Source organism: Neobacillus niacini (genome assembly GCF_031457145.1).
Classification (GTDB): domain Bacteria; phylum Bacillota; class Bacilli; order Bacillales; family Cytobacillaceae; genus Neobacillus; species Neobacillus niacini_J.
On record NZ_JAVDVZ010000005.1, the window covers coordinates 288358 to 346028 of the forward strand.

Genomic DNA, 57671 nt, shown 5'->3' on the forward strand with positions numbered 1-57671 from the left:
ATGAATTATTAATAGTGATGAGGGCACTCGTAATTGAGTGCTCTCTTGTTATAAGAAGAGAACGGTTATTGTTAAGTGGAAATTAGTTATATTTCGACACTTTTTTCTTAAAATACTGTAAAATAGTTATCAACCCTTTACATCTGAGTGTTTTTTTTCGATAATAGTAACATTCATTAGTAACTAGTTTAGATAGAGAAACATTTAATGATAAAAAAATGAGACGAAAAAAAAGGTGATTTTATGGCGAACGATCAAGTGCTAACCGCCGAGCAAGTCATCGACAAGACGAGAGCCTATTTAAACGAGGAGCATGTTGAATTAGTAAAAAGAGCGTACGAATTCGCCAAACATTCTCATCGTGAACAATATAGAAAATCGGGAGAACCTTACATTATTCATCCCATTCAGGTTGCTGGAATTTTGGCGGATTTGGAGATGGATCCTGAAACGGTTGCCGCTGGTTTTCTTCATGACGTTGTTGAAGACACCGATGTTACTTTGAAGGACATCGAGACTGAATTTAATGACGAAGTGGCCATGCTTGTTGACGGGGTTACGAAATTAGGAAAAATTAAATATAAATCACACGAGGAGCAACAGGCAGAAAACCACAGGAAAATGTTTGTGGCCATGGCCCAGGATATCCGCGTTATTTTGATTAAACTTGCTGATCGTTTGCATAATATGAGGACGCTTAAGCATCTTCCTGTCGAAAAACAGCGCCGGATATCAAATGAAACCCTTGAAATCTTTGCACCTTTGGCCCATCGTCTTGGTATTTCTAAGATTAAATGGGAGTTGGAAGATACTGCATTAAGATACTTAAATCCACAGCAATATTACCGTATTGTTAACTTAATGAAAAAGAAGCGAGCAGAACGGGAGCAATACTTAGTCGATGTAATGGACGAGGTTCGTGACAGAATGAAAGAAGTGTCCATTAATGCGGAGCTTAATGGGAGACCTAAACATATCTATAGCATTTACCGAAAAATGGTTCAGCAAAATAAACAATTTAGTGAGATTTATGACCTGCTGGCGGTTCGGATTGTCGTGAACAGTATTAAGGATTGCTACGCTGTATTAGGAATTATTCATACATGCTGGAAGCCTATGCCAGGAAGGTTTAAAGACTATATTGCCATGCCAAAGCCCAATATGTATCAATCTCTTCATACAACGGTCATTGGACCTAAGGGTGATCCACTGGAGGTTCAAATTCGAACATCTGAAATGCACCGAATTGCTGAATTCGGTATTGCTGCCCACTGGGCGTATAAAGAAGGGAAAGCACTTAGTGATACAACTTCTTACGAACAAAAATTAACCTGGTTTAGAGAAATTCTTGAATTCCAAAATGACACGGCTGATGCAGAAGAGTTTATGGAATCATTAAAAATCGATTTATTCTCTGATATGGTTTTTGTTTTTACACCAAAGGGTGACGTTATAGAATTACCTTCTGGTTCAGTGCCTATTGATTTTGCTTATCGAATTCACTCGGAAATTGGTAACAAAACGATAGGGGCAAAAGTGAACGGTAAGATGGTAACACTGGATTATCGACTTAAAACAGGTGACATAATCGAAATACTCACATCCAAGCATTCTTACGGACCAAGTCAAGATTGGTTAAAGCTTGCACAAACTTCTCAGGCAAAGAACAAAATACGGGCCTTTTTTAAGAAGCAGCGCCGGGATGAAAATGTAATTAAAGGAAAAGAGCTTGTAGAAAAAGAAATCCGCTCCATGGAATTTGATTTAAAAGAAATCCTAACTGCCGATAATCTGAAGAAGGTAGCCGATAAGTTTAATTTTGCCAATGAAGACGATATGTACGCAGCTGTCGGTTATAATGGTGTAACAGCGCTGCAGGTAGCCAATCGGTTAACGGAGAAATGGCGGAAAAAGCGGGATCAGGAGCAATCTGCTACACTCACGAACGCTATTTCAGATATGAAAGCTTTTCCTTCTACAAAAAAGAGGGAGTCCGGAGTTCGAGTTGCTGGAATCGATAATCTATTAATCCGCCTATCCCGATGCTGCAATCCTGTCCCAGGTGACGAAATTGTCGGGTTTATTACAAAAGGACGCGGTGTTTCGGTCCATCGTGCAGATTGTACCAATATTGACTCCAATGATGCTCAAGCTAGGTTAATTCCTGTTGAGTGGGAATCTTCTTTAAACGATCGGAAAGAGTATAATGTTGATATCGAAATAAGTGGGTATGACCGCCGCGGCATACTGAATGAGGTTCTGCAGGCAGTAAGTGAAACAAAAACTAATATTTCAGCTGTTTCTGGCCGATCTGACCGCAATAAAATGGCGACCATTATTATGTCAATTGCGATTCATAATGTTAGCCATTTGCAGAAAGTGGTTGACCGCATCAAACAGATACCAGATATTTATTCGGTTCGCCGGATTATGAATTAGGGAGTTCGGGTAAAATGCGAGTTGTTGTACAGCGAAGTAAAAATGCAAAGGTAACGGTAAACGGAGAGATAACTGGGCAAATTTCCAAGGGACTTGTCCTCCTTGTTGGCGTCACACATAATGATAAAGACGAGGACGCGGCGTTTTTAGCGGAGAAAATCGTAAATCTACGGATTTTCGAAGATGATGCTGGAAAAATGAATTTATCTTTATTAGAGGTTGGCGGTGAAATCCTTTCTGTCTCTCAATTCACCTTATATGGAGATTGTCGCAAAGGAAGAAGACCTAATTTTATGGACGCAGCAAGACCAGAGCAGGCAAATCAATTATATGAAGTATTCAATAGTTTATTACGTGAAAAAGGTATCAAGGTTGAAACAGGAATCTTTGGAGCCATGATGGATGTTGAATTAATTAATGACGGACCTGTAACCTTAATCGTTGAAAGTAAGGTATAAAAAATGCTTGGCACTTTTAATAGCTGCCAAGCATTTTTTTGTCTAGCTACAGCGCCTAGGGGCTCGGGGTCATAAGCAGATCCGTCAAGAAGGTAAAAATCAACCTTCTCGTCGGATCGACTTATGCCTGTCGCCCCTGGTCAAGGCGCTTCCGCTTTTCTTATTATTCTTTAAAATATCGTGCCAGTCCGTTATATAAACCGGTTGCAACATTTTCTTGAAATTGTCCAGATGTCAGCGTCATTTCTTCCGTGGAATTACTAAGATAGCCCAGCTCCATAAGCACCGCCTGCCTTTGATTTTCACGAACGACATGGTAATCACCCGAGCGGACTCCGCGGCTTTTTAATTTTGTTTGAGCATTGGTTGAATAATAAACAGATTCAGCTAGTTTTTTTTGATAGGAATGATAGTAATAGCCGGTCATTCCCCGGACGCTGCGGTCTAGATTGCTATCATAATGTAAGCTGATAAAGGCGTCAGACTGATGGACACTTGCCATTCTTACCCTTGATGGAAGCGGTAGATACGAATCGTTGCTTCTGGTGAGAAAAACATTTGCTCCTGCTGCTTTTAACTTATCAGATAATAGGTGAGCCGTTCTAAGTGTTAATTCTTTTTCAAGTGTTCCACCTGTACCGGAGGCACCATTATCGATTCCGCCATGACCGGGGTCAATGACAACCGTCTTATATCTTAAATACCCTTCTGCCCCGTGTTTATCAATTCCTGGTCCTGTGCCATTTGTAGTGACAAGCCAGCCTGCAATATAACCAATAGTACCGTTCGACAATGTGATTTCGTACCAATCATTTTCAATGCTTTTTATAGGAAAGGTGTCTCCTTCATTTGCCCGCTCAAGGACATTTGATTGAACGGTAGGGTCCTTTCGAATATTGGTCCCATTATGTAGAATGGTAACTTTGCTATCCTTGGCAAGCTTGCTGGAGCTTTGTTTATCCCTATTGAAATACCAACCTGCTGCCCAGCCTATTTTCCCTGGTTGATATTCGATTTTAACCCAGTTTTTTACTTCATCTAAAATCGTGAATTTTTGTCCTTTTGAAACGGAACCTATTATGTCGGCATTTAAGGAAGAATCGCTGCGAACACTAAGATTACTTGCTGTAACGGTCCCAATCGTTCCAGCATTGTTATTGGATGGATTGGATAGCTGACTTGAAGTATTCATTTGGACAAAATCCGCATTAACCCATGCCTGTTGGCCTGAGTACTTAATCTCCAGCCAATTATTCTTTTTTGAATAAATATTGATAGAAGTCCCTTTTGCTAGTTTCCCAATAACCGTTCCTGTGCTTGAAGGTTCTTTTCTAATATTTAATGTATCTGTAACAACACCTGTACCGGTGGAGTTATTTGTGTTTTCCCCTTTTGATGGGTTACTAGTTGTATTTTTAAAATCTATGTATTCTCGTGCAACCCAGCCTTCACCAAATGCTGCAGATATCTTTAACCAGTTTTCATTATCATCGAGAACACTAACAGCTTGTCCTTTATTTAAGTATCCAATAATTCGGAAGCTTGTCCCAGGACCAGAACGCACTCTTAATTGATCGGTATTGGCTTGGGCAGTCGTTTTATTATTGGAGCTAGTTGTCGTTGTTCCATTAGATGATTTTGAAACTACCCAGTTTGCCACCCAGCCTGTTTTCGAACCTGAAAGCTGAATTTGAATCCAATCGCCTTTTTCTTTAATAATGGTAAACTTTTCACCCTTTTTTACTTGTTTCACCAGCTGATAGCTTAAGCTTGGTCCATTTCGAACATTAACAGTATCCTCAGCAATAGTAACAGAACCGTTTGCAGCGTCTGTATCTTGAGGAAGGAATACCGCCAAAAAAATGGTGAAACATATTAAAAGAAGGTTAAATCTCTTTATCATCGACTCTCCCCCTTCACAATATCTTTCATTTTATCGTAAAAGGGGAGGGAAATCATTCCTTTATTGTGAAAAAAACGGTTATTTTGTTTCTCCATGTAAGTTTTTTAAATGGATGGAAATAATAAAGCAATAGAGGAAAGGTGATGGGGTGATGGGTGTTGAGATCGAGCGATAAAGGAAATAGTATCCAATCAATGGATAGCCGGCTTTTTGGTGTAGATTTTCATGATTTTATTCAAAGTGAACAGCATAATACTACGTTTGAGCTTGCCTCCGAATTTGGACTAACAATCGGCGATGTTAGAAAGCTGAAAAAACATTTGGAAAGATCTTAAATCCTGCTTGACATTGGATTCAATGCTCCGTAATATTATATAAATAAAATACATGACAATAACCAATGATGGAGCATAGTAATTAAGGTAAATTATGAAAAGAGAAGAAATGCCCTAGGCTGAAAGCATTTCTGCATGATTCTTAATGAATGAACACTCCGTAGGCTTCTCTCTGAAAAAGGAAACTCTTAACAAAGTTGACTCAGTAGGAGAAGAACGTGTGCAGGCGTTAACTGTAAAAGAGGTTGGCATGAATTTGCCTTCAACTAGGGTGGCACCGCGGGAAATATAACTCCCGTCCCTTGTATTTATACAAGGGACGGGAGTTTTTTGTTTTTTATAGAATTTTTCACATAAAAAAAGTAAGGGTAAGGAGGAAATGTGCTATGTCAATTAGTATTCCAAGAGGCACGCAGGACATTCTGCCAGGAGAGGTAGAAAAATGGCAGCTGATTGAAGCAAAAGCTAGAGAGCTTTGCGAGAAATATCAATATCAAGAAATCCGGACTCCAATCTTTGAACATACCGATCTCTTCGCGCGGGGTGTTGGAGATACGACAGACATCGTTCAGAAGGAAATGTACACCTTTGAAGATCGCGGCGGCCGCAGTCTTACGCTTAGACCAGAAGGAACAGCTGCTGTGGTACGGTCATTTGTAGAGAAAAAAATGTTTGGGTATCCCAATCAGCCTGTTAAGCTTTATTACATGGGACCGATGTTCCGATATGAACGTCCGCAAGCAGGGCGCTTTCGCCAGTTCGTTCAATTTGGCATAGAAGCTTTAGGCAGTAATGACCCGGCAATTGATGCAGAAGTCATTTCGCTCGCGATGAATTTATACAAGGAAATGGGCTTGAAAAAACTAAAGCTCGTCATCAATAGTCTTGGAGACAAGGAGAGCAGAACTGCTCACCGCAATGCATTAGTGAATCACTTTCAACCGAGAATCGGAGAGTTTTGTCATGATTGTCAAAACCGTCTAGAGAAAAATCCATTGAGAATACTCGATTGCAAGCAAGATCACAATCATGAATTAATGAAAACTGCACCATCGATTATTGATTATCTAAATGATGATTCAAAGGCGTATTTTGAAAAATTACAGCAGTATTTAACACAATTAGATATTGCATTTGTAGTCGATCCGAACCTTGTTCGCGGTTTAGATTACTACAATCACACTGCATTTGAAATTATGAGTGACGCAGAGGGCTTTGGAGCGATTACCACTCTTTGCGGCGGCGGCAGGTATAACGGTTTAGCCGAAGAAATGGGCGGCCCAGAAACACCGGGAATTGGTTTTGCCATGAGTATAGAACGTTTTATTGCAGCGCTTAACGCTGAAGGGATTGAGCTAGAGGTCAATCAAGGCATTGACTGTTATATTGCTTCCCTTGGTGAACAAGCAAAGGACTATACAGTAGGGCTCCTGCAAAAGCTTAGGCTTGCTGGGGTTTCGGCAGAGAGAGATTATTTAAACCGAAAAATTAAAGCGCAATTTAAAGCAGCTGACCGTCTAAATGCAAAATATGTGGCCGTTTTAGGTGACGAAGAACTGACGAATAATAAAATTAATCTAAAGAATATGGCTACAGGTGAACAAGAAGAAATTGACTTAACACGATTTGTAGAATATTTTCAAGAATTAAAGGGATAAGAGGAGAGGATCTTCATGTACGGGAGAACGTATTTTTGTGGCGATGTACCAGAGTCAGCCATTGGTGAAAAAATAACGCTTAAAGGCTGGGTTGCTAAGCGCCGAGACTTAGGTGGATTAATCTTTATCGATTTACGCGACCGTTCAGGTCTTGTCCAGGTGGTTTTCAATCCGGATGTATCAAAAGAAGCACTTGAAATCGCCGAGAAGATCCGGAATGAATATGTACTAGATATACAAGGTACGGTTATTGCCCGTGAAGAGGGAACGATTAACCCCAATTTGAAAACCGGGAAAATTGAGGTTCAAGCTGATAGCGTAACGATTATTAACGAAGCGAAAACTCCTCCATTTACCATCTCAGATAAAACGGATGCTTCGGAAGATATTCGCCTAAAATATCGTTATTTAGACTTCCGTCGCCCAGTTATTTTTGAAACATTAAAAATGCGTCATCAAGTAACTAAGCAAATCAGGGATTTCCTTGATTCTGAAGGATTTTTAGATATTGAAACACCAATCTTAACAAAAAGCACACCTGAAGGAGCGCGCGATTATCTCGTACCAAGCCGTGTACATCCTGGTGAATTCTATGCTCTTCCGCAATCACCACAGTTATTTAAGCAGCTATTAATGGTTGGTGGTATAGAGCGTTATTATCAAATCGCTCGCTGTTTCCGTGATGAAGATTTACGGGCAGACCGGCAGCCAGAATTTACTCAAATTGATATTGAAACCAGTTTCCTTGGCCAGGAGGACATCTTGGGTTTAATGGAAAAAATGATGACTGGGTTGATGAAGGAAGTTAAAGGGCTTGACATTCCTGCTCCGTTTCCACGTATGACCTATGATGAGGCTATGAGCCGATTTGGTTCTGATAAACCAGATACTCGCTTTGGACTTGAGCTCGTGGATCTTTCCGAGGTTGTTAAGGAATCAGGATTTAAAGTATTTGCGGCTGCAGTTGCGAATGGCGGTCAAGTAAAGGCGATTAATGTTACAGGCGGTGCAGAAAAGTATTCCCGTAAGGATATTGACGCTCTAACTGAATTTGTATCCGTTTATGGTGCTAAAGGCCTTGCTTGGCTTAAGGTAGATGGGGAAGGTTTAAAAGGTCCGATTGCTAAGTTCTTTGCTGATGAGGATTCTAAAGCGCTAAGAACGGTTTTAAATGCAAATGAGGGTGACTTGCTTCTATTCGTTGCTGACAAGAAAAATGTAGTTGCCGATGCCTTGGGTGCACTGCGTTCTAAACTTGGAAAAGAATTAGGTTTAATCGATCAAAGCAAGTTCAATTTCTTATGGATTACCGATTGGCCATTGCTTGAATATGGAGAAGAAGAAGGTCGTTATTATGCTGCCCATCATCCGTTTACGATGCCAGTAAGAGAGGACCTGCCATATTTAGATACAGATCCAGCTAAAGTCCGGGCACAGGCCTATGACCTTGTATTGAATGGCTATGAGCTTGGAGGCGGTAGTTTAAGAATTTTTGAACGATCTGTCCAAGAAAAAATGTTTAGCGTTCTTGGATTTACACCTGAAGAAGCGCAGGAACAATTTGGGTTCTTATTAAATGCTTTCGAATATGGTACCCCGCCACATGGTGGAATTGCTCTTGGCTTAGACCGTTTGGTTATGCTGCTTGCTGGCAGTACTAACCTTCGTGATACCATTGCCTTTCCAAAAACGGCAAGTGCAAGCGACTTATTAACAGACGCACCAGGTGGAGTTTCTGAAGCCCAATTAGAAGAACTTCATTTGTCACTAAATGTTAATATAAAAACGAATAAAACGCTTTCATAAAACCTTGAACGGTTTTTCGTTATATGATATTATAAAGTCAATCAAATAAGTGTCCTGAAATGTTCGTTGTATTACCTAACTTTTGACCAACATTATTTCTTCGGGAGTCTGCAGTTTTCAAACCGCGTAAAAGCCTCAACCTATACGGTTAAAGGGACTTACAAAAACTTGGAACAAGACACCCACCTGCGAAAATAGCGGGATCAAAAGAAGGAACTAAGCGCGACGGCACCATTGGGACCCTTATAAAAATAGTCTCCTGCATAGCAGGGGGCTATTTTTATGTTTGTTTTGGAAACAACTGATTGTGACCGAATAAGAAGAGTTAGCAAGATTTGGGGAAGAATCATGGCTTGATTGTGACTGAAATAAGTGGAATAACAAAATTAAGGGAAGAATTATGGAAGGATTGTGCCCGTAAAAATGAAGTTCACAAGATTAGGGTAACAATACCTCCTCTTTCTTTGCCCTTTGGCGTTTTATGAATCCCTATAGAAATACTTGAATTTACATGGGAGTATGGTATATTTTTTTAGGGTAAAAGATATTAATAAGTCGAATTTAATTTTTGGAGGATTCACATGCTGCATCAATTTTCTCGTAATGAACTTGCATTTGGCAAAGAAGGCCTAGATATAATGAAAAACAGTACTGTTGCAATATTAGGCATTGGAGGTGTCGGAACATTTGCAGCTGAAGCTCTCGCCCGCTCTGGTATAGGTCGTTTGATATTAGTTGATAAAGATGTTGTGGATATCACCAATGTTAACCGCCAGCTAATTGCGCTGCTTTCAACTATCGGCCAGCCTAAAGCAGATCTGATGAAAGAGCGGATTAAAGATATAAATCCTGATTGTGAAGTCATTGCTTTAAAAATGTTTTATACAGAAGAGACATATGAAGAATTTTTTAAATATGGCGTGGATTTTGTTGTTGACGCTTCCGATACGATTATTTATAAAATTCACCTGATGAAAGAATGCTTAAATAGAAATATTCCAATCATCTCCAGCATGGGCGCAGCCAACAAAATGGACCCAACTCGCTTCAAAATCGTTGATATTTCGAAAACGCATACCGATCCAATCGCTAAGATAATCCGTGGAAAGCTTCGCAAGGAAAGAATTCATAAGGGTATTCCAGTGGTTTTCTCGGATGAGAGCCCAATCGTCATTCGTGAGGATGTAAAGAAAGAGGTTGGAAATGAGAACGCGCCGACTCGTAAGGGGCAAATGCCCCCAGCCTCAAATGCCTTCGTCCCATCTGCCTGCGGATTAATCATGGCAAGCTATGTTGTCCGCGAATTACTCTCGGATATCAAAATCACCCGCGTAGCGGATGAAAAATAGTAGTAACCCCGAACTAAAATGTTCGGGGTTCATTTTTATTATAAATTGGTAATTTTTCTCTAGAATAAGGTAAACTTGATGGAGAAAGAGGGGGAAATTTCTTGGAATCTATCGTAGTTATTAAGGATGTCACGAAAGTAATAAAAGGCAGAACGATTATAGATAATATCAGTTTTGATGTTAATAAAGGTGAGGTTTTTGGATTTCTTGGTCCAAATGGAGCTGGTAAAACGACTACCATTCGGATGATTGTTGGCTTAATCGATATTACATCAGGAGATATTACAATCGGAGGGTCAAGCATCAAAACCAAGTTCGAAGATGCCGTTAGACATGTTGGAGCGATTGTTGAAAACCCGGAAATGTACAAATTTCTAAGTGGATATCAAAACCTTATCCACTATGCTCGAATGGTAAAAGGGATAACGAAGGATAAAATTGATGAGACGGTTAAGCTAGTGGGATTATCAGACCGGATTCACGATAAGGTGAAAACGTACTCTCTTGGGATGCGGCAACGGTTAGGCTTGGCTCAATGTCTTTTACATGATCCTAAAGTGTTAATATTGGATGAACCAACCAATGGATTGGATCCTGCAGGGATAAGAGAAATCCGTGATTATATCCGTCTCCTAGCCCGGGAAAAAGGGATGGCAGTCATTGTCTCAAGCCATATCCTCTCAGAGATGGAAATGATGTGTGATCGAATTGGAATTATACAAAATGGCCGACTCATTGATGTTCAAATGGTGCAAGAATTTGTGCATGGGAATACGGCAAGCTTTGAGTTTGAGATCATTCCTAGTGAAAAGGCGATGACCCTTTTGAAAACCCAATTTTCCACTATACCTGCCACCAATTCACGAAATGGTATTACACTGGAGCTTCCAAAAGAAGATGTACCAGCAATGGTAAAGAAGTTCGTTGAAGAGGATATTCAGGTATATGGAATAAAAGAAGTTTCCAAAACTCTAGAGGATCGCTTCCTTGAAGTGACATCAGATAAGGAGACGGTTGACCATGATTAATTTAATTCGAAATGAATTAATGAAAATTTTCAGAAGACCTGGTACATATGTGATGATTGCTATTTTATTAGTAATTGTCTCGGTTACGGGTGTTTTTATGAAGTATAACCTGGTTGAAGAGGAACCAAATGTAACCGAGGATTGGAAACCGGTTCTTCAACAGGAAAATGAAGCGTTGAAAAAGCAGTTAGAGTCAAGTCAATTTAAGACAGAACAAGACTATTATAAAAAACAGATTGAGATAAATGAATATAGAATTGAGCATGATATTCCATTTAGGGAAAAGTATCATTTGTGGTCATTTGTCAAAGACAATTCAGAGCTAATTTTATTAGCTGGATTATTTACAATTGTTATATCTGCTGGAATTGTTGCAAGTGAATTTTCATGGGGTACAATCAAACTGCTTCTTATCCGTCCGATTAATCGAAGTAAGATCTTGTTATCCAAGTATTTAACCGTATTACTATTTGCTTTGTTTATGGTGGGCATACTATTTGTTTTTTCAGCACTGCTTGGCGCTATCTTGTTTGGTATGCCAGAGCAAGCAGTACCATATTTAAATTACTTTAATGGAAAAATAACAGAGCAGCATATTATCGTCCACCTAATCATTTATTATGGCTTAGGTTCAATTGAAATGATGATGCTCACAACCATGGCTTTTATGATTTCTTCTGTTTTTAGAAATAGCTCACTGGCTATCGGTTTATCCTTATTCTTAATGTTTACCGGCAGTCAATTCACCGCCCTGATATCGATGAAGTTTGATTGGGCCAAATATATTTTATTTGCTAATACGAATTTAATGCAATATCTCGAGGGGACCCCGCTTCTAGAGGGGATGACGATGTCTTTTTCTATAATCATGTTACTGATATACTTCGTGATTTTTCAACTTTTGGCTTTTTATGTTTTTAATAAGCGGGATATTGCTGCATAAGAAAAAAATAAGCGGAGATTTTCCGGTTAAATGCAGAATGGTGCGCTTTTTGGGGTAAATAAGCGGAGGGTTTCCGGTTATGCAAAGCAAAATCTCTCATTTTTGAATTTTTCGAGTAAATAGGCGGAATCTCTCCGCCTATTTAAGCCTTTTTCAATGAAAATTACTCATTAAGCGGAATTCTTCCGTCTATTCTGGGCTCGGGTGCTTAACCTGAACCCCCACCCAATAAGTGAGTACCCGCTAGATGCGGGAATCAGCAGCTTTTTATCGACCAGCTTATAGAAATCAAAAACGGCACTGCAAAATAACCTCTGGGATCCTCCTAGAGGTTATTTTTTTCGTAGAAGTTTTTCATAAACGCTTGCAAGAGCCTGTTCAAATTTACCGGTTTTCTTAGGCTGGTAGTATTGTTTGTTTTTTAATTTATTTGGCAGATATTGCTGCGGTACCCAACCGGATTCATAATCGTGTGGATATAAATAGCCGATTCCTCTGCCAAGCTCTTTCGCACCTTTATAATGAGCATCGCGTAAATGATCTGGCACCTCACCAATGATTCCCTTTTGGATATCTGCAATGGCTTCACCTATGGCAATAACGGCCGAATTGGATTTTGGTGACAAACAGAGCTCAATTACGGCGTTTGCCAGCGGAATCCTTGCTTCGGGAAAACCAATTCTTTCTGAGGTTTCAATGGCGGCTAAGGTCCGTGCACCTGCCTGCGGACTGGCAAGACCAATATCCTCGTAGGCGATTACCAGTAACCGTCTGCTAATACTTTGAAGATCACCAGCCTCAATTAATCTTCCTAGATAATGGAGAGCCGCATTCACATCACTTCCGCGAATCGATTTTTGAAAGGCAGAAAGTACATCATAATGCCCATCACCGTCTTTATCCGAACCATAGCTTTTTTTCTGCATACATTCTTCTGCCGTTTTTAAATCGATTATAATGTTTTCCTCAACATCCTTATCGGTTGAAAGAACAGCAAGTTCAAGTGCATTTAATGAGCTGCGAACATCCCCATTTGAAGCAGTTGCAACATGGGTTAACGCCTCTTCAGAAACATCAATCTTCAATTTTCCGAAACCACGTTCTTCATCTTCAATGGCGCGGATTAACGCTAGTTTTATTTCTTCCGGAGTTAACGGCTTCAGTTCGAAGATTTGACATCTGCTGCGAATAGCAGGATTAATCGCATGATACGGGTTACTTGTTGTGGCTCCAATTAACGTGATCATTCCATTTTCTAAAAAAGGTAATAAGAAGTCCTGTTTTCCTTTATCCAATCGATGGACCTCATCTAAAAGCAATATCACCTTACCAGACATTTTTGCCTCTGCTGCGACGATTTCCATATCTTTCTTATTGCTAGTGACAGCGTTAAGGGTACGAAAGGCATATTTCGTACTTCCGGCAATCGCACTCGCAATCGAGGTTTTACCTATTCCAGGCGGTCCATATAAAATCATCGATGTCAGCTGTTTAGCTTTCACCATTCGGGCAATAATCTTATCATCGGCCACTAGGTGCTGCTGTCCAACGACTTCTTCAATTGTTCTAGGGCGCATTCGAAATGCTAGTGGCTTTTGCTGCATCATTCATCTCTCCAACCAAATATTAACTTATAGTTTAACTCTACCATTTTCTCGTGAAAAAGCATATTAAAGAACAATATGATATAATAGCTAATGCCTATCAAATTACTGAGAATTTACTAATAATATAAATAAAAAATAGAGGTGCAAAAAATGAGAATTTCAACTAAAGGCCGCTATGGATTAACGATTATGATTGAACTAGCTAAAAATCAAGGAGAGGGCCCAACGTCCTTAAAGTCGATTGCACAAGCAAACGATTTATCTGAGCATTATCTGGAACAATTGATTGCTCCCTTAAGAAACGCAGGCTTAGTTAAAAGTATCAGAGGTGCATATGGTGGATATATACTAGCAGATTCACCTTCGAAAATTACTGCCGGCGATGTCATTCGGGTACTAGAAGGACCTATTACGCTAGTAGAAGGAATTGAGGATGAGGCACAAGCACAGCGGGAGCTTTGGATTCGTATTCGTGACGCAATTAAGTCCGTCCTTGATAATACTACCCTTGACGATCTTGCGAGTCATAGCGACGATTCGGAAGTTGACGGTTATATGTTTTACATTTAAGGCTGTTTTCGTAATGATTGTTGTTAAAATCTTAAAGCCGATTTTAACCGGAAAAAGCTATTTTGTGCTTAAGAATTTTGATTGCAGTCTCATTTCTTATAAATTTTGCTCCAAAAAGCAATACTGGTTAAGAAAAGAGCCTTGTTTAATGTTAAAAGTAGAATAGAGAATTATTTTGATTGAAGGTGGAATGATGGAAAGAATCTATCTTGACCATGCTGCGACAACTCCAATGCACCCTAGGGTAATTGAAAAAATGATAGAGGTTATGAATACTAACTTTGGTAACCCATCAAGTATTCATTCGTTTGGAAGGGAAGCACGACACTATATCGACAATTCACGAGAAACTTTGGCTAAGAGTATTGGTGCAAAGGAAAATGAGATAATTTTTACTAGCGGTGGTACTGAGGCGGATAATATGGCCCTATTTGGTGTGGCTGAAAGTCTACAGCATAAAGGAAAGCACATTATTACGACTCAGGTAGAACACCATGCTGTGCTGCATGCCTGCCAACGATTAGAAAAAATGGGTTTTGAGGTAACGTATTTACCAGTGGATGAAACAGGGGAAATTTCACTTGATGTTCTACAGAAGGCATTAAGGGAAGATACCATATTGGTTTCAATCATGTACGGAAATAATGAAGTGGGAACCATTCAGCCTATTAAGGGGATTGGTGAGCTTTTACAATCTCATCAGGCGTTGTTTCACAGTGATGCTGTCCAAGCCTATGGAATCGAAGAAATCAATGTCGATGGACTTCAAGTCGATTTATTGTCTGTTTCCGCTCATAAAATTAATGGTCCAAAGGGCACTGGTTTTCTTTATGTACGTGACAAGGTTAAATTGGTACCTCGTGCCTATGGCGGCGAGCAGGAACGAAAAAGACGAGCAGGAACGGAAAATGTTGCTGCTATCGTTGGTTTTCAGGAAGCTGCAAAAATTGCGTCAGAAGATCGGTTAGCAAAACGGGAAATATACCAAGAATTTAAGAAAACCTTAATCGAACAGCTGAAAGAACACGATATCGAGTTTTCCCTAAACGGAATGCTTGAAAAATCATTACCGCATGTATTAAACTTAAGCTTCCCGGGAACGAACGTGGAGGCAATGCTAGTAAATCTTGATTTAGCTGGAATAGCTGTCTCAAGTGGTTCTGCTTGCACTGCTGGTTCGATTGAACCTTCACACGTCCTGGTTGCCATGTATGGTAAAGAATCAGATCGATTAATCAATTCAATTCGTTTCAGCTTTGGTATTAATACGACAGAAGAGCAAATCATCAAAACAGCTGAAGAAACGGCAAGAATTGTGTCTCGTCTGAAAAAATAAATGTACTACATTTTAAAGTGAAGTGAGGTGAAAAAGATGGAAAGGAAGGATCCTAAAGATATACGAGTGGTGGTTGGTATGTCTGGCGGCGTTGACTCCTCCGTTGCGGCACTGCTTTTAAAACAGCAAGGCTATGATGTTATCGGAATCTTTATGAAAAACTGGGATGATACCGATGATACTGGATTTTGTACAGCAACAGAGGATTACAACGATGTCATTCGTGTCTGCAATCAAATTGGTATTCCTTATTACGGAGTTAATTTTGAAAAACAATATTGGGACAAGGTATTCACCTATTTCCTGGATGAATATAAGGCGGGACGGACGCCGAACCCAGATGTTATGTGTAATAAAGAAATTAAATTCAAAGCCTTTCTTGAGCATGCTGTAAATTTAGGGGCTGATTATCTAGCAACTGGTCATTATGCTCAAGTCGAATATCGTGACGGAGAATACAAAATGCTCCGCGGTAAAGATGAAAATAAGGACCAAACCTATTTCTTAAATCAATTATCTCAAGAGCAGCTTAGCAAAGTCATGTTTCCAATTGGGAATCTTGAAAAACCTAGAGTACGTGAAATTGCCAAGGAAGCAAACCTAGCAACAGCTACGAAAAAAGATAGCACGGGGATTTGTTTTATTGGAGAGCGTAACTTTAAAGAGTTCCTCGGTCAATACCTTCCAGCTCAACCAGGTAAAATGGAAACGATGGATGGCGTTGTTATGGGTACGCATGAAGGCTTAATGTACCATACCATCGGGCAACGCCATGGATTAGGTATTGGTGGTGCAGGTGAACCTTGGTTTGCGATTGGCAAGGACTTGAAAAGAAACATTCTCTATGTTGGACAAGGTTTTCATAATGAAAAGCTTTATTCAGACTCCATCATTGGTGACGATGTAAGCTGGGTTTCAAACCGGGAAAAACCAGCGGAGTTTACTTGTACGGCTAAATTCCGATATCGTCAGGAAGATAGTAAAGTAACGGTACAAATTTTAGATGATAATAAAGTCAAAGTCATCTTTGACGAACCAATTCGTGCGGTTACCCCAGGCCAGGCAGTTGTATTTTACAATGGTGATGAATGTCTTGGCGGCGGAACCATTGATGAAGTATATAAAGATGGTCAACGTTTAACATATGTAGGCTAAAAAAGCCCTGATTCCAGCTGGAATCGGGGGTTTTTTTATAGAAATAATAGTGCTTTGAGAATAATTTTGGGTTTTTGATATATTTTTGTGGCTTTTGGACAATTTCCAGATGGTTTTGGACATTTTTCAATGCCTTTTGGACATTTTTTATTAGGTTTTGGACATTTAGCCAAAAATTACCATTAAACACCATATAAGGTAATCCTTCAATATAGTAAAACTCACGGAAAATTTATCAGATTATGATATACTCTTAAATTAGAACGGAGTGATTTTAACATGGATAAAAACCAATTAGGTGTTCAATACATGCAAGAAGGCAAGTGGGAAGAGGCGGCGAAGACTTTTAATGAGGTTATTGAAGAAAACCCGACCGACCCGATTGCATACATAAATTTTGGTAATGTGCTTTCCGCTGTTGGTGATGATGACAAAGCATTGATGTTTTACGAAAAGGCTATTCAGTTAGATGAAAATGCTGCAGCGGCCTACTATAGCGCGGGTACTATTTATTTTAGTAACGATCAGTTTGAACAAGCAAAAAAAATGTTTGAAACGGCAATGAAAAAAGGCCTGCACTCAAGTGATAATTATTTCATGCTTGGACTAGCCCTTTTACAAATGGATCAGGGGAAATTTGCTCTTCCCTATTTACAGAGAAGCGTCGAGCTTAATGAAGAAGATGTAGAAGCACGTTTTCAGTACGGTTTATGTCTTGCTCAGTTAGAGTTAATTGATGAGGCGATTGTTCAATTAGAAAAATGTATAGAATTAGATGATTCTCATTCAGATGCCTATTATAATTTAGGTGTATCCTATGCCTTTAAAGAGAATGGGGCCAAAGCAATTGCTATGTTCAATAAGGCACTTGAGTTTCAACCAGACCATCTTTTAGCAGGACATGCGAAAAAGTTGATAGAAACAGCAAAATAACACTTTACAAAAATATAGAAAGGAGGAAGCACCCATGGGAAAGCAAAGCACACTTGATTTATTTGCCGAACAAGGTAAGTTCGTAAAAGGAAAACATCTTGTAACGATTTTTCACAACGAGCAAAATCTTTACACCGTATTAAGAATTCGTGTGGAAGAGACGAATCATGAATATGAGGACAAGGAAGCGGTCATCACCGGCTATTTTCCCAAGATTCATGAACATGAAACCTATATATTCTTTGGTGAATTTAAAGATCATCCGAAGTTTGGCATGCAATTCATAACAAAGCATTTCCGTAAAGATATTCCCCAAACGAAGCAAGGTGTGGCGGCTTATTTATCAAGTGAAATGTTCAAAGGGATTGGGAAGAAAACAGCAGAAAACATTGTTGAAACATTAGGAGAAAATGCAATTTCAAAAATTCTAAATCAGCCATCGTTGCTTGATTCTGTACCAAAGCTTCCTCCTGATAAGGCAAAAATGCTTTACGATACCTTGATGGAGCACCAAGGTCTTGAGCAGGTTATGGTGGCTTTAAATCAATATGGTTTTGGCCCTCAGCTTTCGATGAGAATGTATCAGACTTATAAGGATGACACCCTTGATATTATTCAAAAGAACCCGTATAAGCTTGTAGAGGATATTGAGGGAATTGGTTTTGGCCGAGCAGACGAGCTGGGGTATCAACTAGGGATTCAAGGGAACCATCCCGAAAGGATAAAAGCTGCCTGCCTTTATTCACTCGAGAACGAAAGCATGCAAGCAGGTCATGTTTACGTGCACATCGAGGATTTACTCGTACAGGTTAAAAATTTGTTAGAAGATAATCAACGCGATCAAATTGAATTTACCGATATTTCAACAGAGATAGTGAAGCTCGAGGAAGAGGGTAAAATAATTGGTGAAGAAAAGCGCGTCTATATTCCTTCTTTGTATTTTGCAGAAAGAGGACTTGTGACGAGTATTAACAAAATCCTTGAACAAACAGAATATAACGAGCAATTTCCTGAATCTGAATTTTTACTGGCATTAGGAAACCTTGAAGAAAGATTAAATGTCCAATATGCACCAACGCAAAGGGAAGCGATTCAAACTGCCTTAATGTCACCGATGTTAATCTTAACAGGCGGTCCAGGAACGGGTAAAACCACTGTTATAAAAGGAATTGTTGAGCTTTATGCAGAATTACATGGCTGTTCGTTAGCGCCTAAAGACTACCATAAAAAGGGTGAGCCTTTTCCATTTTTGCTAGCCGCTCCAACCGGAAGAGCAGCGAAAAGGATGAGTGAGTCGACAGGTCTGCCTGCGGTAACGATACATCGCTTGCTAGGCTTAAATGGGACAGAAGGATATGATCATGACGAGAGTAGTCCGCTTGAAGGGAAAATTCTGATTGTGGATGAAACCTCTATGCTTGATATATGGTTAGCAAATCAACTATTTAAAGCATTGCCTGATAATATTCAGGTCATTCTTGTTGGAGATGAGGATCAGCTTCCATCTGTTGGTCCTGGTCAAGTGCTAAAGGATTTATTGAGGTCAGAGGTTGTCCCAACGGTGAGATTAACAGATATTTATCGCCAGGCTGAAGGGTCATCCATCATTGAACTAGCACATGATATTAAGAAGGGGTATTTGCCAGCTAATGTCACCATGAAGCAGCCTGACCGTTCGTTTATCAAATGTTCAACTGCTCAGATTCCTCAGGTGATTGAAAAAATTGCCCTTAATGCAAAAAGTAAAGGCTATTCAGCAAGAGATATTCAAGTGTTGGCACCGATGTATCGAGGTCCAGCAGGCATTGACAGGTTAAATGTATTGTTACAAGAAATATTTAATCCAAACCCAGATGGTACCCGGAAGGAACTTGCGTTTGGGGATGTAAAATATCGTATCGGTGATAAAGTGCTGCAGCTTGTCAATCAGCCCGAAAGTAATGTTTTTAACGGTGATATAGGAGAAATTATTTCAATTATTTATGCAAAAGAAAATACGGAAAAACAAGATATGGTATATGTTTCCTTTGAAGGGAATGAAGTCGAATATACAAGACAAGACTTGAATCAAATCACTCATGCCTATTGCTGTTCTGTACATAAGTCCCAGGGAAGTGAATTTCCGATAGTCATTCTGCCAATCACGAGAAGCTATTATCGGATGTTACAAAGAAATCTAATTTATACAGCCATCACAAGGAGTAAACAGTCGTTGATCCTGTGTGGTGAAGAAGAAGCACTGCGATTGGGGATAGCGAGAGCTGATGAACAAAGCAGACAAACCACTTTATCCCAAAAGCTTCAAGAAGGGATTTCAGTTATAAAAGTTGAGGAAGAACCTGACGACGAAATGACTTTATCGCTTGAGGAAAAATTAATGCAAGTAAATCCAATGATTGGCATGGAAAACCTTACACCTTATGATTTCATGGTAAATGACTAAAACTATAAATGTTCACAGGAGGTGGGGCGCTCTTTGCGAACATTTTCGTTATTAAAAGGTCAACCAGTCTTTGAAGCGAAGACTGGAGCAAGAATAGGTGAAGTTACTGATTTGTGTATCACGAATGAAGGGGTCGTAACAGGTCTGATGGTCAAGAAAGGCGTATTCTTCAAACAAACCTATTTTCTGGACATAAAAGATGTAGCATCGTTTGGCGGGGATGGGGTCATGATTGAAGATGACGATAACCTTGAAAGACTTAAAACAGTTCCAGAATATACTCTTCACCATCAACACTCTCTAAATGGAAAAATGCTTATTTCAGAAAGTGGAGAGTCCCTTGGATTGTTGGAGGATGTATATTTTCATGAAGAATTGGGCACAATCGTAGGGTACGAAATTACGGATGGTTTCTTTTCAGATATAACAGAAGGGAAGCAAATCATACAATCCGAGAAGCCCCCTGCAATCGGAAAGGATGCCATTATCGTAGACGTAAATCATACGTGAGGTGTCTTTTCATGTTAAAGTGTCCCAATTGTCAGAGCAAGGATATCGGCAAAATCGGAATAAACCAATATTATTGCTGGAGTTGTTTTATTGAACTGACTCTTGCCAAAGGTATAATCAATACCCACCAAGTCGAGGAAGATGGTACACTCAGTTCATTAGATGATTTGTTTGAAGAAGAAGAGCGTCGTTACACCATTTAACTGTAAACTACAGAAGAGGTGAGACGTATGAATAAAGTGATGACTTCCGTTGTTGCATTTGGAGTTGGCATGGCCGCATATAATCTAGCACAGAGAAACAACATGATGTCACAGCGTCAGATGAAAAGAATGTCAAAAAAAGTAAAACGAGCTTTATTCTAAAATTTATCCCCCTTATTTTTAAGGGGGATTTTTGCTTTATGTATAAATCCGCTATTTGTCTCTAAAAATAAAGAAATAAGGAGGCACAGTATCGGTGGAAATTCGGGTTAAATGGTTTTATCGAATCGGTTTTTTGCTTCTTTTACTTATTGCCATCTATGTGTTTTTAACAATAAGATTTGTATGGTTACCTATTGTAAAAGTGGCTATTGTGATTATCCTCCCTTTCTTTATTGGAGGGTTTATCACGTATTTACTTCACCCCATTATTGAAAAGTTACATGAAAAAGGTTTACATCGAGGACTTGCGGTATTTTCTATATATTTTCTTTTTTTTGGTGGTATCGGCTTCGGTCTATATAAAGGAATTCCAGCGTTTGTTTCACAAGTAAGGGATCTTGCAGAAAGTGCTCCCATCCTTGCTGAGCAATACCGTAGCTGGATTAAAGAGCTGCAATCGCATACCCGCAAGTGGCCTGATGGTCTACAGGAGCAAATCAATGAAGGGATTATTGGTTTTGAAAAAAAATTAGATTCCATGCTGACCCTAATTGCAGATTCCTTACTTAACTTTTTGAATTTTGCTTTTGCTATAATGATTATTCCTTTTATCGCTTTTTATATGTTAAAGGATTTCACTGTTATTAAAAGAGCAGTTTGGTATATAACACCTAAAAACTGGCGCAGAAAGGGAACTCGATTTCTTAGAGATATCGATGAATCACTTGGGAGCTACATTAGAGGTCAGCTCCTGGTCTGTCTCATCATCGGCAGCCTTTCCTCGATTTTATTTTGGATCTTTCATTTAAAATATCCCTTACTATTAGGTCTAATCATTGGAGTCACAAACGTAATCCCTTATTTTGGTCCGATTATAGGAGCAGTTCCAGCAGTGATTATCGCTGCAACGAGCTCCACGAAATTAGTGATTATTACAATGGCGATTGTTTTTGGATTGCAATTTTTAGAAGGGAATATTCTGTCACCGTATATCGTCGGGAAAAGCCTGCATATGCACCCATTAATGATTATGCTTGCCTTAACAGCTGGAGGGGAAGTTGGCGGAATCATTGGAATGATTGTAGCGGTACCGGTACTTGTTGTCCTTAAAGTTAGCATCCTTCATACCAAAAATCATTTCATGCGCAAAAAAGTAAAGGAACCAGTACCATAATGCTGCAATCAGATTGACAAACGTTTTTTGTGTGGCTATAATCCCTTTATAGAATATTTTGGATTAACATGTTGAAGGACCGAGTATGTTGTAGTCCATCTTTAAGAGAGGAGCTTCCTTGGCTGTGAGAAGCTCTAGATGAAGGATAACAGAAGGCTAGTCCGGAGTGCAGCTAACCACTGCCGTCATTGCCGCGTTAAGGCGTTATTTGAGAGATGAACACACGTATTTTTGTGTACATAATCAGGGTGGTACCGCGAGTTAGCTCTCGTCCCTGTTAGGGATGAGGGCTTTTTTGTGTTCTTTTTTAAATTAAAGGAGGTCTAAAAATGAAATACTTGACTGGTTCGGAAATTCGAAAAATGTATTTAGATTTTTTTCAGGAAAAAGGCCATGCTGTAGAACCGAGTGCGCCGCTTGTTCCCCACGACGATCCATCACTACTGTGGATTAATAGTGGAGTAGCAACATTAAAAAAATATTTTGATGGACGGGTTATTCCAGATAATCCAAGGATTACGAATGCTCAAAAATCCATTCGTACGAACGACATTGAAAATGTCGGAAAAACAGCTCGTCATCATACTTTTTTTGAAATGCTTGGGAATTTTTCCATTGGCGAATATTTTAAAGAAGAAGCCATTAATTGGGCTTGGGAATTCTTAACGGATAAGAAATGGATTGGCTGGGACCCAGAACTACTTTCCGTTACCATTCACCCCGAGGACCATGAAGCATATGAACTTTGGAATAAAGAAATCGGTATTCCAGAGGAGCGTATTATCCGTCTTGAAGGGAACTTTTGGGACATTGGTGAAGGTCCAAGCGGTCCTAATACGGAGATTTTCTATGACCGCGGTCCAGAGTATGGGGATGACCCAACAGACCCGGAATTATATCCTGGTGGAGAAAATGAGCGCTATTTAGAGGTTTGGAATCTCGTATTTTCTCAGTTTAACCATAACCCGGACGGGACCTATACACCGCTGCCAAAGAAAAACATTGATACCGGAATGGGTTTAGAGAGAATGGCTTCCGTCGTTCAAAACGTTCCTACAAACTTTGATACGGATTTGTTCATTCCTATTATTAGAGCGACAGAAGAGATTTCTGGTGTGAAATATGGTGTTGATAAAGAACAGGATACTGCATTTAAAGTCATTGCAGACCACATTCGTACCGTTGCCTTTGCTGTTGGAGACGGAGCATTGCCTTCGAACGAAGGACGTGGATATGTATTACGCCGCTTACTACGCAGGGCCGTTCGTTATGCAAAGCAAATCAATATCAATCGTCCATTTATGTACGAACTTGTTCCAGTGGTAGGAGAGGTCATGCACGATTTCTACCCAGAGGTAAAAGACAAGACGGAGTTTATTCAAAAAGTCATTAAAAACGAAGAAGAACGTTTCCACGAAACGTTACATGAAGGGTTAGCAATCCTCGGCAATGTAATTAAAAAGGAAAAGGAAAAAGGCAGCAATACCGTTTCCGGAAGTGATGTCTTCCGTCTTTATGATACCTATGGTTTCCCTGTTGAATTAACAGAGGAATATGCAGAAGAGGAGGGCATGAAGCTAGACCACGCTGGTTTTGAAACGGAAATGGAATCTCAGCGGGAGCGTGCTCGTGCCGCTCGTCATGACGTTGGCAGCATGCAGGTTCAGGGCGGTGTGTTAGGGGACATTAAAGTAGAAAGTCAGTTTGTTGGTTATGACCAGCTTCAAACTAGCTCTAGGGTTGTGGCAATCATTAAAGATGGTGAATTAACCGAGGAAGTATTTAGTGGAGATGAGGTACAGCTCATTCTTGATGTAACACCATTTTATGCAGAAAGCGGCGGGCAAATTGCCGATCGTGGAATGATTTATGCTGACGGTGTTGCCGTTGCTGTAAAGGATGTACAAAAAGCACCTAACGGTCAAAATCTTCATAAAGCAGTAGTGGAGTCTGGAATCTTAAAGACAGATGCAACAGTGACTGCAACTGTTAATCAAGAAAATCGCGTGCAAATTATCAAGAATCATACGGCTACACACTTGCTTCATCAGGCATTGAAGGATGTACTGGGAACACATGTAAACCAAGCAGGATCACTCGTGGAACCAGATCGTCTCCGTTTTGACTTTTCCCATTTTGGTCAAATAAAACCAGAAGAATTAGAGGAAATTGAGAAAATAGTTAACGAGAAAATTTGGAAGAATATTGAAGTGGATATAAGCCAAAAGCCAATTGCAGAAGCAAAAGCAATGGGAGCAATGGCACTCTTCGGTGAAAAATATGGTGATATTGTTCGTGTTGTAAAGGTTGGCGATTATAGCTTAGAGCTTTGCGGTGGCTGCCACGTACCTAATACCTCTGTCATCGGGCTGTTTAAAATTGTTTCCGAAGGCGGAATCGGTGCTGGTACAAGAAGAATTGAGGCAGTTACAGGTGAGTCTGCTTACCAATTAATGAATGACCAAGTCGGGTTATTAAAGGATGCAGCAGACAAGTTAAAAACCAATCCTAAAGAAGTAGTAAACAGGATTGAAGTCTTAATGGCTGAAATCAAACAGCTTCAGCGGGAAAACGAATCGTTTGCTGCTAAATTAGGAAATATTGAAGCGGGTAATCTTGTTTCTAAGGCAAAGCAAATTGATGGTGTAACCGTATTGGCTGCAAGGGTTCAAGCATCTGATATGAATAACCTGCGAAATATGGCTGATGATTTGAAACAAAAAGTTGGATCAGCTGTTATCCTACTTGGAAGTGTGAATGAAGGAAAGATCAATTTAATTGCTGCGGTAACCAAGGACCTAATTGACAAGGGTTATCATGCTGGTAAATTAATCAAAGAAGTCGCTACAAGATGTGGCGGAGGCGGCGGCGGCCGTCCAGATATGGCTCAGGCTGGTGGGAAAGATCCGGAAAAACTTGATTCTGCCCTGCAATTCGTAGATGAATGGGTAAAATCAATTTGATAATGAGACAAAGTAGTGTAAAATGTAGATAAAATAGGTAATAATGGTAGTTCTCTCCTCTACTAAAAATGCGAGGTGCATGAAATGAGCTCATTTGATAAAACGATGAGGTTTAATTTTCCTGAAGAGCCTTTTGAACATGATGTAAATGATGTTCTCCTTCAAGTTTATGAGGCCTTACAGGAAAAAGGGTATAACCCAATTAATCAAATCGTCGGATATTTACTTTCCGGAGATCCAGCTTATATCCCCCGTCATCGGGATGCTAGAAATATCATTCGTAAACTTGAGCGGGACGAAATTATTGAAGAATTAGTAAAATCCTATTTAAAACAACGACGTGAGGGTTAAGAAATGCGGATTATGGGATTAGATGTAGGCTCGAAGACAGTCGGTATTGCCATTAGCGATGAACTTGGCTGGACTGCACAGGGCCTCAAAACCCTCAAAATCGACGAAGAAAAAAATAAGTTTGGTTTTGACGAAATTGGTCAATTAATAAAAGAGTATGGAATTAGTCAGGTAGTCATCGGTCTGCCAAAGAATATGAACGGTTCTATTGGTCCCCGTGGTGAAGCTAGTCAACGATACGCAGAGCAAATTGAAAATCAATTTTCAGTTTCAACCATTTTATGGGACGAGCGTTTAACGACGATGGCAGCGGAACGGGTTTTACTTGAAGCGGATGTCAGCCGTAAAAAGCGAAAGAAAGTCATTGATAAATTGGCAGCAGTAATGATTTTACAAGGCTATCTTGATAGCAAAAATTAATGAGGTGAAGTTATGGAACACGGAGAAAATCAAATTACAATTGTAGATGAAAAAGGTAACGAACAATTATGTGAAGTACTTTTTACATTTGAATCAGAAGACTTTGGAAAGTCTTACGTTTTGTTTCAACAGATCGGTGGAGTAGAAGACGATGAAGAGGGTCCTGAGATTCATGCCTATGCCTTCAATCCTAATGATGAGGACGGCGAAGGGGAATTAATCCCAATCGAAACAGAAGAAGAATGGGATATGGTTGAAGAAATGCTTAATACCTTCTTTGATGAACAAGAAGACGAAGAATAAAACCTGTAAAAACGATCCTGAAGAAGGATCGTTTTTTTGTTACGTTTTGAAGGCGCTTTCGCATTTGTCCAGTTCCAGCGCTTAGGAGCTCGGGGTCATAAGCCAATCCGTCCAGAAGGTTAAAGAACAACCTTCTAGCCGGCTCGTCTTATGCCTGTCGCCCCTGGTCAAAGCGCTTACACTTTTCGTGAAAAATTGACATTTTTCGCTATATATGCTGAAATAATATCTGATACGCAATTTACAAAATGTATAAAAAGAGTTTGAAAGATATATGTTTCACTGCTATATGGGAGGGCAATTAAATGTCAACAGAAGAAACAAACTCGAAAAAAGAGGTAATTCGAAAAAAAATGCTTGAGCACCAAAGTGAGGCAAGAATTGTTCGTAAAATTGTTTTAACGATAACAATTTTAACCCTTTTAATCTTCGTCTTTATTGGTGGAGGGGGTTATCTCTACATCAAGTCAGCACTTCAGCCGGTTGACAAGGATAGTAAAGTACAGAAAAAGGTAGAAATACCAATCGGTTCATCCGTAACAGGGATTTCTGAAAAACTAGAAGCTAATGGAATCATTAAAAATGCTCGAGTCTTTAAATACTATGTTAAATTAAAAAATGAAGCAGGTTTTATGGCTGGGGAATATGAACTGAGTCCCTCAATGGAAATACCAGAAATTATCAATCGATTAAAAACTGGAAAGGTACTCCAAAAGGCTGCCTTTCAGTTAACCATACCTGAAGGTAAACAGTTAAATGAAATCGCTCAAATTATCGCTAAGACAGTGAATAAACCGGAAGAAGAAGTTTTTAATCAATTAAATGATAAAACATTCATCCAATCTATGATGGCTAAATATCCGGATTTATTAACAACAGACATACTAAATCCAAATATTAAATATCCACTAGAGGGTTATTTGTTTCCGGCAACTTATCCTTTTTACAAACAGAATCCGACAATAGAAGAAATAGTCGTTACAATGCTGGACCAAACTAAAAAGGTGATAACACCTATACTCGCTGAATCTAATAAGGAGGAGTTAACAGCTCACCAGTTATTAACAATGTCCTCTTTAATTGAGGAAGAGGCAACGGAAAAGGCGGATCGTAAAGATATCTCGAGTGTATTTTATAATCGCTTAGAACAAGGGATGCCTTTGCAAACAGACCCGACTGTTCTTTATGCACAAGGAAAACACAAGGAAAGGGTATTATATGAGGATTTAGAAGTGAATTCCCCCTATAATACGTATAAACATAATGGTCTGCCACCTGGACCGATAGCGAATGCGGGTAAGGAATCAATCGAGGCTGCAATGAATCCTTCTGATACGAAGTATTTATATTTCCTTGCAACTAGTGAAGGGGAAGTTCTTTTTAATAATACATTGGATGAGCATAATGAAGATAAAGCAAAGTATATTACCAATAAATGAATATAAAGGGGGAAAGGTTTTCTTTCCTCTTTGTTTGTGGTAAAATAGTTCAGTGTTTTATGAGCAGTAATAGCGTTTATTTGAACGCTATTTTTTCATGTCTAAGTGGTGAAAATGCTTTTAATGGATAGAGGCAGGTGATGGCAGTTTGTTGAATGATAAACTGCATTCTTATATTGAGGAACTAATTCCAGGACGTGAACCATTGTTTATCGAAATGGAAAATTATGCAATAGAAAATAAAGTACCGATTATGGAGCTTGTGGGAATTGAAGCGTTGCTGCAATTTTTAAGGATTCAGGACTCGAAAAAAATTCTCGAGGTTGGTACAGCAATTGGTTATTCTGCATTACGAATGGCTGAGGCTCTTCCAAACGCTGCTATTGTGACGATTGAAAGAGATATAGATAGAATCCATGCCGCTGAAGAATATATCGAACGTTCAGCGCTTGGGAAACAGATTCAATTAATTAAAGGCGACGCCCTTGAAGTCGAGGAGCTTGTCCGTGAACAAGCACCATACGATACCATTTTTGTTGACGCAGCAAAAGGTCAATATAAAAAATTCTTTGAGATGTACTCGAAATACCTTAGTGATGATGGAATCATCATAAGTGATAATGTTTTATTTAAAGGACTCGTTACACAATCCGATATTGAATCGAAACGGATTCGTAACTTGGTCAAGAAAATAGATGGTTTTAACCAATGGCTGATGAAACACCCGGAGTATCATACTGTTATTCTCCCAGTTGGAGATGGAATCGCCATTAGTAAAAAGAAGAGGTGAATCATTTTGAAAAAACCCGAATTATTAGTTACCCCATTATCAATCGACGATATTTCACCGCTGGCTATAGCTGGAGCAGATGCATTTGTGATTGGGGAACAGAGATATGGTTTACGTTTAGCAGGTGAATTTAACCGTGAACAAGTAAGACAAGCAATTGAATTAGCACATGCACAGGGTAAAAAAGTTTATGTGGCAATCAATGCTATCTTTCATAATGAAAAAGTAGCCGAGTTAGATGACTATATTAAATTTGTAGTTGAAGCGAATGCGGATGCGATTATTTTTGGTGACCCTGCAGTATTATTGACCGCTCGTGATGTGGCGCCAAACATGAAGCTTCATTGGAGTACGGAAACACTAGGAACAAATTGGTTTTCATGTAACTATTGGGGTCAAAAAGGTGCAAAAAGAGCGGTGCTTGCACGTGAAATCAATATGGAGTCAATCGTGGAAATCAAAGAAAAAGCTGAGGTCGAAATAGAGGTACTGGTTCATGGTATGAGCTGTATGTTCCAATCCAAGCGTTCCCTTCTAGGTAATTATTATGAATACCAAGGGAAAGTAATGGAAATTGAAAACCGTAAAATGGAAAAAAATATGTTTTTACACGATAAAGAAAGAGAAAATAAATATCCGATTTTTGAGGACGAGAATGGAACCCATATTATGAGTCCGAATGATATTTGTATGATCGATGAGCTCCAAGAAATGTTAGAAGCTGGAGTAGACTCATTCAAGATTGATGGGATATTAAAGTCTTCAGAATATCTTCTTGCAGTAACAAAGGCGTATCGTGAAGCGATTGATTTATACTTTGAGGACCCAGATTTATACGATGACAAAAAAGATGAACTTTTAGCAGCAATAGAGGATGTTCAGCCAGCAAACCGCAAATTAGATACAGGATTCTTTTTCAAAGAAACAGTTTATTAAAAGGAGGAGTTCAATCGTGGATACAGTTAAAGATAAAATCTCTGAAATCATTGACGGAAAACGTGTGATTGTGAAAAAGCCAGAACTCCTTGCTCCAGCAGGAAATCTTGAAAAATTAAAAATTGCCGTACAATATGGCGCAGATGCCGTATTTATTGGCGGCCAGGAATATGGCCTCCGTTCAAATGCTGATAACTTTACATTTGAAGAAATGAAGGAAGGCGTAGAATTCGCAAAAAAATATGGGGCAAAAATATATGTTACAACGAATATCTTTGCTCATAATGAGAATTTTGATGGTTTAGAAGACTATATCCTTGGCTTAAAAGAAACAGGTATAGCCGGGATTATTGTTGCAGATCCATTAATTATTGAAACATGCCGCAGACTTGCGCCGGAAATTGAAATTCATATTAGTACGCAGCAATCGATTTCAAACTGGAAAACAGCTCAATTCTGGAAAGAAAGTGGTGCTGAACGTGTTGTTTTAGCACGGGAGACAAGTGCAGAAGAAATTAGAGAAATGAAAGAAAAAGTTGATGTTGAAATTGAAATCTTTATTCATGGTGCTATGTGTATTGCTTATTCTGGACGTTGTACGTTAAGTAATCACATGACAGCAAGGGATTCTAACCGAGGCGGCTGCTGCCAGTCTTGCCGCTGGGATTATGATTTATATCAATTAGAGGGCAATTCCACTGAAGTGCCACTTTATAGTGAGAATGACGCGCCATTTGCGATGAGCCCAAAGGATCTTAACCTAATACAAGCGATTCCTCAAATGATTGAGATTGGCATTGATAGCTTGAAAATTGAAGGCCGGATGAAATCAATACACTACATCGCAACCGTAGTAAGTGTTTATCGGAAAGTGATTGATGCCTATTGTGCAGACCCAGATAACTTCGTCATTAAGCGTGAATGGCTAGAAGAGCTGGACAAATGTGCAAACCGTGAAACGGCTCCTGCATTCTTTGAAGGAGTTCCGGGGTATAAAGAGCAGATGTTTGGTAATCATAGCAAGAAGACAAAGTTTGAATTTGTCGGTCTTGTGTTGGATTACAACGAAGAAACACAAATGGTTACCCTTCAACAACGAAACCACTTCAAACCGGGGCAGGAAGTTGAGTTCTTTGGTCCGGAAATTCAAAACTTTACACATGTGATTGATAAAGTCTGGGACGAAAAAGGTAATGAATTGGATGCTGCGAGACATCCGCTTCAAATTGTACAATTTAAATTGGACAAACCGGTTTACCCTAACAACATGATGCGGAAGGAGAACTAGGTTGATGCGCAAACCGGTCGTTATTGGTGTTGCTGGAGGATCAGGCTCAGGAAAAACTAGTGTTACAAAAGCAATTTATGAAAGCTTTAAAGGTCATTCTATTACCATGCTTCAGCAGGATTATTATTATAAAGACCAAAGTGATGTACCGTTTGAGGAACGATTAAAGACGAATTATGATCATCCACTTGCTTTTGACAATGATTTGCTCATCGAACATATTCAAAAACTGTTACGATACGAGCCGATTGAAAAGCCAATTTATGATTATGCACTCCATACTCGCTCAAATGAAATTATAGAAGTTGAACCTAAAGATGTAATTATTTTAGAAGGAATACTTGTACTTGAAGATGAACGGTTACGTAATCTGATGGATATCAAGCTTTTTGTTGATACTGATGCTGATATTCGAATCATTAGGCGGTTGTCACGTGACATTAAAGAGCGCGGACGGACATTAGATTCTGTTATCGACCAATATACGAATGTTGTTCGTCCGATGCACAACCAATTTATTGAACCAACAAAGAGATATGCGGATGTCATTATCCCTGAGGGCGGGCAAAATCATGTGGCGATTGATTTAATGGTCACAAAAGTACAAACAATTCTTGAACAAAAGTCATTTTTATGAAACAATAGCGTAAAGATTAATTTACAATGCAATCCATATTGGATGAATACAAGTTGCGCGCCCTTTTAAGAGGACGCGCTGCTATGTATTTATGTGATACCTACATATCATTAATAAACACAATCTATGGGGGATTGTGAAGACTAGAAGGAGTGAGAGTTTTGGCGATAGAAAAAGTATTTCCAATGACACAGGCGGGTAAGGACAAACTGATTCAGGAGCTTGATCATTTAAAATCGGTTAAGCGTAAAGAAGTGGTAGAAAGAATTAAAATTGCAAGAAGTTTCGGGGATTTATCCGAAAACTCTGAATATGATTCTGCGAAGGAAGAGCAGGCATTTGTGGAAGGTCGGATTACTACTTTAGAAAATATGATCCGCAATGCTAAAATTATTGAAGAAGGCGACATGGCGAGTGACTCTGTTACATTAGGAAGGTCAGTGACATTCGTTGAACTTCCTAATGGCGATGAAGAAACTTATACAATCGTCGGTAGTGCAGAGGCAGATCCGTTCGAAGGAAAAATCTCTAACGATTCTCCTATAGCAAAGAGCTTACTTGGTAAAAAAATAGGCGATCAAGTGTCTGTTCAAACACCAGGCGGTGAAATGAGCGTTCGTATTACCTCAATAAAGTAATTGATTTTTCATCCATATGTTTGAAATGGGAGCACCTCGTCAAAACTTTTGACGAGGTGTTTTTTTATGATACGTAGACGTATAAAGGGATTACTTATTCTTTGTATAGCGGGGCTAATGGTTCTTACAGCACGTTTAATTCAAATTCAGCTAGTCCAGACAGAAACATTTTCGAAGCATAACGTAAATTTATTGGAAGAAAGCGTAAAGCAAAGAACACAAGAATTAGTGATCGATAATGGTCGAGGTAATTTTCTCGATCGGAATGGGGATATGCTTACCCATAAAAAAGTATCTGTCCTAGTACTCTTTCCTTTTTTAAAAAACATGACTTGGGATTCTGAAGCGGTCTCGTCGATTTCTGGGATATCAGAGAGCAATTTAATAAGCGCATTAGATCAAGCAAAAAAGCCTTTTGCTTATGGAGAACCACAGCCATTAGAGCTAACCTCATTGCAAATGGATAAAATTAACAAACTAGAGATTCCCGGCGTATTTGCGATTGAAAAGAAATTCGAACGTACAGAAATACCTGCAGAGCAATTACTTGGTCTTACAGGAGAAAATACTGAGGTATTAAAAAAACGCTATCCCGATAAGGATCTCTCTGAGAAAACACTTATTGGTGTTTCGGGTCTAGAGGAAAGTTTTGATGAATTCCTATTACCTGAAGGAAACTCTAAACTCGTCTATCATGTTGATGGAGATGGAGCCCCGTTATTTGGAATAAATGTAAAGTACGTTGATCCTGCAAATCCCTTCTATCCTGTAAATGTAAGAACAACGATTGATAGAAGTTTACAGCAAAAATCTGAAGAATTAGTAGACAAGCATGGTATAAAAAAAGGTGGATTAGTGCTTCTTGATATTGAAAGCAATAGTGTCCTAGCCTCTGTTTCACGCCCGGCAATCAATCAAAAGGATCCTTATAGCGGTTCAGGAATTACCAACCGAATGTTGAAGCAAGAAATAATGGGTTCAATCTTCAAAACAGTGGTTGCAGCGGCGGCCATTGATCAAAATCTTGATTACCCGACAAGGTTATTTAATTGTAGTCAGAAAATTAATGGTGAACCTGAATTGAAATATAATTATGGTATGCTCTCATTTACAGAAAGCTTTGCGAGGAGCTGTAACCGAACCTTCGGTGAATTGGCAAAGGAGCTGCAAAAAGTAGATAAGGAAATGCTTACGGATTATGCTGAGAAATTGTCGTTAACGGGCACGGTAGGCTGGCAGGGGGAAGTCTATCATACCAATAATTTTAAACAGCTTGTGGATGAAGATAAAGGAAGAGTGTTTTTGACAGAGGAGGCAAAAAAAGACCCAAACTTTGCCGCTATGTCAGGAATTGGTCAGCATGAGGTTCGGGCAACCCCTCTGGCAGTTGCCAATATGATGGCAACGATTGCGAGAGGCGGCAAAAAGGAAATGGTTCGAACTGCCTCTAAAATAGAGTATAAAAACGGAACTACGATGGTTACCTTTGAAAAACAAGAGTTATCTGGTGACACCATTTCACCATACAGTGCTATGAAACTTCAGAAATTGTTAAGAGAGGTTGTTGTAAACCCGAACGGGACTGGGAAATGGTTTCAAGATCTCCCCTACGAGGTGGCTGGAAAATCAGGAACGGCTGAGACAGGAAAATATGAAAATGATAAACAATTGCATAATAAGTGGTTCGCAGGTTATTTCCCATACCAAAATCCTAAATACGCGCTTGTCGCAGTAAATCTGGATGTAATTGACACAGAAGGCGGAGTAAACGTATTGTTTGCTGATATGGTTAAAATGTTATATGAAAATGACAATGGATTACAAAACGATTAAAATTCTTCAAGTTCAATCCAATTCGTGTTAGAATGTTGACAGCCATATTAATTGTTTAACTATAGCGCAAAAGCGTATGCGCTTTTCTATTTGGAGGGATTTTTATGAGTAACGATTTCCAATCTGGCTCACGTTCAGGTTATCGGGCTAAAAGAAAGAAAACGAACCTCATCTTGAATAGTCTAATTGTTATCGTGCTAGCACTTATTTTCTTTGTTGCCTACACTATTTTTTTATCAGGTGATGATCAGGCAACTCCTAAAAAGGAAGATACAAAAACGGCAGCCAATCAGACCTCAGAAAAAGAGAATAAAGACACTGAAGGTAAAGCTGTGAGTGAGAAAGCTAAGGAAGCTACAGAACTAGAGGAAAGTACGGATAAAGAAAGTGAAGAAGCCGCAGCAACTGAACATGAAGATGAATCACAGGCCGTGGTAACCGAGGGTGATGGATCTTCGAGCGTTCTAAGAACAATTGAAAACCCTGCTTGGAAGCCTGTAGGGACTGTACAAGCTGGTGAACATACTCCAGTATATGACAGCACAAGCGTTGATTGGCAGGAAATGCTAAAGGCCATTTCATATGCAACAGGACTGGAAGAAAGCAATTTGACGGTTTATTGGTTAGGCCGCGATAAAACAACTGGAAATGGTTCGTTTAGTACCGTTGCATCTAAAGACAAAACACAAAAATATAATGTTTATCTGGAGTGGGTGGACGGGGAAGGCTGGAGGCCTGTAAAGGTTGAAGAGCTTTCTGCAATAGAGTAAAAAATAGGATGGGGTCTCCATCCTATTTTTTTCGTTTAAAGTGTACTACTGCGGTATAGAATGTTTGCCCTTTTTCGCTAACATACATTTGATGGGAAACTGAATGTACCCCTAATAGAATTGCTTTATTTTCCTCAATTTTTCCTTCGATTTTCTTTTCTAAAACTTTAAGATCTGTTGCCTCAAAAAACTCTACTTTGTCCTCAATAAAATCAAGTTTAAAATTCAACATCGTATCATCCTTTCCATATGTACATTTTAGTAATTACTTACATTGTAAGCAATGAATATTTCAAAGTGAGCGGAAAATATGATAACAAGTTTGTTTTTAATTCATAGTATACATATAAGAATTATAAGGATGTTTGGAGGGTCATTACTTGGGTCGTGAATTTTTAGATGTTTTTGAACAATGGGCAGATTCATATGATGAAAGTGTTGGTGGATGTAATCGTGAATATAAAGAAGTGTTTTCTGGATATGAGCAAATATTAGATGCTGTCACCTCTCATTCTAAGGGATATGTAATTGAGTTTGGGGTTGGAACAGGTAATCTAACCAAGAAAATGCTTGCAGCAGGTCTAAATGTTACTGGTATTGAGCCTTCTCTGCCGATGAGGAGAATTGCAGAAGCAAAGCTCGGTAATAATGTGAAAATCCATGATGGCGATTTTCTTCATTTTCCTGAAATAATAAATGTTGATACAATTGTCTCCACATATGCCTTCCATCATCTAACCGATTTGGAAAAAGATGAGGCAATTGCCAAATATGGCAAGCTACTTTCAAAAGGTGGTAGAATAGTGTTTGCGGATACGATGTTTGAATCAGTGGAAGATTATTATAATGCAATCGTAAAAGCAAAGGAAGAAGGCTTTCATAACCTGGCAAAAGATTTGGAAACAGAATACTATACAATGATTCCTATTTTAAGAACTATTTTAGAAAAAAATGGGTTTAGCGTTATGTTTAAGAGGTGCAATGACTTTGTCTGGTTGATGGAAGGATTAAAACAATAAGAAAGAGGTTTTAGCATGAAAATTGCCATCATTGGAGCAATGGAAGAAGAAGTAAAATTATTAAGAGATAATATTAAGGGGCAAACACAAGAAACGATAGCGGGATGTGAGTTTACCTTTGGACAAATGAATGGTGCCGAGGTGATTTTGCTGCGCTCGGGAATTGGAAAAGTAAATGCGGCAATGTCAACAACGATATTGCTTGAAAAATATAAACCGGATTACATTATTAATACTGGATCAGCAGGAGGTTTTAACCCTGAATTAAACGTTGGGGATGCTGTTATTTCCACTGAAGTCCGCCACCATGATGTCGATGTAACGGCCTTCGGTTATGAATACGGTCAGGTCCCACAGCTTCCTGCTGCTTTTTTAGCAGATGAAATGTTGATTTCAGTTGCAGAAAATGCTGCAAAAGAACTAAGTAAATTCCAAATTGTTAAAGGGTTAATTGTTACTGGAGACTCTTTCATGGAGGATCCGGAGCGTGTGAAGTTTGTTCGTTCAAAGTTTGAAAAATTACAGGCAGTTGAAATGGAAGCAGCTGCGATTGCGCAAGTAGCCCATCGATTTGGGGTGCCATTTGTAATCATTCGTTCATTATCGGATATTGCCGGTAAAGAATCAGAAATTTCCTTTGATCAATTTATCGACCAAGCAGCTACCCATTCAGCTACATTGGTCATGAAAATGGTAGAAGCTTTAGGATAGTCAGCGAGAAAGTGGTGGGAAAATGAAAGTTTACAAAAATGTCCATGAATTGATAGGACATACACCTATTGTGGAAATATCACAGTTTTCCATTCCAAACGGTGTACGTATTTTTGCGAAGCTGGAATTTATGAACCCAGGTGGGAGTGTCAAGGATCGTCTCGGTGATGAGCTGTTAAGAGAGGCATTCGAGAGTGGTAAGCTTAAAGAAAGCGGAACTGTAATTGAACCGACTGCTGGGAATACTGGGATTGGTCTAGCTCTTGCCGCACTAAATAAAGGAATACAGGTAATTTTATGTGTACCTGAGAAATTCAGTATTGAAAAACAAGATTTAATGAAAGCGCTTGGGGCAAAAATTATTCATACACCTACTGAAAGGGGAATGAAGGGGGCAATTGCGAAAACGGAAGAACTCCTTAAGGAAATTCCTGGTTCCTATTGTCCTCGTCAATTTGGCAACCCTGCAAATCCAGAAACATATTATAAAACGCTGGGACCTGAACTATGGGAGCAATTGGATGGAAACATCGATATTTTTGTTGCAGGTGCCGGTACAGGCGGTACGTTTATGGGAACCGCGCGTTACTTGAAAGAACGTAATAGAGAGGTTAAGACTGTAATAGTCGAACCACAAGGATCGATATTAAATGGCGGTGAATCGGGTCCTCATAAGACAGAAGGCATTGGGATGGAATTTTTACCTGAATATATGGACCCTGCCTATTTTGATGCGATTCATACTATTTGTGACGAAGATGCCTTTAACTTGGTGAAAGAGCTGGCATTGAAGGAAGGATTGCTTGTTGGCAGTTCATCTGGTGCAGCTTTTCAGGCAGCCCTTTTAGAGGCCAATGCTGCAGAACCTGGTACAAATATTGTCGTCATTTTTCCGGATGGAAGCGAGCGATATTTAAGTAAGAAGATTTTTGAAGGGGGGATTTGAGTTGAGAAGAAAAACACAATTAATTCATGGCGGCATTAGCACTGACCCAGCAACGGGTGCAGTATCTTTCCCTATCTATCAAGTAAGCACCTATAAGCAAGAAGGTGTAGGCGTTCATAAGGGATACGAGTATTCAAGAACAGGAAATCCAACCCGGTTTGCTCTCGAAGAGCTAATTAAAGATTTAGAGGGTGGAGAGGCCGGTTTTGCCTTTGGGTCAGGGATGGCTGCAATGACTGCCGTTATGATGTTGTTCAATAGTGGAGACCATGTGATCCTGACGGATGATGTTTATGGCGGCTCCTTTCGAGTTATGACCAAGGTACTAAACCGTGTGGGAATTGATTCTACTTTCGTTGACACTAGCAATCTAGAGGCTATTAAAAATGCAATAAAGCCAAATACAAAAGCGATTCATTTAGAAACCCCGACAAATCCTCTATTAAAGATAACCGATATTGGAGAAGTGGCTAAGCTTGCGAAAGAACATGGTGTGTTAACAATCGTTGATAATACCTTCTCAACACCTTATTGGCAAAATCCCATTGAACTCGGTGCAGACATAGTCCTGCATAGTGCAACAAAATATCTTGGCGGTCATAGCGATGTCGTAGCAGGCTTAGCGGTTGTGAATAGCGGTAGGCTTGCAGAGGACCTTCATTTCGTCCAAAACTCGACTGGAGGCGTGTTAGGTCCCCAGGACTCATGGCTGCTAATTCGTGGTATTAAAACCTTAGGCATACGTATGGAGGAAACTGAGTCCAACACTGCGGCCATTGTACAATTTTTACAAGGGCATCCTGCTGTGAAGAAAGTGTTTTATCCAGGGTTGGAAACTCATCCAAATCACTCTATTGCCAAAAAGCAAGTAAGAGGATTTGGTGGAATGGTTTCCTTTGATGTTGGCAGTGAAGAAAATGCCGATAAGCTATTAAGTAAAATTAAATATTTTACGCTGGCGGAAAGTCTCGGGGCAGTCGAAAGTTTGATTTCCGTACCAGCAAGAATGACCCATGCATCGATTCCAGTTGAACGACGGGCTGAGTTAGGTATTACTGAAGGATTAGTCAGAATCTCGGTAGGACTTGAAGATGTAGAAGATTTGATTGATGATTTAAAACAGGCACTAGACTAAGAAAAAATAATCCGGCTTATAAGCCGGATTATTTTTTATCTCCTGTTTTGCTAAAATTTACATCCCCATTTGGGCGCTATTTTATGTTAAAGTAGCTTAGTAGATTTTAAGAAAAGCAGGTGACCAACAGTGGACAAACACACAAAAGATCTTAAAGATAAAATGGTTGATTTTAAACAATTTGCTGTCGTATTACTCGCTGTCGGTGTATTTTTTTATTTAGGTGTAATCATTCCATCAGACTCGAAAACTGAGATGGATATAAATATAATGATGATCTCTTCCATGTCCTTTTTAGCAGTATCAATCTTACTTTTTATCCAATCGAAACAATGCCAGCTTAAACTTATGGATATGGAAGACGGCAGCAAGAGATAAGCGTTCCTTATGGGACGTTTATTTTTTTTGCTTCGAAACGCTCATTCAGGCAATTTAACTATTTTTTTAAAAACTTCAAAAAAGTGGTTTACAAAGAGATGGCTGATGGATATAATTACCTTAGTTAGTAAAAAATTCCGAAGGAGGTCGAAGAAAATGATGATGAAATTAAAAGTTGCTATCAACGGAACTGCCATTGCTATTACAACTGGATATTTGAATAATTTGCGTTCGACCGACAGGAATGGATTGCTTAACTAATTTTTTAGTTACCTAACATATCCATGCCGCAGGGAGAATGCTGCCCTGCGGTATTTTTGTGTCTAAAATTAGGCCGCAAGGGAGTAATTTCTTGCGGCCTTTTTGTGTCCATGAAATGTATATATTTTACAATTTTACCTATAAAAGGATGTGATAGTATGACCCTGAATATATTTTTTATTTCGATTACATTAAATAAACATAAAGAAAGTCTTGAAGAAGCAAAACGAAATGAAATGGTTGAAAAGCTTTATGAACAACATAAAGATCGTCAACTTTCCGTGTATCATTTACTTTAAACCCTTCAATGGGAGGTGATAGTCATGACCTTAAATATTTTATTCTTTTCCATTACCATCAAAAAACGTGAGATGAGTCTTGAAGAAGCAGCACACCAAGAGCAAATTAAAAAAATATATGATGAAACGAAGGATCGTCAAATATCCGTTCATCGCATTATGTATTAAGGATTTAAAATGACAAAAAAGAAAGGTGGGTTTACAAATGATATATTTAATCCAAAAACATGGAGCAAGCTTATGGAGTGTAAAAGATACCACCTAGTTAACCTAAAAAAGGAGGTAACTAAAAATGCCGGTGCATAACTTATTATTGTTTCTTTTTCTAAAGAAAAAAAGAAAAATCGCAAATAATATCATAAAACAAAATATATGAAAATAACGCTGAATGTTTGTTAACAAAACGTTCACATACCCCTCAGTTAGATACTGTGAAAATATGATAAATTCGAAGTAGATAAAAGGATCTATCATAAGGGGTGGAGAATATGTTTATGATTGTGATGGCTTTGGTCATTACTGGAGCGATTAGCTGTGTAATAACTGCAGAATTGAGTGTTGAATAAATAAAAAGGCATTGATCTTTAATTAGATCAATGCTTTTTTTTCTAGGTGTGCAAGAGGCTCTATTTTTAAATAAAATCTTTTGGACAGACACAATCAGACTGTTTCTTACATAGGAATTAGTTATAGGCAAAGCCCTAAAAAAGCACGGGGGTGGATGTGCATGGCAGGGATTTTCACAGCACTTGGTTATCTCATTAAGGAATTTTTATTTCTTGTCTCTTATGTAAAAAACAATGCTTTTCCGCAGCCCCTATCTGCTGCCGATGAAAGGAAATACCTACAGTTGATGGCGGAAGGGGACTCACATGCCCGTAATATGTTAATAGAACATAATTTACGGCTTGTCGCTCATATTGTCAAAAAGTTTGAAAATACTGGTGAAGATTCAGAGGATTTAATTTCAATAGGAACAATTGGATTAATTAAGGCGATTGAGAGCTATTCGGAGGGTAAAGGAACAAAGCTGGCTACTTATGCTGCTCGATGTATTGAAAATGAGATTCTGATGCATTTAAGGGCCTTAAAGAAGACGAAAAAAGATGTCTCTCTACATGACCCAATTGGACAGGATAAAGAAGGAAATGAAATCTCACTCATTGATGTACTCAAGTCGGAATCAGAAGATGTAATTGATACCATCCAGTTAAATATGGAGCTCGAAAAAATTCGCAAATATATCGATGTCCTTGATGACAGAGAAAAAGAAGTAATCGTTGGACGTTTTGGCCTTGACCTTCAAAAGGAAAAGACTCAGCGAGAAATTGCCAAAGAATTGGGGATATCGAGAAGCTATGTTTCTAGGATTGAAAAAAGAGCATTAATGAAAATGTTCCATGAATTCTATCGCGCTGAAAAAGAGCGGAAGAAAAAGAATTAGGTAGGGGCCGGAAACTTTTCCGGTTCTTTTTTAATGAAACCACTAATAATAGAATTTTTCTATAAATATATTATAATGAAAAGGTACATAGATAAGGGGGTTAGAAGATGACAGCTGCTACATATTCAGATGTTTGGAATCTTGAGGTATTTTTTAAGGGTGGAAGCGGTTCAGCTGAACTAGCTGAACACTTAAAGGTCACGAAGGAGCTAATTGAAGCTTTCGAAACAAAAGTAAATAACTGGACTCCACTCAATAAAATCAATGATAAGATTTATTTAAAAGAATTACTATCAGACTTTGAACATGCTGGTAAAAAGCTTCGCCAGGCAAGTGCGTTTGTTGGCTGCCTACAGGCGCAAAATACTGAAGATAAAAAAGCTTATGCTCTTGAGGCAACTGTTACTGCACTAAGTGCCACTTTTCAATCTGCACTAAGTGCATTTGACAACCTATTATCATCTATCAATGACGAGGTTTGGGCTCAAGTGTTAGATGATGAGTACCTAACAGAACTGACTTTTTCGCTTACCGAAAGGCGCGAACGTGCAAAAGATAAGTTATCGATTGAGGAAGAAGCATTAATTAGTGCTCTTGGTGTTGATGGCTATCATAGCTGGGGTCAATTGTATGATCTCATTGTTAGTAAAATAAAAATACCTGTTGAGGAAAATGGAGAGGTAAATCAGCTTTCTGTTGGGCAGGCATCCAATAGATTTTCCAGCACAGACAGAGATGTGCGTGCATCAGTTTTTAAAAGCTGGGAAAATTCTTGGAACGAACAAGCTGATTACTTATCGAAAACATTAAATCATCTATCAGGATTTCGTTTAAATGTTTATAAAAAACGTGGCTGGGAGGATGTCTTAAAAGAACCATTAAGTATTAACAGAATGCAAAAAGAAACATTGGAAACTATGTGGGCAGTAATAACAGAAAATAAGAAGCCTCTTGTTGAGTATTTGAACCGAAAAGCTAAACTATTAGGGATTGAAAAATTAAGCTGGTTTGATTTAGATGCCCCATATGGAAAAACAGAGTCAAAGGTCTCTTACCAGGAGGGTGCTAAATTTATCGAACAAAATTTTGCTCAATTTGGTGAAAAAATGTCCGCTTTTGCTAAGAAAGCATTTGAAAATCAATGGATTGAAGCGGAAGACCGTCCTGGAAAAGCACCTGGTGGCTTCTGTACTGGATTCCCTGAAAGTGAAGAATCACGTATTTTCATGACTTATTCTGGTACACCTTCAAATGTTTCGACACTTGCTCATGAGCTTGGTCATGGATTCCATTCCTATGCAATGAGAGGGGTACAATATCTAAATCGCGGGTATGCAATGAATGTAGCGGAAACGGCATCAACATTTGCAGAAATGATTGTTGCAGACGCAGCTGTAAAAAATGCTAAGGACGAAGAGGAAAAGCTCGCTCTCCTTGACGATAAAATCCAAAGAACGGTTGCTCTATTAATGAACATTCATGCTCGCTTTCTGTTTGAGACTCGTTTTTATGAGGAAAGAAAGCGCGGCCCTGTGTCAGTTGAAACCTTAAACGAATTAATGGAAGGAGCTCAGAAAGAAGCATATTGTGAGGCATTGGACGAATATCATCCATTATTCTGGGCTTCTAAACTTCATTTCTTCATCACTGGTGTACCATTTTATAACTTCCCTTATACATTTGGCTATTTGTTTTCACTTGGCATCTATGCACAGGCGCTTGAGGAAGGTAAAGGATACGAAGAAAAGTATATTGCCTTATTAAGAGACACTGCTTCCATGACAGTTGAGGATCTAGCAGCTAAGCATTTGCAAGTTGATTTAGTTCAGAAGGATTTCTGGGAAAAGGCAGTCCAAATTTGTATCGATGATATTGAAGAGTTCCTGCAATTGACTGAAAAGAAATAAACAAAAAGGAAAGCCCGGCTTCATTGCTGGGCTTTCCTCTTACATTTTTCTAAGTTTAAACGGGCTAACCATTAGGAATGATAAAATGATGATTATAAACAAAAACATCTGTGCTGGAACGTATGGGATAGCTAAAAAGCTCAAGGTTGCTAAGCAGCCAGCGGCTGTAATAGGTAAGCCAGTGAAATATCCATTACTTTCGGTAATATTAAAGCGAGCCAATCTAAAAGCACCACATCCAATAAAAAAGACAGTGAAGAAGGATCCAGGTCCGCCAAATTCATTTAAAATTCCTTGATATAGTAATAGTGCAGGCGCTACTCCAAATGATATAATATCACTCATGGAATCTAATTGTTTGCCTAAATCTGATTCAATATTAAATTTTCTTGCAGCCATTCCATCAAAGCGATCAGCTAAGGCAGCGATAAAAATTAACAGCAAACTTAATCGTAGATTACCTTCCATGGCAAAAATAATTGCAAAGCCGCCCAAAGATAAATTCGCTAACGTAATAACATTTGCAGTTTGGGACTTAAGTTTCTTAATTGTAGAATCAAAAACGTCTAATAAAAACACTTTGTTCCACCACTCCTTTTCAACAAGCCGGAAGAGAACTTTGATTTTTTCGTTACTCTACTTTATTTAATATTAAGCTTTTTAAGCAGTTTCGTAAAGAGTATTTTTACACTTTTTGGGGGTAATGTGATGTTAAAGCACGTATATCGTTTAATGATTGAGCTAACCAATGGGAAATGGACTTCTGTTATTTTAAGGCGATTTGTACGCTCAAGGATTAGCAGATTTGTTGTCCCTTCATTTGCTAGGATTTATAACTTAAATCAGATTGAAATGGAAAAAGCACTGCATGAATATCCAACGTTACATGATTTATTTATTCGAACATTAAAAAAAGAAGTACGAAAAGTTGATACAAGTGCAAATACAGTGGTTAGCCCTGTTGATGCAGTAATCGAAGCTGTTGGGTCTATCAATCAAACAAGTGAAATGGTTGTTAAGGGTAAGACATATTCCATACAAGAAATGTTAGGAAGTCAAGAGTCAGCAAATAAGTATTTACATGGTACATATATGATTCTCTATTTAAGCCCGAGTCATTATCATCGGATTCACAGTCCTGTAGAGGGTACAATTGTTAAACAGTGGACGCTTGGCTCTAAATCATATCCTGTTAATAAAATGGGTTTAAAATATGGAGTAAGAACATTAGCGAAGAATTACCGGTTGATTACAGAAGTGGATACAGCTTATGGACATATGGCAATTGTGAAAGTAGGAGCCATGTTTGTAAATTCAATTGAAAGAACTCATACAGGTTCACAGCTTGAAAAAGGCGGGGAAATGGCCTACTTTAGTTTTGGGTCCACTGTCGTATTGTTGTTCGAAAAGGGGATTTTTCAATTGGATTCTTCTATACATACACCAAAGGACATTAGAATTGGTGAAAAGATTGGAGTTCTACTCCAGGGAAATGGCAGAGCTTGAAAAATAATAAAAGAAAAAGCCCTCAAGGGGCATATGTGTAAGTTTTTTTAAGAAGAGATCTTCATTTTATTAAATAAAGAGCGGCGATGTATTTCTGTTTCAATAAGCTGAATAAACTCGGGGCAAAGATTTAATTCTCGTGCTTTATAGTAGGATTCAATTAGTAACTCATCTGACAGTTTACGCAAGCCAGAATGCACCTCCATATATAAAATAAATGGTACTAAAAAGTATAAATGAAGCATAAAATGGTAGGTTCAATTGATGTACCCTAAATCTACCAAATTAACTTAAAGAGGACAACCTTTCCAATTATTCACAATTAGCAGTGGATAACTTGTGATTAAAATGTTTATAAATTAGTAAAAAGGGACTGAAACAATGGGTATAATGTTAATAACTTTATCCACAGGTGTGTAAAAAAAAGGATTTTGTCGAAAAATATTTTTTATATTTAGTATTTACAGCAAAAAGTATTATTTCTTTGTAAAAAAATCCGACTTTAACAAATAATAAACCAAAATAACTTAAATTCGTTTTATTTTGATACTAAGGTTAAAATTGGTTATGATGGTACAGATAAACAGATGTTTAATTATTGCTGAATTAATGAGGTGTAAGCTTAGTGTTAAAGAATTTTTTACCTGATGAACATGTTAAGAGCATATTGGATATTAATCCCGAGGAGCTAAAAAAAAGAGGTATTAAGGGAATTATAACTGATTTGGATAATACGCTTGTGGAATGGGATCGTCCTAATGCCACACCTGAGCTCATAAAATGGTTCGAACAAATTAAAAAACACAATATTCTTGTAACAATTGTTTCTAATAATAATGAAATGCGTGTAAAGGAATTCTCAGATCCTTTGCAAATACCATTTATCTTTCGAGCGAGGAAACCGACAGTGCGTGCGTTTAATCAGGCTCTTTCTCAAATGGGTATTAGAAAGGAAGAAGCTGTTGTTATTGGAGATCAATTACTAACGGATGTTTTTGGCGGAAATCGAAGCGGATTTCACACTATTCTGGTGGTCCCAGTTGCACAAACAGATGGTTTTTTCACAAAATTTAACCGTTTTGCTGAGCGAAGAATTTTGAATTGGTTCAGGAAAAAGGGCATGATTCAATGGGAGGATTAAAGTGTGAGTGAACAAGAGCAATATTTATGTATGGGGTGCGGTGTAAAGGTCCAAACGGAAAAACCGGAAGAACTAGGATATGCACCAGCATCAGCGCTTGAAAAGGAAGCGATTATTTGTCAGCGTTGTTTTCGTCTAAAGCACTATAATGAGGTCCAAGATGTCAGTCTAACCGATGATGACTTCCTGAAAATTTTAAATGGGATTGGTCAGACGGATGCATTAATTGTGATGATTGTGGACATTTTTGATTTTAATGGAAGCTGGCTGCCTGGATTACACCGATTTGTAGGAAAGAACAAAATCGTGTTGGTGGGAAACAAAGTGGACCTTCTGCCTAAATCAGTAAAACATAACAAATTGATTAATTGGATGAAACAAGAATCAAAAGAGCTGGGGCTAAGGCCAGAAGAGGTTTTCTTAGTCAGTGCAGAGAAAGGCAAGTTCATCAATGAAACAGCTGCTGCCATTGATGAATTGCGAAATGGAAAAGATGTCTATGTCGTAGGATGTACAAATGTAGGGAAATCTACATTTATAAATAGAATCATTAAAGAGGTTACAGGTGAAGGAGATATAATTACTACATCACACTTTCCTGGCACTACCTTAGACATTATTAAAATCCCGCTAGAGGATGGAAAATCACTGATTGATTCTCCTGGAATTATCAATCATCATCAAATGGCTCACTTTGTGGATAAGAAGGATTTAAAAGTGATTACTCCTAAAAAGGAAATCAAGCCAAAGGTATTCCAATTAAATGAAGGACAAACCTTATTTTTTGGAGGATTAGCGAGATTTGACTTTATTAGCGGTGACAGAACCTCATTTGTTTGTCATGTTTCAAATGAAATTAACATCCATCGGACAAAAATAGAAAATGCCGATGAACTATATAGAAACCATGTAGGGGAAATGCTGGCTCCACCTCGAAAGGATGAATTAGATTCTTTCCCAGAGCTAGTAAAACAGGAATTTATGATTAAGGATGCCAAAACAGATGTTGTTTTTTCTGGCCTGGGGTGGATAACCGTTAACGAGCCAGGGGTAAAGGTTGCCGCATACGTACCCAAGGGTGTTCAAACACTTATACGTAAATCCTTAATCTAAAATGGGGGGAGAAACAGGGTGGAAAAACTATTAGCGGTTCTTGGAAATCCAATTGGTCACTCAATGTCACCAATTATGCTTAATGATGTATTAGAAATGCATAATATCGACGCTCATTATCTTCCATTTCATGTGGAAAATCAAGATCTTCCAGCAGCTATCCATGGTTTAAAGGCACTCGGGGTATTAGGCTTTAATGTGACGATACCACATAAAACTGCTATCATTCCCTTATTAGATGAAGTGGATGAATTGGCTCTAAGCATAGGTGCAGTAAACACGGTAGTAAATGAAAATGGAAAGTTAATCGGCTATAATACGGATGGATACGGATTTCTAAAGGGGTTAAATGCATATATCACAACCTTATCGGATAAAAAAGTATTAGTGATTGGAGCTGGCGGGGCGGCGAGAGCTATTTATTTTACAATGGCGAAAATGAAACCACAGGCAGTTGACATCGCTAATCGTACCATTGCTAAAGCAGTGGAACTAATAGAAGCTTGTCCGTTTGATACATCCTCCAAAGCTTTATCACTGGTAGAGGCAGGAGAACAATTGGCTGAATATGATGTGATTATACAAACCAGTATGATTGGCATGCACCCAAAAATTGCAGAAAGTCCGATTAGCCTCAAAAATTTAAATAACCAATCACTGGTGTGTGATATAATATACAACCCACTAGAAACCCAGTTTTTAAAGGAAGCAAGGCAACAAGGTGCAACCATTCAGAATGGAATAGATATGTTTGTTTATCAAGGAGCGCTTGCTTTTGAAAAATGGACAGGAATTTTCCCTGATGTAAATAGAATGAGAGAAAATGTACTACTACAGCTTGGAGGCGTGAAATGTTAACAGGTAAACAAAAAAGGTTTTTAAGGTCCAAAGCTCATCATTTAGATCCAATTTTTCAAGTAGGAAAAGGTGGAGTAAACGAAAATATGATAAAGCAGGTGGCAGACGCTTTAGAAGCAAGAGAGCTTTTTAAAATAAGTGTTTTGCAAAATTGTGAAGAAGATAAAAATGTTGTTGCGCAGCAGTTAGCTGAAGGGACAGGCGCAGATATCGTCCAGATTATTGGTAATACAATTGTGCTTTACAAAGAATCAGTGGAAAAGAAGCAAATTTCACTTCCATAAAGGAGGTATCATCATGACAAAGGTTGGGATTTTGGGAGGGACGTTTGATCCGCCTCATTACGGACATTTGTTAATTGCAAATGAGGTACTCTCAGAGCTTAATCTGGATGAAATTTGGTTTATGCCAAACCAAGAGCCTCCTCATAAAAAGAAATCAGATTCAGTTGAAAACACCGACCGTTTGCAAATGCTGGAACTTTCGATTGAAGGGAATTCAGCATTTAAAATCGAAAAGATTGAGCTTGAAAGATCCGGTCCCTCATTTACTGTCGACACGATGAAGATATTAAACGAGCAATTCCCTAATCATCAATTTTATTTCATCATCGGGGCAGATATGATAGAATATCTGCCCAAATGGCATAAGATTGACGAATTGATGGAGCTTGTCCAATTTGTCGGTGTTCAAAGACCGGAATACAGCTCGGAAACAGATTATCCTATTCACTACGTGGACATACCAGCATTCGAGGTTTCGTCAAGTATGATAAGAAAGAGAGTAAATCAAGGTATGACGGTTCGCTATTTATTACCCGACCGAGTTATTGATTTCATTAGGGAGAAGCAATTATATGAAACGTGAAGAAGCATTGAAAATCGTAAAAGAACAGTTGACTGACCATCGCTATCAGCATACATTAGGAGTCATGGAAACTGCGATTGCATTAGCAAAACAATATGGAGCTGATGAAAAAAACGCGGAATTGGCTGCAATCTTTCATGATTATGCAAAGTTTCGCCCACAGGATGAAATGAGACAAATCATTTTGTCGCAAAAATTCCCTCAGGATTTACTCGAATATCATGCAGAGCTATGGCATGCGCCTGCAGGAGCCTATTTAGTCGAAAAAGAAGCAGGGATTTTGGATAAGGAAATACTGGATGCAATCCGCTATCATACATCAGGAAGACCGGGTATGACGTTGCTGGAAAAAGTAATCTATTTAGCCGATTATATTGAACCAGGCCGCCATTTTCCAGGAGTGGATGAGGTAAGAGCCTTAGCAAAACAAGATTTGGACACTGCTTTAATACAAGCGGTTAAAAATACCATCCAATTCTTAATGAAAAAGAATCATCCGGTTTATCCGGAGAGCTTTCAAACATATAATGATCTCGTAATGGAGGACTGATTAATGACTAATCAAGAGTTATTAAAAATTGCTGTAAAGGCAGCAGATGATAAAAGAGCTGAAGATATTCTTGCATTAAATATGCAGGGAATCTCTCTAATTGCCGATTATTTTATTATTTGTCATGGAAACTCTGACAAACAAGTACAGGCAATTGCAAGAGAAATTAAAGGAAAAGCAGAAGAAAACGGTTATAACGTAAGAAGAATGGAAGGCTTCGATGAAGCAACGTGGATATTAATTGACCTTGGAGATGTGGTTGCGCACGTTTTCCACCGTGATGAAAGAAGTTATTATAAATTGGAACGGTTATGGGGAGATGCTCCATTAGAGGATATTCGCAGTGAGCTAACCACATGAGTTATGAACAATTCGCCTATCTTTATGACGAGCTGATGCAAGATGCTCCTTATGAAGAATGGGTTAATTTTGTAAAAGAAAAATCGCAAAAATATCAGGTCGATGGTAAAGATTTACTTGATTTGGCCTGTGGCACTGGAGAGCTCTCCGTACGTTTTGCTAAGGAGGGCTTTTCGGTTAGTGGTGTAGATTTATCCGCTGATATGCTTGCGGTTGCACAGGCGAAAGCACAGGAACAAGGACTGCCTATTCCTTTCTTTGAGCAGGATATGGCAAGTTTAGAAGGACACGAAGAATTTGATATTATCGGGATTTTTTGTGATTCCTTAAATTATTTGAAATCAGATGCAGATGTCATACAAACCTTTGCAAGTGTGTACAATCACCTAAAGGATGAAGGCATATTCTTTTTTGATGTCCACTCCACTTATAAAATTTCTGAGGTTTTTACGAAGCAAACCTTTGCTGATGCAGAGGACCAAATATCCTATATTTGGAATAGCTTTCCCGGTGAGTTACCAAATAGTGTTGAACATGAACTAAGTTTTTTTGTTTTAGATGAACAAACTGAAAAATATGATCGGTTTGATGAACTTCATTACCAAAGAACTTACCCTATACAACAGTATTCAGACTGGTTAGATGATGCAGGGTTTGAATTGCTCGAAGTCTGTGCTGATTTCGAAACAAAAGAACCACAGCCAAATTCTGAAAGAATATTTTTCATAGCAAGAAAAAAGCCATCTTTATAAAAAAGATGGCTTTTTTTTAAAAATAAAAGAGGATTTTGACAAAATTTAGCGAATTAATGTTTATTGAACTGCAAATTAACTTTTTCCAGGTCTTCATTAAACTTTGCATGTGTTGTTTGGAAAACATGTTCAAAGAGATCTCCAAGCTCATCCTCCATCACTTTAATGCCCTCACCTGTGATCCCGCCCTTAACACACACTTTTTCTTGTAAGGAAGGCAATGTATAATGCCCTTGTTTGATTAACTCTCCAAGACCAACTATCATTTCACTTGCCATCACTGTAGCCGTTTCTTGATCAATTTCTGTTGCTTTTACCGCAGCAAGGATAAAACGTTGCAGTAAGTAAGTGAAAAATGCTGGACCACAGCTCACAATATCGGATGCAACTCTTGTTATTTTCTCATCAATGGTTACTGGTACCGAAATCTTCGCAAACAAACTCTCCACTTTTGTTTTCCAATTTTCACTGCAATGTTCACCATATGTTATTAGAGATACTCCCGCTAATGCCCGGTTTGTAATACTCGGGATAACCCTGGCCACTGAACAAGCTGTTTTTGCTTCAAGTTGGTTTGTATCAATAGGACTCGTAATGGAAATGATACATTTCCTGGTACCTAAATGGGGATTAATCTCTTTGAGAATGGGAAAAACATCCAAGGGTTTTACACAAATAAACACTAAATCGGATTGAGATGCTACTTCTGCCGCATTTTCCCCAACCCTTATATTCTTATATTTATCTTTAAGCATCATCGCTTTAGTTTTTGTCCTATTAGTTATTACCATTGAAGAAGGGGAAACTGCTTTTCCATCAATCAGAGCCTCGATTAAAATTGTCCCCATATTACCGGTACCTATGATACCAATTTTCATTATTCCGACCCTCCTTCGAATGCAGATTCTCTAATAACAATATGAGATTAAATAGTGAAATATACCAATTGAAAGGATGGATTCATTATGAAGGACTGGATAGTTGAGCATAAGAATTATGTAATTATTGCCGCTTTAATAGCTTTTGGAGCGATTTTTTATTTCTTAGATGACAGTAAATCTTTAGGTAATAATGTAGAAAATATCATCCCTCCAGCAATAACCGAAGAAAAGGATATTGAACAACAACAAAAGCAAATACAAGAACCTGAAAGCGTGATTGTAGATGTTAAAGGTCAGGTGAAAATGCCTGGTGTGTATACGTCCACTCAAGGGGAAAGAGTAATAGATGTTATTAATCGTGCTGGAGGTTTAATGGAAAACGCAGATGAAAGCCAGGTGAATTTTGCAGAGCATGTTCAGGACGCAATGGTTATTTATATTCCCGCTAAGGGAGAGGAAGGAATGGTTCCAGCGGTAACAACAGGCATTACGAATACCGGAGGAGATAGTCAAGGGAAAATTAATTTGAATAAAGCTGATGAAAATGAATTACAAAATCTGCCTGGAATTGGTCCCTCAAAGGCCACTGCCATTCTAGAATACCGGGAAACAAACGGTCCGTTTAAGAGTGTTGAAGATTTGAAAAATATAAGCGGGATTGGTGACAAAACATTCGATAAACTTAAAAATCTAATAACTGTTAAATAAGAAATTTAATTGACCTATTACAGTTACAGATATTACACTTAAGTGAGAAATATATCGAATTTTGGAGGAGTTGGAGAAGGTGGAACGCATTTCGTGGGATCAGTATTTTATGGCGCAAAGCCATTTGCTGGCGTTAAGAAGTACTTGTACAAGGCTTACAGTAGGTGCAACCATTGTCAGAGACAAGCGAATTATTGCCGGTGGTTACAATGGGTCAATCGCTGGGGGAGACCATTGTATTGATAAAGGTTGTTATGTTATTGATAACCATTGCGTAAGAACCATTCATGCCGAAATGAATGCACTTTTACAATGTGCCAAATTTGGTGTACCTACAGCGGAAGCGGAGATTTATGTTACTCACTTCCCGTGCCTTCAATGCTGCAAAGCCATTATCCAAGCAGGGATTAAAACAGTTTATTATGCAGAGGATTATAAAAATCACCCTCATGCAGTTGAATTATTTCAGCAAGCAAATGTTAGGACTGAACAGGTTGAATTAAAAGAATCAGTTATTGACTTTAGCAAAGTAAGTCAATGATATTTAGGCTGTGTTAAACTGGGCTGTTGATTAACGCTACAGGTTTTAAAATCAACAGTTTCCATTAACACAGCCATTATTCCCCAAAAAATTGGAGAAAACATATGAATGGTAAATATTTTTATTTTGCTATTGCCTCATTATTAGGTGTTTTGGCGGCACTCTTTTCACAGTTGCCCTTCTTGCTGCTTACCATCATTTTCTTATACATCCTCTATAAATATAAGAAGTATTCAAAACTACATTTAGCAATCGTTTTCTTCCTCTTTATTACTTTTTTTCTCACTAGTCAATATGCTGTAACAAATAATAAAACGAGCCTGTCAGATTCAGCCACTAATTTCACAGTAGAATTTACTGAGAACCCCAAAGTGGATGGTGATTTACTTCAGGTTACTGCGAGTGATTTGAAAAATAAGGAAAAGATTTTAATACGCTATAAAATCAAATCTGAAGCTGAAAAAGATGCATTACAAGACACTAACTTTTACGGGCGTATTTGTCATATAACCGGTCAATTAAGCGATCCCTCCATTGCTAAAAATCCAAATGCATTTAACTACCGTAAATATTTAGCGAGTAAACAAATTTATAAGATATTCGAGCTTACTCGACATCCTCTTCAAAGATGTGCTGAAGTAAAATCAACGCCAGTAACTTTGATTAAAGAATTACGTTTTAATGGCATCCACTATCTTGAAAAGCATTTCCCTACTGAAATTGCCGCACTTTCTGCTGCCTTAATTTTTGGAGATAGGAGCATGTTTGACCCTGCGTTATTAACGGATTATCAAAAGTCTGGTATTGTTCATTTATTGGCAATATCTGGACTTCATGTTTCCTTATTAATCGGGATGGTATTTCACTTAGGGATTAGAATCGGGTTGACTAGGCAGTTCATGATGAATTTTCTTCTCGTGGTTTTGCCGATATATGCGATTCTAACAGGTGCCTCCCCCTCTGTAATCCGAGCGGTGTTGATGCTCTTTCTTGTATTGTTGGTTTTAAAATGGAAAAAGCAAATAAAAATGTCTCCAATTGATGCCATCAGCCTTACACTTATGATATATGTATTTTTTACTCCCTTAATTATTTTAGATGCTGGCTTTCAGCTATCATTTTCAGTTAGTTTTGCCATTATTTTATCTTCCGCAAGCTTACTCCCCAGGTATCAACAAACGATATCGGCGATGATTGTCATCTCAATTATTGCACAGCTCGCAGCACTGCCGATTTTACTGTACCATTTTTTTGAAATTTCTTTAATTAGCATTGCAGCCAATCTTCTCTATATTCCACTCTTTTCGTTTGTTTTTCTCCCAGGATTATATTTTTTGTATTTCATTCAGATTACTTTTGGGGACACACCGTCAATCCTAGTAGAAATAATGATGAAAATCATTACCTTAGCGAATGGTCTTATAGGTTATATTGCAGACTTTTCTTTTGCGCAGTTCGTAACCGGAAGACCTCATTTGCTAAATTTCATCATTTATTTGGTAATCATCCTCCTTATTTTTTTACTATGGGAAGCTGGTCTACAGCAAAAAAGGAAAGCAAAAGTTATGCTTTTGGCTCTTATCTTGTTTTCATTTCAACCCGCTTGGAACTGGGCAAATCCATATGGAGAAGTCACTATGATAGACGTTGGGCAGGGAGATAGTATTTTAATTCGTTATCCTTTTGGTAACGGTACTTATTTAATCGATACAGGAGGAACGATTCAATTTGAAGAGGAAGAATGGAAAAAGGCCGCAAAACCATTTGAAGTTGGGAGAGATGTGGTAGTCCCTTTTTTAAAAGGAAAGGGGATTACCAAGCTCGATAAACTTATTCTTACCCATGGCGATAATGATCATATTGGCGGAACTCTTGCAGTTTTAAAGGAAATAGAAGTAAAACAAATCATTGTACCATCAGTTGCAGATTCTTCTAAAGCAGAATTTACTATCATTCAAGAGGCACATAAAAAGGGCATTGAAGTTATAATGGTTGCTGAAGGAAGCCAATGGAAAAATGAAAATAGCCTATTCTATGTTCTAAGTCCCGAAGAAAATTATCAAGGTGAGCGGAACAGCGGATCAATAGCTCTTGTCGCCAATATTGGCGGGATGAATTGGTTTTTTGGGGGTGATCTCGATCAAGAGGGGGAGGAAAGAATCTTAAAGAAATATCCGACATTGAATATAGATGTACTAAAAGCTGGACATCATGGCAGTAAAACCTCGAGCAGCGAGTTGTTTATCGACAAAATTACTCCAACCATAGCATGGATATCAGTTGGTGAAAGAAATCGCTATGGTCATCCTCATACAGAAGTATTAAAACACTTATCAAAAACAACTATATACAGGACTGATCAACATGGGGCGATTACCTACAGGTTTTACCAGGATAGTGGAACCTTTTCTTCTTTTTTACATACGATAAAGCAATAACTCATCAGAAACGAAAAAAAAGACTGCAAGGAGTGCAGTCCTCGAAAGCTTATTATGTAGCAGTACATTAGGATCCGATAACTTTAATAACGGTTGCAATAATAAACATGACAGCAAAAAAGCCAAATGAAACGATAAAGCCTACCCCAGAATCAATTGCGTCGTTGCGATTATCTTGCACATTCTTTTCAAATTCATTCACAATTTACCCCTCCTATTTCACATTATAGTATAAGCGATTTATATTGAAAAATCCAGCATACATTAAATATCTGCTTCCTTTATTGACAAGAGTTGACACAAATACTTTACTCCAAAAAGGTGACACTAAATTTACACAAAGGAACTCCGCCAAGCAATTAAAAGATCCTAGGGCTTTAATTGCAGGCGTTCATCATAGATCGGGAATTGGCGCTTTTCTCCAAAGCCGTCAATTCCCTTTAAACACTTGTCAAATTGTCCAAGCTTCATTACGATAGATAATGGAACTGAACTCGGGAGGGGAGCTTGGATAATGGTATTAGATATTTGGAAAAAAATCAAACAAAGGGAAATTGCTCCCATATATTTATTATACGGTACAGAGGCCTTTTTAATCAATGAAACGAAACAATTGCTGCTTAACCAGGTTTTAGATGAAGAAGAAAAGGACTTTAATTTTACTGCGTATGATTTAGAAGAAACTCCGATTGAAACGGCTTTAGAAGACGCAGAGACCTTCCCTTTCTTAGGCGAGAAGAAAGTAATTTTTTTACATAATCCCAAGTTTTTAACGGCTGAAAAAACAAAAGAAAAAATTGACCATAATCTCGCGCGGTTTGAAGCGTATTTAAAAGAACCTGCACCATATACAATCGTGGTTATTTCTGCGCCTTATGAAAAGCTTGACGAACGGAAAAAAATCACCAAAGAGCTAAAAAGAGCGGCAGTTATAGTCGAAGCAAAAAAATTGAATGAGTACGAGTTGAAAAATTGGGTGAAGGAAAGAGCAAAAGTAAATGGGATCATTTTCGATGCTGATGCGCTGGAACTATTAATTGCGCTTGTTGGAACAAATATGTTTATGATTACAGGTGAGGTTGATAAATTAGCATTGTATGCTTCTGAGGCAAAACAAATTAATGCTTCAATGGTAGAAAAGTTAGTCTCGAGATCATTGGAGCAAAATATTTTCACTTTAATCGAAAAGGTTGTCCAACGAAAACCAGAGGATGCCCTTCGAATTTATTATGATTTATTAAAGCAAAATGAGGAACCAATTAAAATATTAGCCTTGCTTGCAGGACAATTTAGGCTGATTTATCAAGTGAAGGAGCTTTCTAGAAGAGGCTATGGGCAGCAGCAAATGGCTGGCTTTTTGAAAACTCATCCTTTTCGAGTAAAGCTTGCTGCTGGTCAAGCCAATCAATTTACGGACGAAGAATTGACCAACCTTATCACGATGTTAGCCAATGCTGACCTTCAAATGAAAACGGGCGGTATGAATAAGTCATTACTGATTGAACTATTATTATTTAAAATAAAACGCTAAAACAAAAAAACGATTCCTGATGGGAATCGTTTTTGCATGTCCTCTTCTTATAAAGAGTTAGCTTTTTTAGCAAGACGTGATTTTTTACGGGCAGCAGCGTTTTTATGGATAAGTCCTTTAGCAGCAGCTTTGTCCAATTTACTAGCAGCAGCGGCGAATACTTCTTTCGCAGCAGTACCGTCGTTGGTTGCAACAGCAGCTTCTACTTTTTTCACAGCAGTACGCATAGCAGACTTAGCAGTTGTATTTTGAGCATTACGAGCTTCGTTTGTTTTTACACGCTTAATAGCAGATTTAATGTTAGGCATTATATTCACCTCCTACAAAGAATCGAGATTATATGAACTCGATATTACCTTCATTCACAATTAATCAGAACAAAAGATATTTTATCAAACCAAACCTTATTTTGCAATACCAGATTATTTTCATATAACAATAAACTTGAATGTTTTGGCGGAAAAGGGGCAAAAATAGGAAATAGTTTCTAGATTAAAAAGCGGAAGCGACTGCCCAGGGGCGACGGGCATAAGACGAGCTGGCGAGAAGGTTGTTCTTTAACCTTCTTGTCAGATTGCTTATGACCCGAGCCCCTAGTCGCTGGAGCTGGATTCAGAATAAATGGATGGGAGCGATATAGATGAAGGAGAACTTGAACAGCAATATCGACTTAAGCCAGTACTCGATACGAACGGATTTAGCCATTGAATCAAGAGAAATGGTCATTGCCGGCAGGGAAGGAACAGTGGAACAAGAGGAGAACCTTTCACAAATTGAAGGTGTCATCATAAAAGAAAAAGACATAGATGATATAAAAATCTCATTAGTTGAGGTCACAGATGCAGGTGCCAAACAGTTGGGTAAAAAACCCGGACGTTACTTAACCCTTGAGGTACAAGGGATTAGACAGCAGGACACTCCATTACAACAACAGGTTGAGGAAATTTTCGCCAAAGAATTTGCTCATTTTTTAGATGGGACTGGTATTAAAAAAGACGCATCTTGCCTTGTTGTGGGTTTGGGTAATTGGAATGTAACTCCTGATGCACTTGGTCCAATGGTGTGTGAAAATCTATTAATAACCAGACACTTGTTCGAATTACAGCCAGAACATGTAGAGGAAGGCTATCGTCCGGTTAGTTCCTTAGTTCCGGGGGTAATGGGGTTAACTGGCATAGAGACAAGCGATATTATCTTTGGGGTAGTGGAAAAAACAAAACCCGATTTTGTCATTGCTATTGATGCTTTAGCAGCAAGGTCGATTGAAAGAGTGAATTCTACTATACAAGTTTCTGATACAGGCATTCATCCAGGATCAGGGGTAGGAAATAAAAGAAAAGAATTAAGTAAAGAAACATTAGGAGTTCCCGTTATCGCTATCGGAGTTCCGACTGTTGTAGACGCGGTTTCTATTACTAGCGACACAATCGATTATATCCTAAAGCATTTTGGCAAGGAGCTCAAGGAAGGAAATCGTCCTTCAAGAGCACTGGCCCCTGCCGGGATGACATTTGGAAAACGGAAAAGGCTTACCGAAGATGACTTGCCTGAAGAAAAGCACCGTCAGACCTTCCTTGGTATTGTTGGCAACTTAGAAGAGGAAGAAAAACGTAAGTTGATATACGAAGTGTTATCACCTTTAGGACACAATTTAATGGTAACCCCAAAGGAAGTGGATGTTTTTATTGAAGATATGGCTAACCTGATAGCGAGCGGATTGAATGCTTCGCTCCACAGTAACGTTGACCAAGGAAATGCAGGTTTTTATACAAGATAATATTCTGTGTCCACCTCACAACCTAAGAATAATGGTTCTAGTAATTCTAGTGGAGTCATAAGTATTTACTAGAATAAATTGAGAGGTGGAACCATGAAATCTACTAAAAATTCCGGATTGTTTTTGGCAGTGCAAGCGACGAATCTAATTAAAGCAACCTCTATTATC

61 protein-coding genes, 1 other RNA gene, 1 pseudogene and 2 other annotated features (2 of these 65 only partly in view) are annotated in these 57671 nt (G+C 38.5%); of the genes and pseudogenes, 55 read left to right on the top strand and 8 right to left on the bottom strand.

Translation table 11 applies throughout. From position 1 onward, the window contains the following. The 3 genes from J2Y03_RS14925 to dtd all read left to right on the top strand — a co-directional run. Positions 1-12, top strand: partial view of an adenine phosphoribosyltransferase gene (locus tag J2Y03_RS14925; protein WP_132088710.1) — the 3' end only. It extends 501 nt beyond the left edge of the window; the window shows 12 of its 513 coding nt (coding positions 502-513); its start codon lies beyond the left edge, outside the window; the stop codon is at positions 10-12. 231 nt (positions 13-243) lie between these two features. Continuing rightward, positions 244-2439 carry a RelA/SpoT family protein gene (locus J2Y03_RS14930; protein ID WP_132088707.1) on the top strand — a complete coding sequence of 732 codons (2196 nt, stop codon included), beginning with the start codon at positions 244-246 and terminating at the stop codon, positions 2437-2439. A 14-nt stretch (positions 2440-2453) separates the two neighbouring features. After that, on the top strand, positions 2454-2897 hold the full coding sequence (dtd, locus tag J2Y03_RS14935) for a D-aminoacyl-tRNA deacylase (RefSeq protein WP_310195411.1): 444 nt from the start codon (positions 2454-2456) through the stop codon (positions 2895-2897). A gap of 163 nt (positions 2898-3060) precedes the next feature. Here the strand turns inward: dtd and J2Y03_RS14940 are convergent, their stop codons facing one another. Further along, positions 3061-4800 (bottom strand): SH3 domain-containing protein, encoded by a 1740-nt coding sequence (locus tag J2Y03_RS14940; RefSeq protein WP_310195412.1) that lies wholly within the window; start codon positions 4798-4800, stop codon positions 3061-3063. 158 nt (positions 4801-4958) lie between these two features. Here J2Y03_RS14940 and J2Y03_RS14945 point away from each other — a divergent pair, with 158 nt between their 5' ends. The 7 genes from J2Y03_RS14945 (at position 4959) to J2Y03_RS14975 (ending at position 11919) form a co-directional block, all read left to right on the top strand. Further along, the gene (locus J2Y03_RS14945) at positions 4959-5135 is read left to right on the top strand and encodes a hypothetical protein (RefSeq protein WP_165903056.1); all 177 of its coding nucleotides are present in this window, start codon (positions 4959-4961) and stop codon (positions 5133-5135) included. A 56-nt stretch (positions 5136-5191) separates the two neighbouring features. Continuing rightward, positions 5192-5441: a binding site (T-box leader), on the top strand. An 80-nt stretch (positions 5442-5521) separates the two neighbouring features. After that, positions 5522-6793: a histidine--tRNA ligase gene (hisS, locus tag J2Y03_RS14950; RefSeq protein ID WP_132088698.1), complete on the top strand. Its 1272-nt coding sequence runs from the start codon at positions 5522-5524 to the stop codon at positions 6791-6793. A gap of 15 nt (positions 6794-6808) precedes the next feature. After that, positions 6809-8599, top strand: a complete 1791-nt coding sequence (gene aspS / locus J2Y03_RS14955) for an aspartate--tRNA ligase (RefSeq protein ID WP_310195414.1) — start codon at positions 6809-6811, stop codon at positions 8597-8599. Positions 8600-8647: 48 nt separating this feature from the next. Further along, positions 8648-8844: non-coding RNA, 6S RNA (gene ssrS, locus J2Y03_RS14960), on the top strand. 336 nt (positions 8845-9180) lie between these two features. Beyond that, positions 9181-9948, top strand: a complete 768-nt coding sequence (locus J2Y03_RS14965; RefSeq protein ID WP_310195416.1) for a tRNA threonylcarbamoyladenosine dehydratase — start codon at positions 9181-9183, stop codon at positions 9946-9948. A gap of 101 nt (positions 9949-10049) precedes the next feature. Continuing rightward, positions 10050-10976, top strand: coding sequence for an ABC transporter ATP-binding protein (locus tag J2Y03_RS14970; protein WP_310195417.1), 927 nt, complete (start codon positions 10050-10052; stop codon positions 10974-10976). Further along, entirely contained in the window at positions 10969-11919 is a 951-nt protein-coding gene (locus J2Y03_RS14975) for an ABC transporter permease (RefSeq protein WP_310195419.1), read from the top strand. Before J2Y03_RS14970 ends, J2Y03_RS14975 begins: the two co-directional genes overlap by 8 nt. 332 nt (positions 11920-12251) lie before the next feature. Here the strand turns inward: J2Y03_RS14975 and J2Y03_RS14980 are convergent, their stop codons facing one another. Then, entirely contained in the window at positions 12252-13523 is a 1272-nt protein-coding gene (locus J2Y03_RS14980; protein ID WP_310195421.1) for a replication-associated recombination protein A, read from the bottom strand. A gap of 153 nt (positions 13524-13676) precedes the next feature. Between J2Y03_RS14980 and cymR the strand changes: the two genes are divergently transcribed. The 21 genes from cymR (at position 13677) to J2Y03_RS15085 (ending at position 34380) form a co-directional block, all read left to right on the top strand. Then, positions 13677-14096 (top strand): cysteine metabolism transcriptional regulator CymR, encoded by a 420-nt coding sequence (cymR, locus tag J2Y03_RS14985; RefSeq protein ID WP_132088681.1) that lies wholly within the window; start codon positions 13677-13679, stop codon positions 14094-14096. A 193-nt stretch (positions 14097-14289) separates the two neighbouring features. Further along, positions 14290-15432, top strand: a complete 1143-nt coding sequence (locus J2Y03_RS14990; RefSeq protein WP_310195422.1) for a cysteine desulfurase family protein — start codon at positions 14290-14292, stop codon at positions 15430-15432. Between the two features lie 36 nt (positions 15433-15468). Further along, the gene (gene mnmA, locus J2Y03_RS14995; RefSeq protein WP_310195423.1) at positions 15469-16587 is read left to right on the top strand and encodes a tRNA 2-thiouridine(34) synthase MnmA; all 1119 of its coding nucleotides are present in this window, start codon (positions 15469-15471) and stop codon (positions 16585-16587) included. Positions 16588-16866: 279 nt separating this feature from the next. Further along, entirely contained in the window at positions 16867-17520 is a 654-nt protein-coding gene (locus J2Y03_RS15000; protein WP_310195424.1) for a tetratricopeptide repeat protein, read from the top strand. A gap of 34 nt (positions 17521-17554) precedes the next feature. Further along, complete coding sequence (gene recD2 / locus J2Y03_RS15005) at positions 17555-19963, top strand: SF1B family DNA helicase RecD2 (protein ID WP_310195426.1); 2409 nt, start codon at positions 17555-17557, stop codon at positions 19961-19963. Between the two features lie 33 nt (positions 19964-19996). Continuing rightward, positions 19997-20473, top strand: a complete 477-nt coding sequence (locus J2Y03_RS15010) for a PRC-barrel domain-containing protein (RefSeq protein WP_132088664.1) — start codon at positions 19997-19999, stop codon at positions 20471-20473. Between the two features lie 11 nt (positions 20474-20484). After that, positions 20485-20676, top strand: coding sequence for a hypothetical protein (locus tag J2Y03_RS15015; protein WP_132088661.1), 192 nt, complete (start codon positions 20485-20487; stop codon positions 20674-20676). Between the two features lie 27 nt (positions 20677-20703). Next, the gene (locus J2Y03_RS15020) at positions 20704-20838 is read left to right on the top strand and encodes a YrzQ family protein (protein WP_132088659.1); all 135 of its coding nucleotides are present in this window, start codon (positions 20704-20706) and stop codon (positions 20836-20838) included. 94 nt (positions 20839-20932) lie between these two features. Continuing rightward, a complete protein-coding gene (locus tag J2Y03_RS15025) occupies positions 20933-22012 on the top strand; it encodes an AI-2E family transporter (RefSeq protein WP_132088655.1) in 1080 nt (359 codons plus the stop codon). A 62-nt stretch (positions 22013-22074) separates the two neighbouring features. Beyond that, positions 22075-22291 (top strand) — a binding site (T-box leader). 50 nt (positions 22292-22341) lie between these two features. Beyond that, positions 22342-24975: an alanine--tRNA ligase gene (gene alaS, locus J2Y03_RS15030; RefSeq protein WP_310195429.1), complete on the top strand. Its 2634-nt coding sequence runs from the start codon at positions 22342-22344 to the stop codon at positions 24973-24975. Between the two features lie 84 nt (positions 24976-25059). Beyond that, on the top strand, positions 25060-25326 hold the full coding sequence (locus tag J2Y03_RS15035; RefSeq protein ID WP_045517822.1) for an IreB family regulatory phosphoprotein: 267 nt from the start codon (positions 25060-25062) through the stop codon (positions 25324-25326). 3 nt (positions 25327-25329) lie between these two features. Then, entirely contained in the window at positions 25330-25746 is a 417-nt protein-coding gene (gene ruvX, locus J2Y03_RS15040) for a Holliday junction resolvase RuvX (protein WP_132088647.1), read from the top strand. A 12-nt stretch (positions 25747-25758) separates the two neighbouring features. Further along, positions 25759-26049 (top strand): DUF1292 domain-containing protein, encoded by a 291-nt coding sequence (locus tag J2Y03_RS15045; protein ID WP_132088644.1) that lies wholly within the window; start codon positions 25759-25761, stop codon positions 26047-26049. 305 nt (positions 26050-26354) lie between these two features. Further along, positions 26355-27488, top strand: a complete 1134-nt coding sequence (gene mltG, locus J2Y03_RS15050; RefSeq protein WP_310195433.1) for an endolytic transglycosylase MltG — start codon at positions 26355-26357, stop codon at positions 27486-27488. A 148-nt stretch (positions 27489-27636) separates the two neighbouring features. After that, on the top strand, positions 27637-28278 hold the full coding sequence (locus J2Y03_RS15055; RefSeq protein WP_132088637.1) for an O-methyltransferase: 642 nt from the start codon (positions 27637-27639) through the stop codon (positions 28276-28278). 6 nt (positions 28279-28284) lie between these two features. Then, complete coding sequence (locus tag J2Y03_RS15060) at positions 28285-29214, top strand: peptidase U32 family protein (protein ID WP_132088634.1); 930 nt, start codon at positions 28285-28287, stop codon at positions 29212-29214. A gap of 16 nt (positions 29215-29230) precedes the next feature. Then, a complete protein-coding gene (locus tag J2Y03_RS15065; protein WP_310195435.1) occupies positions 29231-30502 on the top strand; it encodes a peptidase U32 family protein in 1272 nt (423 codons plus the stop codon). A 1-nt stretch (position 30503) separates the two neighbouring features. Continuing rightward, on the top strand, positions 30504-31139 hold the full coding sequence (udk, locus tag J2Y03_RS15070) for a uridine kinase (RefSeq protein WP_132088628.1): 636 nt from the start codon (positions 30504-30506) through the stop codon (positions 31137-31139). Between the two features lie 161 nt (positions 31140-31300). Then, on the top strand, positions 31301-31777 hold the full coding sequence (greA, locus tag J2Y03_RS15075; RefSeq protein WP_310195436.1) for a transcription elongation factor GreA: 477 nt from the start codon (positions 31301-31303) through the stop codon (positions 31775-31777). A gap of 66 nt (positions 31778-31843) precedes the next feature. Continuing rightward, positions 31844-33610, top strand: a complete 1767-nt coding sequence (locus J2Y03_RS15080; RefSeq protein WP_310195437.1) for a peptidoglycan D,D-transpeptidase FtsI family protein — start codon at positions 31844-31846, stop codon at positions 33608-33610. A 104-nt stretch (positions 33611-33714) separates the two neighbouring features. After that, positions 33715-34380, top strand: a complete 666-nt coding sequence (locus J2Y03_RS15085; protein ID WP_310195438.1) for a YrrS family protein — start codon at positions 33715-33717, stop codon at positions 34378-34380. A gap of 22 nt (positions 34381-34402) precedes the next feature. Here J2Y03_RS15085 and J2Y03_RS15090 read toward each other — a convergent pair whose 3' ends face one another. After that, complete coding sequence (locus J2Y03_RS15090; protein WP_207909405.1) at positions 34403-34612, bottom strand: DUF2536 family protein; 210 nt, start codon at positions 34610-34612, stop codon at positions 34403-34405. 148 nt (positions 34613-34760) lie between these two features. On the opposite strand from J2Y03_RS15090, the gene J2Y03_RS15095 reads away from it, so the two are divergent. From J2Y03_RS15095 to J2Y03_RS15135, 9 genes are all read left to right on the top strand, one after another. Further along, positions 34761-35399: a class I SAM-dependent methyltransferase gene (locus tag J2Y03_RS15095; RefSeq protein ID WP_310195440.1), complete on the top strand. Its 639-nt coding sequence runs from the start codon at positions 34761-34763 to the stop codon at positions 35397-35399. Positions 35400-35414: 15 nt separating this feature from the next. Beyond that, on the top strand, positions 35415-36110 hold the full coding sequence (gene mtnN, locus J2Y03_RS15100) for a 5'-methylthioadenosine/S-adenosylhomocysteine nucleosidase (RefSeq protein WP_310195441.1): 696 nt from the start codon (positions 35415-35417) through the stop codon (positions 36108-36110). A gap of 22 nt (positions 36111-36132) precedes the next feature. Beyond that, entirely contained in the window at positions 36133-37056 is a 924-nt protein-coding gene (locus tag J2Y03_RS15105) for a PLP-dependent cysteine synthase family protein (protein WP_310195443.1), read from the top strand. Between the two features lies 1 nt (position 37057). Beyond that, positions 37058-38191: a bifunctional cystathionine gamma-lyase/homocysteine desulfhydrase gene (locus J2Y03_RS15110; protein WP_310195445.1), complete on the top strand. Its 1134-nt coding sequence runs from the start codon at positions 37058-37060 to the stop codon at positions 38189-38191. Between the two features lie 129 nt (positions 38192-38320). Continuing rightward, positions 38321-38569, top strand: a complete 249-nt coding sequence (locus tag J2Y03_RS15115; protein ID WP_310195447.1) for a YrhC family protein — start codon at positions 38321-38323, stop codon at positions 38567-38569. 419 nt (positions 38570-38988) lie between these two features. Next, on the top strand, positions 38989-39129 hold the full coding sequence (locus J2Y03_RS15120) for a YrzI family small protein (protein ID WP_310195449.1): 141 nt from the start codon (positions 38989-38991) through the stop codon (positions 39127-39129). A gap of 24 nt (positions 39130-39153) precedes the next feature. Continuing rightward, positions 39154-39297 (top strand): YrzI family small protein, encoded by a 144-nt coding sequence (locus J2Y03_RS15125; protein ID WP_132088599.1) that lies wholly within the window; start codon positions 39154-39156, stop codon positions 39295-39297. Positions 39298-39856: 559 nt separating this feature from the next. Beyond that, the gene (sigK, locus tag J2Y03_RS15130; RefSeq protein WP_132088596.1) at positions 39857-40573 is read left to right on the top strand and encodes an RNA polymerase sporulation sigma factor SigK; all 717 of its coding nucleotides are present in this window, start codon (positions 39857-39859) and stop codon (positions 40571-40573) included. 107 nt (positions 40574-40680) lie between these two features. After that, on the top strand, positions 40681-42480 hold the full coding sequence (locus J2Y03_RS15135; RefSeq protein WP_310195452.1) for a M3 family oligoendopeptidase: 1800 nt from the start codon (positions 40681-40683) through the stop codon (positions 42478-42480). A gap of 39 nt (positions 42481-42519) precedes the next feature. Here the strand turns inward: J2Y03_RS15135 and pssA are convergent, their stop codons facing one another. Next, a complete protein-coding gene (pssA, locus tag J2Y03_RS15140) occupies positions 42520-43059 on the bottom strand; it encodes a CDP-diacylglycerol--serine O-phosphatidyltransferase (protein ID WP_132088590.1) in 540 nt (179 codons plus the stop codon). Between the two features lie 129 nt (positions 43060-43188). Here pssA and J2Y03_RS15145 point away from each other — a divergent pair, with 129 nt between their 5' ends. Next, positions 43189-43986 carry a phosphatidylserine decarboxylase gene (locus J2Y03_RS15145; protein WP_310195454.1) on the top strand — a complete coding sequence of 266 codons (798 nt, stop codon included), beginning with the start codon at positions 43189-43191 and terminating at the stop codon, positions 43984-43986. A 47-nt stretch (positions 43987-44033) separates the two neighbouring features. On the opposite strand, the gene J2Y03_RS15150 is transcribed toward J2Y03_RS15145, so the two are convergent. Continuing rightward, positions 44034-44174 carry a sporulation histidine kinase inhibitor Sda gene (locus tag J2Y03_RS15150; RefSeq protein ID WP_132088584.1) on the bottom strand — a complete coding sequence of 47 codons (141 nt, stop codon included), beginning with the start codon at positions 44172-44174 and terminating at the stop codon, positions 44034-44036. A 437-nt stretch (positions 44175-44611) separates the two neighbouring features. On the opposite strand from J2Y03_RS15150, the gene J2Y03_RS15155 reads away from it, so the two are divergent. Genes J2Y03_RS15155 through J2Y03_RS15190 form a run of 8 tightly spaced genes read left to right on the top strand, consistent with a single transcriptional unit; the run spans position 44612 to position 49627 of the window. Next, positions 44612-45127 carry a YqeG family HAD IIIA-type phosphatase gene (locus tag J2Y03_RS15155; RefSeq protein WP_132088581.1) on the top strand — a complete coding sequence of 172 codons (516 nt, stop codon included), beginning with the start codon at positions 44612-44614 and terminating at the stop codon, positions 45125-45127. Positions 45128-45157: 30 nt separating this feature from the next. Further along, positions 45158-46240: a ribosome biogenesis GTPase YqeH gene (gene yqeH / locus J2Y03_RS15160; RefSeq protein WP_310195513.1), complete on the top strand. Its 1083-nt coding sequence runs from the start codon at positions 45158-45160 to the stop codon at positions 46238-46240. Between the two features lie 18 nt (positions 46241-46258). Continuing rightward, a complete protein-coding gene (gene aroE / locus J2Y03_RS15165; RefSeq protein ID WP_132088575.1) occupies positions 46259-47098 on the top strand; it encodes a shikimate dehydrogenase in 840 nt (279 codons plus the stop codon). Continuing rightward, entirely contained in the window at positions 47092-47382 is a 291-nt protein-coding gene (yhbY, locus tag J2Y03_RS15170) for a ribosome assembly RNA-binding protein YhbY (RefSeq protein WP_132088572.1), read from the top strand. Before aroE ends, yhbY begins: the two co-directional genes overlap by 7 nt. A gap of 13 nt (positions 47383-47395) precedes the next feature. Then, entirely contained in the window at positions 47396-47965 is a 570-nt protein-coding gene (locus tag J2Y03_RS15175; protein WP_310195456.1) for a nicotinate-nucleotide adenylyltransferase, read from the top strand. Then, positions 47955-48515 (top strand): bis(5'-nucleosyl)-tetraphosphatase (symmetrical) YqeK, encoded by a 561-nt coding sequence (gene yqeK / locus J2Y03_RS15180; RefSeq protein ID WP_310195458.1) that lies wholly within the window; start codon positions 47955-47957, stop codon positions 48513-48515. The genes J2Y03_RS15175 and yqeK overlap by 11 nt, the downstream gene beginning before the upstream one ends. Positions 48516-48518: 3 nt before the next feature. Then, positions 48519-48875 (top strand): ribosome silencing factor, encoded by a 357-nt coding sequence (rsfS, locus tag J2Y03_RS15185; protein WP_132088563.1) that lies wholly within the window; start codon positions 48519-48521, stop codon positions 48873-48875. Continuing rightward, complete coding sequence (locus tag J2Y03_RS15190) at positions 48872-49627, top strand: class I SAM-dependent DNA methyltransferase (RefSeq protein ID WP_132088560.1); 756 nt, start codon at positions 48872-48874, stop codon at positions 49625-49627. Before rsfS ends, J2Y03_RS15190 begins: the two co-directional genes overlap by 4 nt. Before the next feature lie 53 nt (positions 49628-49680). Here the strand turns inward: J2Y03_RS15190 and comER are convergent, their stop codons facing one another. Next, entirely contained in the window at positions 49681-50505 is an 825-nt protein-coding gene (gene comER, locus J2Y03_RS15195) for a late competence protein ComER (protein ID WP_310195460.1), read from the bottom strand. Between the two features lie 87 nt (positions 50506-50592). Here comER and J2Y03_RS15200 point away from each other — a divergent pair, with 87 nt between their 5' ends. From J2Y03_RS15200 to J2Y03_RS15210, 3 genes and pseudogenes are all read left to right on the top strand, one after another. Then, the gene (locus J2Y03_RS15200; RefSeq protein WP_310195461.1) at positions 50593-51216 is read left to right on the top strand and encodes a helix-hairpin-helix domain-containing protein; all 624 of its coding nucleotides are present in this window, start codon (positions 50593-50595) and stop codon (positions 51214-51216) included. A gap of 79 nt (positions 51217-51295) precedes the next feature. Continuing rightward, positions 51296-51736: pseudogene (locus tag J2Y03_RS15205) on the top strand (ComE operon protein 2); the annotation flags it as partial. A gap of 125 nt (positions 51737-51861) precedes the next feature. Further along, positions 51862-54195 (top strand): DNA internalization-related competence protein ComEC/Rec2, encoded by a 2334-nt coding sequence (locus J2Y03_RS15210; RefSeq protein WP_310195462.1) that lies wholly within the window; start codon positions 51862-51864, stop codon positions 54193-54195. A 67-nt stretch (positions 54196-54262) separates the two neighbouring features. Here the strand turns inward: J2Y03_RS15210 and J2Y03_RS15215 are convergent, their stop codons facing one another. Continuing rightward, positions 54263-54397 (bottom strand): YqzM family protein, encoded by a 135-nt coding sequence (locus J2Y03_RS15215; RefSeq protein WP_132088545.1) that lies wholly within the window; start codon positions 54395-54397, stop codon positions 54263-54265. 312 nt (positions 54398-54709) lie between these two features. On the opposite strand from J2Y03_RS15215, the gene holA reads away from it, so the two are divergent. After that, positions 54710-55726: a DNA polymerase III subunit delta gene (holA, locus tag J2Y03_RS15220; RefSeq protein ID WP_310195465.1), complete on the top strand. Its 1017-nt coding sequence runs from the start codon at positions 54710-54712 to the stop codon at positions 55724-55726. A 47-nt stretch (positions 55727-55773) separates the two neighbouring features. On the opposite strand, the gene rpsT is transcribed toward holA, so the two are convergent. After that, positions 55774-56034 (bottom strand): 30S ribosomal protein S20, encoded by a 261-nt coding sequence (rpsT, locus tag J2Y03_RS15225; RefSeq protein ID WP_132088539.1) that lies wholly within the window; start codon positions 56032-56034, stop codon positions 55774-55776. A 332-nt stretch (positions 56035-56366) separates the two neighbouring features. On the opposite strand from rpsT, the gene gpr reads away from it, so the two are divergent. Together gpr and J2Y03_RS15235 are read left to right on the top strand one after the other, a co-directional pair. Beyond that, complete coding sequence (gpr, locus tag J2Y03_RS15230; RefSeq protein ID WP_310195467.1) at positions 56367-57503, top strand: GPR endopeptidase; 1137 nt, start codon at positions 56367-56369, stop codon at positions 57501-57503. A gap of 93 nt (positions 57504-57596) precedes the next feature. After that, positions 57597-57671, top strand: partial view of a stage II sporulation protein P gene (locus J2Y03_RS15235; RefSeq protein ID WP_310195468.1) — the 5' portion only. It continues 1116 nt past the right edge of the window; only the first 75 of its 1191 coding nucleotides appear in the window; the start codon lies at positions 57597-57599; its stop codon lies off the right edge, out of view.

What these genes read in the sequence shown, in the direction of transcription:
- J2Y03_RS14930 (WP_132088707.1), top strand. Translation starts at nt 244, where the DNA reads ATGGCGAACGATCAAGTGCTAACCGCCGAGCAAGTCATCGACAAGACG.
- dtd (WP_310195411.1), top strand. Translation starts at nt 2,454, where the DNA reads ATGCGAGTTGTTGTACAGCGAAGTAAAAATGCAAAGGTAACGGTAAAC.
- J2Y03_RS14940 (WP_310195412.1), bottom strand. Translation starts at nt 4,800, where the DNA reads ATGATAAAGAGATTTAACCTTCTTTTAATATGTTTCACCATTTTTTTG.
- hisS (WP_132088698.1), top strand. Translation starts at nt 5,522, where the DNA reads ATGTCAATTAGTATTCCAAGAGGCACGCAGGACATTCTGCCAGGAGAG.
- aspS (WP_310195414.1), top strand. Translation starts at nt 6,809, where the DNA reads ATGTACGGGAGAACGTATTTTTGTGGCGATGTACCAGAGTCAGCCATT.
- J2Y03_RS14965 (WP_310195416.1), top strand. Translation starts at nt 9,181, where the DNA reads ATGCTGCATCAATTTTCTCGTAATGAACTTGCATTTGGCAAAGAAGGC.
- J2Y03_RS14975 (WP_310195419.1), top strand. Translation starts at nt 10,969, where the DNA reads ATGATTAATTTAATTCGAAATGAATTAATGAAAATTTTCAGAAGACCT.
- J2Y03_RS14980 (WP_310195421.1), bottom strand. Translation starts at nt 13,523, where the DNA reads ATGCAGCAAAAGCCACTAGCATTTCGAATGCGCCCTAGAACAATTGAA.
- cymR (WP_132088681.1), top strand. Translation starts at nt 13,677, where the DNA reads ATGAGAATTTCAACTAAAGGCCGCTATGGATTAACGATTATGATTGAA.
- J2Y03_RS14990 (WP_310195422.1), top strand. Translation starts at nt 14,290, where the DNA reads ATGGAAAGAATCTATCTTGACCATGCTGCGACAACTCCAATGCACCCT.
- mnmA (WP_310195423.1), top strand. Translation starts at nt 15,469, where the DNA reads ATGGAAAGGAAGGATCCTAAAGATATACGAGTGGTGGTTGGTATGTCT.
- J2Y03_RS15000 (WP_310195424.1), top strand. Translation starts at nt 16,867, where the DNA reads ATGGATAAAAACCAATTAGGTGTTCAATACATGCAAGAAGGCAAGTGG.
- recD2 (WP_310195426.1), top strand. Translation starts at nt 17,555, where the DNA reads ATGGGAAAGCAAAGCACACTTGATTTATTTGCCGAACAAGGTAAGTTC.
- J2Y03_RS15015 (WP_132088661.1), top strand. Translation starts at nt 20,485, where the DNA reads ATGTTAAAGTGTCCCAATTGTCAGAGCAAGGATATCGGCAAAATCGGA.
- J2Y03_RS15020 (WP_132088659.1), top strand. Translation starts at nt 20,704, where the DNA reads ATGAATAAAGTGATGACTTCCGTTGTTGCATTTGGAGTTGGCATGGCC.
- alaS (WP_310195429.1), top strand. Translation starts at nt 22,342, where the DNA reads ATGAAATACTTGACTGGTTCGGAAATTCGAAAAATGTATTTAGATTTT.
- J2Y03_RS15035 (WP_045517822.1), top strand. Translation starts at nt 25,060, where the DNA reads ATGAGCTCATTTGATAAAACGATGAGGTTTAATTTTCCTGAAGAGCCT.
- ruvX (WP_132088647.1), top strand. Translation starts at nt 25,330, where the DNA reads ATGCGGATTATGGGATTAGATGTAGGCTCGAAGACAGTCGGTATTGCC.
- J2Y03_RS15045 (WP_132088644.1), top strand. Translation starts at nt 25,759, where the DNA reads ATGGAACACGGAGAAAATCAAATTACAATTGTAGATGAAAAAGGTAAC.
- mltG (WP_310195433.1), top strand. Translation starts at nt 26,355, where the DNA reads ATGTCAACAGAAGAAACAAACTCGAAAAAAGAGGTAATTCGAAAAAAA.
- J2Y03_RS15080 (WP_310195437.1), top strand. Translation starts at nt 31,844, where the DNA reads ATGATACGTAGACGTATAAAGGGATTACTTATTCTTTGTATAGCGGGG.
- J2Y03_RS15085 (WP_310195438.1), top strand. Translation starts at nt 33,715, where the DNA reads ATGAGTAACGATTTCCAATCTGGCTCACGTTCAGGTTATCGGGCTAAA.
- J2Y03_RS15090 (WP_207909405.1), bottom strand. Translation starts at nt 34,612, where the DNA reads ATGTTGAATTTTAAACTTGATTTTATTGAGGACAAAGTAGAGTTTTTT.
- mtnN (WP_310195441.1), top strand. Translation starts at nt 35,415, where the DNA reads ATGAAAATTGCCATCATTGGAGCAATGGAAGAAGAAGTAAAATTATTA.
- J2Y03_RS15105 (WP_310195443.1), top strand. Translation starts at nt 36,133, where the DNA reads ATGAAAGTTTACAAAAATGTCCATGAATTGATAGGACATACACCTATT.
- J2Y03_RS15120 (WP_310195449.1), top strand. Translation starts at nt 38,989, where the DNA reads ATGACCCTGAATATATTTTTTATTTCGATTACATTAAATAAACATAAA.
- J2Y03_RS15125 (WP_132088599.1), top strand. Translation starts at nt 39,154, where the DNA reads ATGACCTTAAATATTTTATTCTTTTCCATTACCATCAAAAAACGTGAG.
- sigK (WP_132088596.1), top strand. Translation starts at nt 39,857, where the DNA reads ATGGCAGGGATTTTCACAGCACTTGGTTATCTCATTAAGGAATTTTTA.
- J2Y03_RS15135 (WP_310195452.1), top strand. Translation starts at nt 40,681, where the DNA reads ATGACAGCTGCTACATATTCAGATGTTTGGAATCTTGAGGTATTTTTT.
- J2Y03_RS15145 (WP_310195454.1), top strand. Translation starts at nt 43,189, where the DNA reads ATGTTAAAGCACGTATATCGTTTAATGATTGAGCTAACCAATGGGAAA.
- yqeH (WP_310195513.1), top strand. Translation starts at nt 45,158, where the DNA reads ATGGGGTGCGGTGTAAAGGTCCAAACGGAAAAACCGGAAGAACTAGGA.
- yhbY (WP_132088572.1), top strand. Translation starts at nt 47,092, where the DNA reads ATGTTAACAGGTAAACAAAAAAGGTTTTTAAGGTCCAAAGCTCATCAT.
- J2Y03_RS15175 (WP_310195456.1), top strand. Translation starts at nt 47,396, where the DNA reads ATGACAAAGGTTGGGATTTTGGGAGGGACGTTTGATCCGCCTCATTAC.
- yqeK (WP_310195458.1), top strand. Translation starts at nt 47,955, where the DNA reads ATGAAACGTGAAGAAGCATTGAAAATCGTAAAAGAACAGTTGACTGAC.
- rsfS (WP_132088563.1), top strand. Translation starts at nt 48,519, where the DNA reads ATGACTAATCAAGAGTTATTAAAAATTGCTGTAAAGGCAGCAGATGAT.
- J2Y03_RS15190 (WP_132088560.1), top strand. Translation starts at nt 48,872, where the DNA reads ATGAGTTATGAACAATTCGCCTATCTTTATGACGAGCTGATGCAAGAT.
- comER (WP_310195460.1), bottom strand. Translation starts at nt 50,505, where the DNA reads ATGAAAATTGGTATCATAGGTACCGGTAATATGGGGACAATTTTAATC.
- J2Y03_RS15200 (WP_310195461.1), top strand. Translation starts at nt 50,593, where the DNA reads ATGAAGGACTGGATAGTTGAGCATAAGAATTATGTAATTATTGCCGCT.
- J2Y03_RS15210 (WP_310195462.1), top strand. Translation starts at nt 51,862, where the DNA reads ATGAATGGTAAATATTTTTATTTTGCTATTGCCTCATTATTAGGTGTT.
- holA (WP_310195465.1), top strand. Translation starts at nt 54,710, where the DNA reads ATGGTATTAGATATTTGGAAAAAAATCAAACAAAGGGAAATTGCTCCC.
- rpsT (WP_132088539.1), bottom strand. Translation starts at nt 56,034, where the DNA reads ATGCCTAACATTAAATCTGCTATTAAGCGTGTAAAAACAAACGAAGCT.
- gpr (WP_310195467.1), top strand. Translation starts at nt 56,367, where the DNA reads ATGAAGGAGAACTTGAACAGCAATATCGACTTAAGCCAGTACTCGATA.